At 74.0% G+C, this 56051-nt stretch carries 52 protein-coding genes (2 of these 52 running past the window's edge); 24 read left to right on the forward strand and 28 right to left on the reverse strand.

Annotation, left to right across the window (positions count from 1 at the left end; genetic code table 11):
- Nucleotides 1–954 carry the start of a HAMP domain-containing protein gene (locus ACH4TP_RS13235; RefSeq protein WP_398437620.1) on the reverse strand. The gene continues 3075 nt to the left of window position 1, outside the view, so 954 of the gene's 4029 nt are visible here — the first part of the coding sequence; it begins with the start codon at nt 952–954; the stop codon falls past the left edge of the window.
- Between the two features lie 279 nt (nt 955–1233).
- Between ACH4TP_RS13235 and ACH4TP_RS13240 the strand changes: the two genes are divergently transcribed.
- Complete coding sequence (locus tag ACH4TP_RS13240; protein WP_041132388.1) at nt 1234–1461, forward strand: DUF5133 domain-containing protein; 228 nt, start codon at nt 1234–1236, stop codon at nt 1459–1461.
- Nucleotides 1462–1547: 86 nt separating this feature from the next.
- Here the strand turns inward: ACH4TP_RS13240 and ACH4TP_RS13245 are convergent, their stop codons facing one another.
- Nucleotides 1548–1709 carry a DUF5670 family protein gene (locus ACH4TP_RS13245; protein ID WP_041132389.1) on the reverse strand — a complete coding sequence of 54 codons (162 nt, stop codon included), beginning with the start codon at nt 1707–1709 and terminating at the stop codon, nt 1548–1550.
- A gap of 100 nt (nt 1710–1809) precedes the next feature.
- The gene (locus tag ACH4TP_RS13250; protein ID WP_398437623.1) at nt 1810–2160 is read right to left on the reverse strand and encodes a hypothetical protein; all 351 of its coding nucleotides are present in this window, start codon (nt 2158–2160) and stop codon (nt 1810–1812) included.
- A gap of 109 nt (nt 2161–2269) precedes the next feature.
- Between ACH4TP_RS13250 and ACH4TP_RS13255 the strand changes: the two genes are divergently transcribed.
- Both ACH4TP_RS13255 and ACH4TP_RS13260 read left to right on the forward strand, forming a co-directional pair.
- A complete protein-coding gene (locus ACH4TP_RS13255; protein ID WP_398437625.1) occupies nt 2270–3862 on the forward strand; it encodes an FMN-binding glutamate synthase family protein in 1593 nt (530 codons plus the stop codon).
- 32 nt (nt 3863–3894) lie between these two features.
- Nucleotides 3895–5625, forward strand: coding sequence for a thiamine pyrophosphate-dependent enzyme (locus ACH4TP_RS13260; protein WP_398437627.1), 1731 nt, complete (start codon nt 3895–3897; stop codon nt 5623–5625).
- An 88-nt stretch (nt 5626–5713) separates the two neighbouring features.
- Here ACH4TP_RS13260 and ACH4TP_RS13265 read toward each other — a convergent pair whose 3' ends face one another.
- From ACH4TP_RS13265 to ACH4TP_RS13280, 4 genes are all read right to left on the reverse strand, one after another.
- Entirely contained in the window at nt 5714–6277 is a 564-nt protein-coding gene (locus ACH4TP_RS13265; RefSeq protein ID WP_398437629.1) for a DUF6328 family protein, read from the reverse strand.
- A 984-nt stretch (nt 6278–7261) separates the two neighbouring features.
- Nucleotides 7262–7714 (reverse strand): SRPBCC family protein, encoded by a 453-nt coding sequence (locus ACH4TP_RS13270; RefSeq protein WP_398437631.1) that lies wholly within the window; start codon nt 7712–7714, stop codon nt 7262–7264.
- An 86-nt stretch (nt 7715–7800) separates the two neighbouring features.
- Nucleotides 7801–8175, reverse strand: coding sequence for a PRC-barrel domain containing protein (locus ACH4TP_RS13275; protein ID WP_398437633.1), 375 nt, complete (start codon nt 8173–8175; stop codon nt 7801–7803).
- A 60-nt stretch (nt 8176–8235) separates the two neighbouring features.
- On the reverse strand, nt 8236–8460 hold the full coding sequence (locus ACH4TP_RS13280) for a DUF6458 family protein (protein ID WP_389225262.1): 225 nt from the start codon (nt 8458–8460) through the stop codon (nt 8236–8238).
- 262 nt (nt 8461–8722) lie between these two features.
- Between ACH4TP_RS13280 and ACH4TP_RS13285 the strand changes: the two genes are divergently transcribed.
- Together ACH4TP_RS13285 and ACH4TP_RS13290 are read left to right on the forward strand one after the other, a co-directional pair.
- Entirely contained in the window at nt 8723–9181 is a 459-nt protein-coding gene (locus ACH4TP_RS13285) for a hypothetical protein (protein WP_398437634.1), read from the forward strand.
- Nucleotides 9182–9260: 79 nt separating this feature from the next.
- Nucleotides 9261–9404, forward strand: coding sequence for a hypothetical protein (locus tag ACH4TP_RS13290; protein ID WP_389341249.1), 144 nt, complete (start codon nt 9261–9263; stop codon nt 9402–9404).
- Nucleotides 9405–9524: 120 nt separating this feature from the next.
- Here the strand turns inward: ACH4TP_RS13290 and ACH4TP_RS13295 are convergent, their stop codons facing one another.
- From ACH4TP_RS13295 to ACH4TP_RS13305, 3 genes are all read right to left on the reverse strand, one after another.
- Nucleotides 9525–9806 (reverse strand): hypothetical protein, encoded by a 282-nt coding sequence (locus ACH4TP_RS13295; protein WP_398437635.1) that lies wholly within the window; start codon nt 9804–9806, stop codon nt 9525–9527.
- Nucleotides 9807–9853: 47 nt separating this feature from the next.
- Complete coding sequence (locus ACH4TP_RS13300) at nt 9854–10078, reverse strand: DUF6479 family protein (RefSeq protein WP_256962262.1); 225 nt, start codon at nt 10076–10078, stop codon at nt 9854–9856.
- 90 nt (nt 10079–10168) lie between these two features.
- Nucleotides 10169–10729: a SixA phosphatase family protein gene (locus ACH4TP_RS13305; protein ID WP_398437636.1), complete on the reverse strand. Its 561-nt coding sequence runs from the start codon at nt 10727–10729 to the stop codon at nt 10169–10171.
- Between the two features lie 729 nt (nt 10730–11458).
- On the opposite strand from ACH4TP_RS13305, the gene ACH4TP_RS13310 reads away from it, so the two are divergent.
- Complete coding sequence (locus ACH4TP_RS13310) at nt 11459–14233, forward strand: SpoIIE family protein phosphatase (protein WP_398437637.1); 2775 nt, start codon at nt 11459–11461, stop codon at nt 14231–14233.
- 162 nt (nt 14234–14395) lie between these two features.
- Complete coding sequence (locus tag ACH4TP_RS13315) at nt 14396–17218, forward strand: ATP-binding protein (protein ID WP_398437638.1); 2823 nt, start codon at nt 14396–14398, stop codon at nt 17216–17218.
- 180 nt (nt 17219–17398) lie between these two features.
- On the opposite strand, the gene ACH4TP_RS13320 is transcribed toward ACH4TP_RS13315, so the two are convergent.
- The 4 genes from ACH4TP_RS13320 to ACH4TP_RS13335 all read right to left on the reverse strand — a co-directional run bounded on the left by ACH4TP_RS13320 (nt 17399) and on the right by ACH4TP_RS13335 (nt 22198).
- Nucleotides 17399–18334: an RICIN domain-containing protein gene (locus ACH4TP_RS13320; protein ID WP_398437853.1), complete on the reverse strand. Its 936-nt coding sequence runs from the start codon at nt 18332–18334 to the stop codon at nt 17399–17401.
- A gap of 96 nt (nt 18335–18430) precedes the next feature.
- Nucleotides 18431–19450: an ABC transporter permease gene (locus tag ACH4TP_RS13325; RefSeq protein WP_398437639.1), complete on the reverse strand. Its 1020-nt coding sequence runs from the start codon at nt 19448–19450 to the stop codon at nt 18431–18433.
- Nucleotides 19447–21036 (reverse strand): sugar ABC transporter ATP-binding protein, encoded by a 1590-nt coding sequence (locus tag ACH4TP_RS13330; RefSeq protein WP_398437641.1) that lies wholly within the window; start codon nt 21034–21036, stop codon nt 19447–19449. The genes ACH4TP_RS13325 and ACH4TP_RS13330 overlap by 4 nt, the downstream gene beginning before the upstream one ends.
- A gap of 118 nt (nt 21037–21154) precedes the next feature.
- On the reverse strand, nt 21155–22198 hold the full coding sequence (locus tag ACH4TP_RS13335; RefSeq protein ID WP_398437642.1) for a substrate-binding domain-containing protein: 1044 nt from the start codon (nt 22196–22198) through the stop codon (nt 21155–21157).
- A 292-nt stretch (nt 22199–22490) separates the two neighbouring features.
- Here ACH4TP_RS13335 and ACH4TP_RS13340 point away from each other — a divergent pair, with 292 nt between their 5' ends.
- From ACH4TP_RS13340 to ACH4TP_RS13355, 4 genes are all read left to right on the forward strand, one after another.
- A complete protein-coding gene (locus tag ACH4TP_RS13340) occupies nt 22491–23495 on the forward strand; it encodes an ATP-binding protein (RefSeq protein WP_398437643.1) in 1005 nt (334 codons plus the stop codon).
- Between the two features lie 313 nt (nt 23496–23808).
- Nucleotides 23809–26229, forward strand: a complete 2421-nt coding sequence (locus tag ACH4TP_RS13345) for a ricin-type beta-trefoil lectin domain protein (RefSeq protein WP_398437644.1) — start codon at nt 23809–23811, stop codon at nt 26227–26229.
- 254 nt (nt 26230–26483) lie between these two features.
- Nucleotides 26484–26909 carry an aspartate 1-decarboxylase gene (gene panD, locus ACH4TP_RS13350; RefSeq protein ID WP_398437645.1) on the forward strand — a complete coding sequence of 142 codons (426 nt, stop codon included), beginning with the start codon at nt 26484–26486 and terminating at the stop codon, nt 26907–26909.
- Between the two features lie 446 nt (nt 26910–27355).
- A complete protein-coding gene (locus tag ACH4TP_RS13355; RefSeq protein ID WP_398437647.1) occupies nt 27356–28681 on the forward strand; it encodes a peptidoglycan DD-metalloendopeptidase family protein in 1326 nt (441 codons plus the stop codon).
- On the opposite strand, the gene ACH4TP_RS13360 is transcribed toward ACH4TP_RS13355, so the two are convergent.
- On the reverse strand, nt 28562–29548 hold the full coding sequence (locus tag ACH4TP_RS13360; RefSeq protein WP_398437649.1) for a DMT family transporter: 987 nt from the start codon (nt 29546–29548) through the stop codon (nt 28562–28564). The two genes, ACH4TP_RS13355 and ACH4TP_RS13360, sit on opposite strands and share 120 nt — an antisense overlap.
- 240 nt (nt 29549–29788) lie before the next feature.
- On the opposite strand from ACH4TP_RS13360, the gene ACH4TP_RS13365 reads away from it, so the two are divergent.
- The 3 genes from ACH4TP_RS13365 (at nt 29789) to ACH4TP_RS13375 (ending at nt 32525) form a co-directional block, all read left to right on the forward strand.
- Nucleotides 29789–30511, forward strand: a complete 723-nt coding sequence (locus tag ACH4TP_RS13365; protein WP_398437650.1) for a (2Fe-2S)-binding protein — start codon at nt 29789–29791, stop codon at nt 30509–30511.
- Between the two features lie 60 nt (nt 30512–30571).
- Nucleotides 30572–32056, forward strand: a complete 1485-nt coding sequence (locus ACH4TP_RS13370) for an SDR family NAD(P)-dependent oxidoreductase (protein WP_389225247.1) — start codon at nt 30572–30574, stop codon at nt 32054–32056.
- Between the two features lie 298 nt (nt 32057–32354).
- Nucleotides 32355–32525, forward strand: coding sequence for a hypothetical protein (locus tag ACH4TP_RS13375; protein ID WP_361405047.1), 171 nt, complete (start codon nt 32355–32357; stop codon nt 32523–32525).
- A 59-nt stretch (nt 32526–32584) separates the two neighbouring features.
- Here ACH4TP_RS13375 and ACH4TP_RS13380 read toward each other — a convergent pair whose 3' ends face one another.
- Genes ACH4TP_RS13380 through ACH4TP_RS13390 form a run of 3 tightly spaced genes read right to left on the reverse strand, consistent with a single transcriptional unit; the run spans nt 32585 to nt 35443 of the window.
- On the reverse strand, nt 32585–34012 hold the full coding sequence (locus ACH4TP_RS13380) for a lipase maturation factor family protein (protein WP_398189878.1): 1428 nt from the start codon (nt 34010–34012) through the stop codon (nt 32585–32587).
- A 22-nt stretch (nt 34013–34034) separates the two neighbouring features.
- The gene (locus tag ACH4TP_RS13385) at nt 34035–34583 is read right to left on the reverse strand and encodes a DUF1990 family protein (protein ID WP_389225245.1); all 549 of its coding nucleotides are present in this window, start codon (nt 34581–34583) and stop codon (nt 34035–34037) included.
- Nucleotides 34580–35443, reverse strand: coding sequence for a YndJ family protein (locus ACH4TP_RS13390; protein WP_389225508.1), 864 nt, complete (start codon nt 35441–35443; stop codon nt 34580–34582). Before ACH4TP_RS13390 ends, ACH4TP_RS13385 begins: the two co-directional genes overlap by 4 nt.
- 200 nt (nt 35444–35643) lie before the next feature.
- On the opposite strand from ACH4TP_RS13390, the gene ACH4TP_RS13395 reads away from it, so the two are divergent.
- The 3 genes from ACH4TP_RS13395 to ACH4TP_RS13405 all read left to right on the forward strand — a co-directional run bounded on the left by ACH4TP_RS13395 (nt 35644) and on the right by ACH4TP_RS13405 (nt 40434).
- Nucleotides 35644–36804, forward strand: coding sequence for a DUF6777 domain-containing protein (locus ACH4TP_RS13395; protein ID WP_389225244.1), 1161 nt, complete (start codon nt 35644–35646; stop codon nt 36802–36804).
- A gap of 49 nt (nt 36805–36853) precedes the next feature.
- The gene (locus ACH4TP_RS13400) at nt 36854–38938 is read left to right on the forward strand and encodes a SpoIIE family protein phosphatase (RefSeq protein WP_398437652.1); all 2085 of its coding nucleotides are present in this window, start codon (nt 36854–36856) and stop codon (nt 38936–38938) included.
- A 116-nt stretch (nt 38939–39054) separates the two neighbouring features.
- Nucleotides 39055–40434 (forward strand): wax ester/triacylglycerol synthase family O-acyltransferase, encoded by a 1380-nt coding sequence (locus tag ACH4TP_RS13405; protein WP_398189888.1) that lies wholly within the window; start codon nt 39055–39057, stop codon nt 40432–40434.
- Here the strand turns inward: ACH4TP_RS13405 and ACH4TP_RS13410 are convergent.
- The 3 genes from ACH4TP_RS13410 to ACH4TP_RS13420 all read right to left on the reverse strand — a co-directional run bounded on the left by ACH4TP_RS13410 (nt 40418) and on the right by ACH4TP_RS13420 (nt 44183).
- The gene (locus tag ACH4TP_RS13410) at nt 40418–42055 is read right to left on the reverse strand and encodes an alpha/beta hydrolase (RefSeq protein ID WP_398437654.1); all 1638 of its coding nucleotides are present in this window, start codon (nt 42053–42055) and stop codon (nt 40418–40420) included. The two genes, ACH4TP_RS13405 and ACH4TP_RS13410, sit on opposite strands and share 17 nt — an antisense overlap.
- 161 nt (nt 42056–42216) lie before the next feature.
- A complete protein-coding gene (locus ACH4TP_RS13415; RefSeq protein ID WP_389225238.1) occupies nt 42217–43512 on the reverse strand; it encodes a sensor histidine kinase in 1296 nt (431 codons plus the stop codon).
- A complete protein-coding gene (locus ACH4TP_RS13420; RefSeq protein ID WP_389225236.1) occupies nt 43509–44183 on the reverse strand; it encodes a response regulator transcription factor in 675 nt (224 codons plus the stop codon). Before ACH4TP_RS13420 ends, ACH4TP_RS13415 begins: the two co-directional genes overlap by 4 nt.
- Before the next feature lie 132 nt (nt 44184–44315).
- On the opposite strand from ACH4TP_RS13420, the gene ACH4TP_RS13425 reads away from it, so the two are divergent.
- The 4 genes from ACH4TP_RS13425 (at nt 44316) to ACH4TP_RS13440 (ending at nt 48521) form a co-directional block, all read left to right on the forward strand.
- Nucleotides 44316–45059: a LytR/AlgR family response regulator transcription factor gene (locus ACH4TP_RS13425; RefSeq protein ID WP_398189899.1), complete on the forward strand. Its 744-nt coding sequence runs from the start codon at nt 44316–44318 to the stop codon at nt 45057–45059.
- A gap of 76 nt (nt 45060–45135) precedes the next feature.
- Nucleotides 45136–45522 carry a hypothetical protein gene (locus tag ACH4TP_RS13430; RefSeq protein ID WP_398189902.1) on the forward strand — a complete coding sequence of 129 codons (387 nt, stop codon included), beginning with the start codon at nt 45136–45138 and terminating at the stop codon, nt 45520–45522.
- 19 nt (nt 45523–45541) lie between these two features.
- Nucleotides 45542–47293, forward strand: coding sequence for a cation acetate symporter (locus tag ACH4TP_RS13435; RefSeq protein WP_398437657.1), 1752 nt, complete (start codon nt 45542–45544; stop codon nt 47291–47293).
- A 19-nt stretch (nt 47294–47312) separates the two neighbouring features.
- Nucleotides 47313–48521 carry a histidine kinase gene (locus ACH4TP_RS13440; RefSeq protein WP_389225228.1) on the forward strand — a complete coding sequence of 403 codons (1209 nt, stop codon included), beginning with the start codon at nt 47313–47315 and terminating at the stop codon, nt 48519–48521.
- Between the two features lie 6 nt (nt 48522–48527).
- Here ACH4TP_RS13440 and ACH4TP_RS13445 read toward each other — a convergent pair whose 3' ends face one another.
- From ACH4TP_RS13445 to ACH4TP_RS13455, 3 genes are all read right to left on the reverse strand, one after another.
- Nucleotides 48528–49034, reverse strand: a complete 507-nt coding sequence (locus ACH4TP_RS13445) for a hypothetical protein (RefSeq protein WP_398437659.1) — start codon at nt 49032–49034, stop codon at nt 48528–48530.
- Nucleotides 49035–49239: 205 nt separating this feature from the next.
- The gene (locus ACH4TP_RS13450; RefSeq protein ID WP_389225224.1) at nt 49240–49662 is read right to left on the reverse strand and encodes a PaaI family thioesterase; all 423 of its coding nucleotides are present in this window, start codon (nt 49660–49662) and stop codon (nt 49240–49242) included.
- A 4-nt stretch (nt 49663–49666) separates the two neighbouring features.
- On the reverse strand, nt 49667–50260 hold the full coding sequence (locus ACH4TP_RS13455; RefSeq protein ID WP_398189910.1) for a sigma-70 family RNA polymerase sigma factor: 594 nt from the start codon (nt 50258–50260) through the stop codon (nt 49667–49669).
- Between the two features lie 260 nt (nt 50261–50520).
- Between ACH4TP_RS13455 and ACH4TP_RS13460 the strand changes: the two genes are divergently transcribed.
- A complete protein-coding gene (locus ACH4TP_RS13460) occupies nt 50521–51726 on the forward strand; it encodes a CapA family protein (protein ID WP_398189913.1) in 1206 nt (401 codons plus the stop codon).
- 22 nt (nt 51727–51748) lie between these two features.
- On the opposite strand, the gene ACH4TP_RS13465 is transcribed toward ACH4TP_RS13460, so the two are convergent.
- Complete coding sequence (locus ACH4TP_RS13465; protein WP_389225218.1) at nt 51749–52210, reverse strand: universal stress protein; 462 nt, start codon at nt 52208–52210, stop codon at nt 51749–51751.
- A 90-nt stretch (nt 52211–52300) separates the two neighbouring features.
- On the opposite strand from ACH4TP_RS13465, the gene ACH4TP_RS13470 reads away from it, so the two are divergent.
- Nucleotides 52301–53164 carry a polysaccharide deacetylase family protein gene (locus ACH4TP_RS13470; protein WP_398189919.1) on the forward strand — a complete coding sequence of 288 codons (864 nt, stop codon included), beginning with the start codon at nt 52301–52303 and terminating at the stop codon, nt 53162–53164.
- Between the two features lie 67 nt (nt 53165–53231).
- On the opposite strand, the gene ACH4TP_RS13475 is transcribed toward ACH4TP_RS13470, so the two are convergent.
- Nucleotides 53232–53891: a class F sortase gene (locus ACH4TP_RS13475; protein ID WP_389225214.1), complete on the reverse strand. Its 660-nt coding sequence runs from the start codon at nt 53889–53891 to the stop codon at nt 53232–53234.
- A 382-nt stretch (nt 53892–54273) separates the two neighbouring features.
- Here ACH4TP_RS13475 and ACH4TP_RS13480 point away from each other — a divergent pair, with 382 nt between their 5' ends.
- Entirely contained in the window at nt 54274–54801 is a 528-nt protein-coding gene (locus ACH4TP_RS13480) for a hypothetical protein (protein ID WP_389225212.1), read from the forward strand.
- A gap of 107 nt (nt 54802–54908) precedes the next feature.
- On the opposite strand, the gene ACH4TP_RS13485 is transcribed toward ACH4TP_RS13480, so the two are convergent.
- Both ACH4TP_RS13485 and ACH4TP_RS13490 read right to left on the reverse strand, forming a co-directional pair.
- Nucleotides 54909–55463 (reverse strand): hypothetical protein, encoded by a 555-nt coding sequence (locus ACH4TP_RS13485; protein WP_389225210.1) that lies wholly within the window; start codon nt 55461–55463, stop codon nt 54909–54911.
- 163 nt (nt 55464–55626) lie between these two features.
- A protein-coding gene (locus ACH4TP_RS13490; protein ID WP_389225208.1) for a hypothetical protein crosses the window boundary here: on the reverse strand, nt 55627–56051 show its 3' portion. It continues 340 nt past the right edge of the window; the window shows 425 of its 765 coding nt (coding positions 341–765); its start codon lies beyond the right edge, outside the window — the gene reads right to left on this strand; its stop codon occupies nt 55627–55629.

A 56051-nucleotide genomic window follows, 5' to 3' on the forward strand; every position in this document is an offset into this window, starting at 1 on the left:
GCGGGAGAGGTCGCCGCGGGCCACGGCGGTGGCGACCTGGGCGATCGAACGCACCTGCCCGGTGAGGTTGGAGGCCATCACGTTGACGTTGTCGGTGAGGTCCTTCCAGGTGCCCGAGGCGCCCCGGACGGTGGCCTGGCCGCCGAGGTTGCCCTCGGTGCCGACCTCGCGGGCGACCCGGGTCACCTCGTCGGCGAAGGCCGAGAGCTGGTCCACCATCGTGTTGATGGTCGTCTTCAGCTCCAGGATCTCGCCCCGGGCGTCCACGTCGACCTTCTTCGACAGGTCGCCGCCCGCGACGGCGGTGGCGACGTGGGCGATCGCCCGGACCTGGGCGGTGAGGTTCCCCGCCATCGAGTTGACGGAGTCGGTCAGATCGCGCCAGGTGCCGGAGACGCCCTTCACGTCGGCCTGTCCTCCGAGGATGCCCTCGGTGCCCACGTCCCGGGCCATGCGCGTGACCTCGTCGGCGAAGGCCGAGAGCTGGTCCACCATCGTGTTGATGGTGTTCTTCAGCTCCAGGATCTCGCCGCGCGCGTCCACGTCGATCTTCTGGGAGAGATCTCCCTTGGCGACGGCCGTCGCCACGTGGGCGATGTCGCGGACCTGGGTGGTGAGGTTGCCGGCCATCGCGTTGACCGAGTCCGTCAGATCGGCCCAGGTGCCGGAGACGCCGGGCACGGCGGCCTGCCCGCCGAGCGTCCCCTCCGTGCCGACCTCGCGCGCCACCCGCGTCACTTCGGAGGTGAACAGGGAGAGCTGGTCGACCATCCCGTTGAACACCCGGGAGATCTCGCCCATCAGCCCGTCGGCCCCGTCCGGCAGACGGGTGCCGAAGTCGCCGTCCCGCACCGCCGTGAGCCCGGCCAGCAGCTGGCGGAGTCCAGGCTCGACCACCGCGGCCGGCCCGGACCGCTCCGGTCCGGAGGAACCCCTGGTCGTCGTCTCAGACATGCCCCATCCTCGTTCCCCACCATGTGCGCACACGGACCGTCCGGCCCACGCCACGCGCCGGCCGACCGTTCCCCGGGGTCGGATCCGGCTGCCGCGATCGTTGCCGTACGGCAATCATGACGACACTACCCCTCCGTGATCGACAACAGGAGGGCGGTGCCGGTCATCCGGCCGGAACCCGTCCTTCCCGGCCCCCGGACGGAGTGTGCGCCGCCGCGACCGGGGTACACGCGCCCCGAACCGGGCGGTCCCCCGCCCCGACGACGAGGGGAGCAGTACGTGCTGATGGCCCACCCCGCGGTCCTGCGCGAGCTCATCGAGCAGTACGAGACGCTCAAGATGCTCAAGGCCGAGAACGGCGGCGAAGAAGTACGGCGGCGCATGGACGACCTCGCCTACACGCTGTGCGTGTCCACCGGTACGCGGGACGTGGACGCGGCGCTGATCGCGGCCCGCCACCGTCTGCCGGGCGCGCGCCCCGAGGACGACTCGGTGCTGAGCGCCTGAGCACGCGGCCGAGCCCGGCACCTCCGTCAGGAGGGTGCCGGGCTCGGCCGCGCCGCGGGCGGGAGCGCGCCCGCCCGGGGGACCGCCTACCAGCGGTACCAGCGGCTCGTGCCGCCCCTCGGCCGGGCCACGAAGCCCAGCAGCCACAGGACGAGCACGACGACGGCGATCCACCAGAGCGCCTTGACGGCGAAGCCGGCGCCGAAGAGCAGCAGGGCGAGGAGCAGGACGAGAAGCAGGGGGACCATGTGGGTCGACCTCCGTGAAGACGGTGACTGACGGAAGGTGAAAGGGCGGCGGACGGCGGACACGCGCGCCGGCCTCTCGCGGGGCGGAAGCGCCGCCCGCTCAGCTGCGGCGTTCGAAGAACAGGGCCACCGGGCCCAGGTCGCGTCGTGCGGCCAGGCGTCCGGTCCGGCGCCCCCACCCGTACGCGAGGGCGAGCGCGGCCGCCGTGCCGGCCGCGGCACCGGCCGTCACGGTCCGGTGGGCGCGCACGACGGCCCGCAGGCCGCCCCCGGTCCCGCGGGCCGCTTCCGCGGACGGCGCGGGAAGGAGGCGCAGGCCCGCGAGAACGGCCGGCTCGTACGCCTCGTCCAGGTCGGGGTCATCCACCCGCGTCAGGCCGGGGCGGTCCGGGACGGCGTAGGGGCCGGTCCAGGGGAGGGGGTTCCGTCCGTTGCTCTCCGAAGCACTCATGGGCACCGTCTCGCCGGAGTCCCGCACGCTAAACCCGGTGGATCACGACCCCGCCCCGCGCCTCTTCCCCGCATGCTTGACCGCGCCCGTACGGGACAGACGACCGTCCATGGTGACGTCACTGCTCGTGGTCTGTTCCGTCCTCGCCGCGCTCGCCACCGGCCTCGCGGCCGTCCTGGTGTCCCCGTGGTGGTGGTGCGCGGCCGGCCCCGCCCTGCTGCTCGCCGCGGTCGCGACGTACGACGTCGTCCAGCGGCGCCACTCGATCCTGCGCAACTATCCGCTCCTCGGGCACCTGCGGTTCGCGATGGAGGCGATCCGCCCCGAGGTGCAGCAGTACTTCGTCGAGAGGAACGTCGACGGCGTGCCCTTCGACCGGGACACCCGGTCCATCGTGTACGAGCGGGCGAAGGGGACGGACGCCGAGGACCCCTTCGGCACCGAGCTGGAGCTGGACCGGACCGGCACCGAGTACCTGGTCCCCTCCATGGCCCCGCGCCCGGTGCCGGACGAGCCGCCCCGGGTCCGGATCGGCGGCCCCGACTGCGCGCGGCCCTACGACATGGCCCTGCTCAACGTGTCGGCGATGAGCTTCGGCTCCCTGTCGGCCCCGGCGATCCGCGCCCTGAACGAGGGCGCCCGGCGCGGCGGCTTCGCCCACGACACCGGCGAGGGCGGGATGTCGGAGCACCACCTCGCCCCCGGCGGCGACCTCGTCTGGGAGGTCGGGACCGGGTACTTCGGCTGCCGTGCCGAGGATGGCGGCTTCGACCCGCGGAAGTTCGCCGAGAAGGCCGCGCTCGACCAGGTCGCCTGCGTCCTGCTGAAGATCAGCCAGGGCGCGAAGCCCGGCATCGGGGGAGTGCTGCCCGGCTCCAAGGTCGGCCAGGAGATCGCCGCCGTCCGCGGCGTCCCCGAGGGCCGTACGGTGGTCTCCCCGCCGTACCACCGCGTCTACCGGACCCCCCGGGAGCTGGTGCGCTTCCTCGGCCGGATGCGGGAGCTCTCCGGCGGCAAGCCGGTCGGCTTCAAGCTGTGCGTGGGCGCGCGCCGCGACTTCCTCGCCGTCTGCAAGGCGATGCTGGAGGAGGACCTCACGCCCGACTTCATCGTCGTCGACGGGGCGGAGGGCGGTACGGGCGCCGCCCCGCTGGAGTTCGCGGACACCGTCGGCCTGCCCCTCACCGAGGGCCTGACCACGGTGCACCGGGCCCTCGTCGGCACGGGGCTGCGCGACCGGATCAGGATCGGCGCCTCCGGCAAGGTCGCCACCGGGAGCGACATCGTCAAGCGGCTGATCCAGGGTGCCGACTACACCAACTCCGCCCGGGCCATGATGTTCGCCCTCGGATGCGTACAGGCCCAGCGCTGCCACACCAACACCTGCCCCGTCGGGGTGGCCACCCAGGACCGCCGGCGCGCCCGCGCCCTCGACGTCCAGGACAAGGCGGAGCGGGTCCGGCGCTTCCAGGAGGCGACCGTCCGAAGCGCCCTCGCGCTCATGGCCGCCATGGGCGCCGACGGCCCCGGGGACCTGGGGCCCGGCATGCTGCTGCGCCGGGTGGGACCCGACGCCGTGCGCTCCCACGCCGAGCTGTACGAACCGCTCGAACCCGGTCTGCTCCTGTCGCCCGCATCGGTTCCGGACACCTGGGCAGGCGACTGGAAGGCGGCCCATCCGGACCGGTTCACCCTCCGGTGAACCGGTCGACAGCCCCAGAGGAAGGAGACCCCATGCCCCGTACCGTCGCACAGGTGATCGTCGACGGGCTCGCGGACCTCGGCGTCGACCGCGTCTTCGGCGTGGTCGGCGACGCGCTCAACCCGATCACCGACGCCATCCGGACCACCGAGGGCATCGACTGGACCGGCTTCCGCCACGAGGAGGCGGCGGCCTTCGCCGCCGGAGCGCGCGCCCAGCTCTCCGGAGAGCCGGCCGTCTGCATGGGCACGGTGGGACCGGGCTCGGTGCACCTGCTCAACGGACTGTACGACGCGGCCAAGAGCGGGGCGCCGGTCCTGGCGATCTGCGGCCAGGTGCCGCTGTCGGAGATGGGCGGGGACTACTTCCAGGAGGTCGACAACGACCTCCTCTTCCGGGACGTGGCCGCGTACCGGGCCACCGTGACCTCCCCCTCCCAGATGCCCCGGCTGCTGGAGTCCGCGGTGCGGGCGGCCGTGACCGGGCGGGGCGTGGCGGTGCTGACCGTCCCCGGCGACCTCGGTGACCAGGAGGTCGAGGAGGACCGGCCGACGCGGTTCGCGCTGCCGCGCCCCGCCGTCACGCGCCCCGACGACCCGGCGCTCGCCGAGGCGGCCGAGACGATCGGCCGGGGCTCGCGGGTCACCCTCCTGGTCGGCCGCGGCGCCCGGGAGGCCCGCGAGGAGGTGCTGCGCGCCGCCGAGCTGCTCTCGGCGCCCATGGTGCTGACCCTGAAGGGCAAGGAGGGCTTCGAGGACGACAACCCGTACGAGGTCGGCCAGACCGGCCTCATCGGCAATCCGGCCGCGGCCCGCGCCATGGACTCCTGCGACACCCTGATCATGCTCGGGACGGACTTCCCCTACCGGGACTGGTACCCGGAGAACTGCCGGGTCGTGCAGATCGACACCCGCGAGGAGCACCTCGGACGCCGCGTCCCGGTGGACGTCGGGCTCGCCGGGGACGTGGGCGCGACGCTGCGGGCCCTGCTGCCGCTGCTGGCGCCCGTCGCGTCGCGTTCCCACCTCGACGGGGCCCGCGAACGGTACGCGGACTGGCAGGAGGGGCAGGCCGGCCTCGCCGACCCCGCCCACGACAGGCGGCTCCTGGGACGCCTACGGGCCATGTTCGACAACCGGGAGGCGGACATCCGTCCCGAGGCCCTCGCGGCGGCCGTCGACCGCCACGCCGCCGACGACGCGATCTTCACCTCGGACACCGGCATGGCCACCGTGTGGCTCTCGCGGCTCGTACGCATGCGCGGCACCCGCCGGCTGATCGGCTCCTACGACCTCGGCTCCATGGCCAACGCCATGCCCCAGGCCATCGGGGCGCAGCTGTGGGCCCCGGACCGGCAGGTCGTGGCCTTCTGCGGCGACGGCGGCCTCGGCATGCTCCTCGGCGACCTGATGACGATCCGCTCCGAACGGCTGCCGGTGAAGCTCGTCGTCTTCGACAACCGCCGCCTCGGCATGGTCGAACTGGAGCAGGAGCAGGCGGGGCTTCCCGAGTTCGGGACGGTGCTGGACAACCCCGACTTCGCCGCGGTGGCCGAGGCGCTCGGGCTGACCGGCATCCGCGTCACCGCGCCGGGCGAACTGGACGAGGCCGTGCGCAAGGCGCTCGCCCTGCCCGGCCCGGTCCTCCTCGACGTGCTGACCAACCCGGCGGAAGTGGCCGTCCCGGGCAAGCCGACGGTGTCGCAGGGGTGGGGCTTCGCCATCGCCAAGATCAAGGAGAACCTGCCCTCCGGTGCGCCCTGAGCGGTGAAGCGCCGGATGTGCGGGGGCTTCTCCTCACGGAGGAGGGGGCGGTCAGCCGAGCGGCTGACCGCCCCCTCCTCCGTCCCGGTCAGCTGCGGTCGGCGTAGTGGACGCGGATCCACAGGGGCAGGGCGAACCAGCAGATCAGGTACCAGACGAGGACGCCGGAGACCAGCCAGGGCACGTACGAGTCGTGCGTCGCCACGCGCAGGATGAGGAACAAGGCGGAGATCAGCGTCGCGAGCAGCAACAGGAGGCCGGTGAAGGTGAGCCGGGAGGCCCAGGCGACGGCCTGGGGCTTGACCCGCCGCCCCGACACGATCCGGTGGAAGGAGACGGGGCCGATCAGCGCGCCCGTCGCCAGTGATCCGAGGACGGTCGTGACCAGGTAGATCGTCTTGTCGGTCTGCTCCAGGTCGTGGAAGAGGGGGGTGAACACCACGGTGAGGAGGAAGCCGAGGAGGATCTGGACGCCGGTCTGTGCCACCCGGATCTCCTGGAGGAGCTCCTGCCAGCGCCGGTCCGCGCGCTCCTCCTTGGTCTCCCCGCGTCCGTCGTGCCCACCGGTGCCGGTGTCCCGCTCTGATGCCTTGTTGCTGTGCCGGTGCACCCTCGGGTCGTCTTCGGGTGCACCGCTGTCTCGTCCGTCCATGGATCCTCCTCGGCGGCACGGTTCGGGAGCGGAACCGCACCGTCTCACGGCGGAAGCCCCCGTCGGGTGCGGGGGCTTCCGTCCGGCGCGGCACGGTGCGGAGTCAGGCCCGCGGCGTACCGGCCGTTCGCGGGGGCGCGTGGCCACCGTCGCCGGTGGCGGGGCCGTCGGTCCGCCCGTCCGGCCCCTCCCGCCCCTCCTGTCCGTCCCGTCGGCGCGGTGCGCCGGGGGTCGCGGCGGGAGCGTACGTACGGCCCTCCCCGCTCCGGCCCGGGGCACTGGGGTCCTCGGACGGGACTGCGGCCTCCGGAACGCGCGGGCGTGGCCCCGTCCCCGCGGGGAGTCCCCGCACCGGGACGCCGCGTACGGAGATGCCGTTCGCGGGGGCACCCGGCGGGGGGACGGCCGGCGCGGGGACGGCCGGTCCCACCGGCGCGGCGCACGGCGCCACGCGGCCGAGGGCTCGGGTCGGGTTCGACATGAGCGCCTCCTGGGTGGATTCCGTGGGTCGATCGTCCGTCAGCCTGCTTCCGTGACCTACAAATTCGTCTTACCGCTCTTCCCGGGTCGAACCCCGAGGACGCGGAAAGACCGCCTCGACCCTCGGACGAGCCGGAGACCTCGACCCCACGGCACGGGCTCGGAGCGACGGCCGGGGGCAGTGGCGCGGGGCCGCGGTCCGGGACGGCGGCTCGGGACGACAGGCGAGTGGCCCGCACCTCCCACGGGTGCGGGCCACTCACGGGCACCACCGATCCACGGCAGGGGGGGACCGTGGATCGTCCGGCGCGAGCGTGTCCCTCGCTCGACCCCCGCCTGCCCCGCCGATCGGGATCCACACCTCTCGGTTTCGATCCGGAGCACAGCCCGCCGGGGGGGGGCATGTGGCCGCCCCGCATCGGAGGGAGCCCGAGCGGGGCGGCCGCGTTCGCCGGCGCGCGGCCAGGGGGCAGGGACCGCCACGGGCGCGTCGGCGCCGGGCCCTCAGACCGATCCGCGCCAGCCGCCCGTCTGGAGGCCGCCGCGCTCCTCGATGAACGACTTGAACCGCTTGAGGTCGCCGGCCACCTTGCGCTCGACGAAGCCGAGCTTGTCGCCCGCCTGTTCCGTCAGCCCTTCGGGAGCGAAGTCCATCTGGAGCATGACCTTCGTCCGGGTCTCGTCGAGGCGGTGGAACGTCACCACGCCCGCCTGGCGGGCCTCGCCCCCGACCGTCGTCCACGCGACGCGTTCGTCCGGGATCTGCTCGGTGATGACGGCGTCGAACTCGCGCCGCGCACCCCCGATCTCCGTGACCCAGTGCGTGAGCGTGTCCGTACGCTGCTCGATCCGTTCCACGCCGTCCATGAATTGCGGGAACGTCTCGAACTGGGTCCACTGGTCGTACGCGGCGCGCACCGGGACCTCGACCTCGACCGACTCCTCCACCTTGGACATGGCGACACCTTTCTTTCGGAGGCGCATCGTCTCCCTGTCGGGGACGTGCTGCTGAGCTTGTGCGGACCGGGGCGGACCGGCGGCCGTCAGAGGCCGCCCACGCCTCCCCCGAAGGGCCAGGACATGCGGTAGTACTGGCCGACCTCCTCGCGGTACTGACGGTCCGCCAGGTGCTTGTCGGAGACGAACTCGGGCGAGTCCTTCACCTGTTCCTTCGACAGGGCGAGGTGGAGGGTCTGCTCCTCCAGGTCGACGCGGGTCACCGCCCGCGCCGGGATGAGCACCTCCTTGCCGAAGATCCAGACGCCCGTGTCGACGACGAGGTAGGAGTCGTCCACCTCGTCGGAGTGCTTGTCCACCTTGCCGATGTGCCCGTCGGCGGCCTCGACGCGCCACCCGGTGAGGTCGGTACCCGCCAGGTGGCCGGACTCGGCACTGAAAGACCACAGATGGTCGGTCATCGCTGTCACTCCTCTGTCGCTGTGTTCGTGCAGGGCGCGGCGCCGGACGCGCGGGCCGCCTCAGAGCAGGTCACGACGGTCGTCGTCGGTGACCGTGGGCGCCACGGGCGGGACCACCATCCGACGGCGGCGCAGCACGCTGGTGTAGACGGCGGTTCCGAGCAGGCCGACGCCCATGAGGATCAGGCCGACCAGATCGAGGTCGACCCCTTCGAGATGCCAGTCGGTCGCGAACGTGAGGATCGCGCCGACGGCGATCATGATGATGAACAGTCCCAGACCCATGGTTGGTTGCTCCTCCCCTGCGGGTTGGACAGCGTCCGCGTACCCGGGTCTGCGGGGATCATTCCGCCGTCCTCGGAGACGGTCGGAACGGGTCGGTCCGGGCCCGTGGGCGCGGCGAACCGCCGATTCGGCTTCCTTCGGGGGATGTTCACGGACGGAGGGGGCACGCGTTCAGCCGCGGGCCCGCGCGCGACCGGCGGGCGGCGCACCCGATTCCCGGCCCGTCGGCAGCGGCCCGACCACACCCCGCAGGGAGCCCCCGATGCAGCTCCGAGCACGGCCCGCACATCCGGACGTCGCGTGGACGGCCCGTACCGTCGCCGGGCGCTACCGGCTCGACCGCCTCCTGGGCCGGGGCGGAGCGGCGGACGTGTACGAGGCGCTGGACCTGCGGCTGCGGCTGTGGCTGCGGCGCCGCGTGGCGCTGAAGGTGTACCGGCCCGCGGGCGCCCGCCCGAACGACGCCCAGTGCGGCGAGGAGGCCCGCTTGCCGGCCCGGATGCGCCATCCCGGTCTGGTGACCCTCTACGACACGGGCCGCGACGGGAGCCGGCCGTTCCTGGTGATGCGGCTCGTCCGGGGGACGACCCTGCGGCGGCGGATCGCCCGCGGGGTCCTCACGCCCGCCGAGACCTGCCGGACGGGGGCGGCACCCGGGCGGCCGCCCTGCCCGTGTCGCTCCCTTACGAGAACGACCTTCCCGGCCACCAGCCCTGACTGATCGTCAATAAAAGGGGAGTGTGAGACGGCCGCCCGGGGCAACACGAAGTGCCAGGACACGGACACCGGAGGAGAACCCCATGACCGCACTGCTGGACCGCATCAAGCGATTCGCCCGCAGCCCCCAGGGCCGTGACGCGGCGGCGTCCCTTCGCCGCGCCGCGGCCGACCCGCGCAGGCGCGCCCAGGCACGCCGCCTGTTCGGCAGGCTGCGCCATCGCTGACGCCCGCCCGCCCTTCACAGCCGTACGCCGGCGCCCCGCGCGGTACATCGCGCGGGGCGCCGGCGTACGGGAGCGGTGCCGGACGTGCCGCCGACCCGGTGATGTGGGGACGCGAGGCCGTCAGCCGTCGTGCCCGCGCGTCTGCTCCTCGCGTCCCACCCCGGGGCGCTGGTGCTTGTCGGTGTGACCGCCGGCGCCCTCCGGGTCGGTGGCTTCACGGCCCGTGGCCCCCTGCCGTTCGCCGGTCTCGCGCCGGCCGCCGGGCAGTCCCCGGGAGGACACGGCCTCGTCGGCCTCCCTGCGGGCCTCCTCGTCGCCGCTCTCTCCCTCCGCCTCGGCAGGCGTGGTGCGCGGCCGGCCGTCGCGGTCCTTGTCCGTCCTGTGCTGCTTCCGCTGGCCCATGGTCCCTCCTCCGTCTCCGTTCCGTCGCGGGGCGTGTGCGCCCCTCCTCATCGCTCGGGCCCCTCCTCCGGGGTCGACCAGGAATCCCGCCCCGCCTCCATGGGCGGCGGCTGGGCGACACGGGCGTCCCGCCGTCGGCGGGCGACGCGCCGTGAACCCCACCAGAACGCGGCGATCAGCACCACGACCAGCACCACTCCCACCAGGATCAGGAACAGCGAGGACGATCCGGAGGCGGCGAGTCCGGAGGCGGCGGCCAAGGAGAGGGTCATGATTCTTCCTTTCTCACGGGATCAGAACGGGGTGTCGCATTCCGTCCCCGCCGGGCCGGGCGGCGGCGCGCGCCCGGCCCGGCGGCGGGATCAGTCGGCCGGTGACCAGCAGGCGATCACCCTTCCGCTGCCGGGGGACAGTGACTCCCGGCCCCCGGGCAGCTCGATCAGCACCGCGCCCGAGGTCGTGAAGCCCGCCCTCACCCGCTCCAGCAGCTCAGGAGGGCCGCTCCCGCACAGGCCGGCGGCCGGCTCGCGGATCCCCGGGTCGCGGCCGACGAGGCCCACGGCGCGAAGGCCGGGGCTCCGCCCGGCCAGGACGGAGACCAGCGTGCCGGGCGGCGTCTTGTAGAGGCGCTCGCCGTGGACGACGGGCGGCGGGTCCTCCGGTGCGGAGGCGGCGAGCTGCCAGGCCCGGCGGGTCCCGCGCGACGGGGAGCAGAGCACGAAGCCGGGTTCGGGATCGGAGCCCGCGAGCCAGCGGCCGGTCCGGGGCGCGTCGCCCCTGCCCCGCTCGCTCGGCTCGCGGTCGAAGTCCTCGATCCACCGGTCCTCGCGCACGGCCTTCGCGCGGCGCACCCACAGCCGCCGGACCCCGGCCGCGCCGTCCCCGGCCGGCGGTGCCCGCCTGTATCCGGGCTCCGGGCACATGACGTCTCCTTCCGCGCGCGTACGGCTCCGGATCGTTCCGGAAGATGCGTGTACCCCGTCTCCGTGATCGCACGCACGGGCGGGCGGGCGAACCCACCCCTCCGGACGGGCGGCCGGGCGCGGCCGGTGCGCGGTGACGGCGGTCACGAGGGGAGACGGTGCTCGCCCGTCCGCCCCCGCCCGACACGGGTCCCGGTCGTGCGTCCCGGACGTGATCGTTTTCTCCGGGCCGCCATGCTCGGCGCCGCCGAGCAGTCCCTGCCCTCCTTCTTCTCGCCCGAAGTGCGGCGCATCGAAGTGGGGCCCAACAGGCGCGCACCTGGGCACCTGGGGCGAAAGCCCAGGCAGGAAGCCGTCCAGCCCGGCCGGAGCGACGTTCCTCACCAACATCGAACGGGGTGTCGGTGTAAGGTCGAGGACGCCCTTGACCTGCACAAAGCAGGCAGGGAGCCGTCTCACAGGAGTCCTGAATGCTGCGCACTCTGTTCAAGTCCAAGATCTGACACCCGGGCGTTTCCGCAGGTCAGGGCGCTGATTGCTGCTCCTGGGGCAGCAACTGGTCAGTATCGGGCCGGACGGTGCCCGGCTTGCCGACCTGCACCCGTGGGATCACCGTGCGCATCGCCCCCCGCTTTGTTCCCTCTCGCGTACTCCTCTCGTCATGCGCATCTCCAGGCGGAGTGGCAGCGTGGAGGGGAGGTGGAACCCGGATGTGCGGGGATGGCCTGGATGAACGCAGCGGACGGTTACGCCGCTCCGGGCACGGAGCCCGGCGGACCAGGGGAACACCGGTCCGCCCGGGGCGGAGTCCGCTCGCGACTGCGGGTGCGCACCGTCGCCGGGCAGGTGTTCGTGTTTCTGCTGGTGGTCGTGCTGCTGCTGGTCGGCGCGGCGCTGGCGGCGCTCGTGCTGCAGGCCCGGAGGTCCGCCACGAGTGAGGCCGTGGGCCGCACACGCGCTGCGGCCGTCGTCCTCGCCAGGGCCCCTGGCGTGGTGAGTGCGATGGACGGTCCCCATCCGACCGCGGTGCTGCAGCCCCTGGCCGACAAGATCGTCAAGGAGGGCAACGTCGACTACGTCGTGTTCGCCAGTCCGGAGGGAATCCGCTACACGGCCCACAGCCCCGAGCTGATCGGGAAACACGTCATCGGCCCGTTCCAGAACGCCCTTGAGGGGCCGACCACCGACAGCTTCCAGACGCCCCTCGGACGGGTCGTGGAGTCCGGCGCGCCGGTCACCAGACCGGACGGCTCGGTGGCCGGAGCGGTCGGGGTCGGAATCACCGTCGCGCACGTGGGCAGCGCGGTGAGCCGGCAGCTGCCGGTCCTGTTCGGCGGCGCGGCGGCCGCGCTCGCGGTCGGCACGGGCGGGGCGGCGCTGGCACGGCGGCGGCTGCGCCGTCAGACGCACGGCCTGGGTCCGGCCGAGATGACGCGGATGTACGAGCACCACGATGCGGTGCTGCACGCGGTCCGCGAGGGCGTGCTGATCGTCGACGGAGACGGACGGGTGCTGCTGGTGAACGACGAGGCCCGGCGATTGCTCGAACTGCCGCTCGGCGCGGAAGGCCGGCCGGTCGCCGGGCTCGGGCTCGATCCCGAGCTGGCCGAACTGCTGGCGTCCGGGCGGGTCGTCACCGACGAGGTGCGCCGGGCCGGGGACCTGCTGCTCGCCGTCAACGTCCGCCCCACCGCGCCGTTCGGCGGAGGGCCGGGCGGTGTCGCGACCGTCCGGGACACCACCGAGCTGCGGGCGCTGGCCGGGCAGGCCGAGGCGGCCCAGGCCAGGCTGCAGCTGCTCTACGACGCGGGGCTGCGGGTCGGCACCACCCTGGACGTGGTGCGGACCGCGCAGGAGCTGGCCGATGTGGCAGTTCCCGGTTTCGCGGACTTCGCCACGGTCGAGCTGGTCGCCCCCGTGCTGAACGGTGAGGAGCCGCCCCCGGACCTCGGCACCGGGCAGGGCCTGCGGATCCGCCGCGTGGCGCTCGGCGGCGTCAGCGAAGACCGGCCGTTCCTTCCCGTGGGCTCGCTGATCAGTGCGCTTCCCGGCACTCCGGAGGCGACCGCCCTGGAGACCGGGCGCGCCACGCTCGCCGCCGATCCGCGCCACGCCGATGTCTGGCAGGCGCACACCCCGGAGGGCGCCGACCGGATGCTCTCGTACGGGGTCCACTCGCTGATCTGCGCGCCTCTGCGGGCACGCGGCATGACCCTGGGCACGGTCAACTTCTGGCGGGCGGGGTCGCCGCCGTTCGAGGAGGACGACCTCTCCTTCGCCGACGAACTGGCCGCCCGCGCGGCGATCTGCGTCGACAACGCCCGCCGGTACACCCGTGAGCACACGATGGCCGAGACGCTGCAGCGCAGCCTGCTGCCCCGGGGGTTGCCCGAGCAGAGCGCCCTGGAGGCGGCACACCGCTATGTGCCGGCGCTGCACGGGGTCGGCGGAGACTGGTTCGACGTCATTCCGCTGCCCGGTTTCCGCGTCGCGCTCGTCGTCGGCGACGTCGTCGGCCACGGCCTGCACGCCGCCGCCACCATGGGCCGCCTGCGCACGGCCGTCCTCAACTTCTCCGCCCTCGAACTGCCTCCGGACGAACTGATCGCCCGCCTTGACGAACTGGTCACCCGCCTCGACAAGGCGGAGACGTCCGGGGGAGAGCAGGACGCCGAGGGCGAGCGAGCGGCCGTCACGGGCGCCACCTGCCTCTACGCGATCTACGATCCGACGTCCGGCGACTGCACCATGGCGCGGGCCGGCCATCCACCGCCTGTGCTGGTGGAGCCGGACGGCGGCGCCGCGTTCGTCGACCTGCCGGCCGGACCGCCGCTCGGCGTGGGTGGTCTGCCCTTCGAGACGACCGAGCTGCGACTGGCTCCCGGAACCACGCTGGTGCTCTACACCGACGGGCTCGTCGAGAACCGGGAGCGCGACCTGGGGACCGGGCTCGAGGTGCTGCGCCGCTCCCTGGAGGGCGCCGACGCCCGCTCGCCGGACGGCGTCTGCCAAGCCGTGTTCGACGCGCTGGTCCCGCCGCGCCGCACAGACGACATCGCGCTCCTCGTCGCGCGCACCCGGCTGCTCGACCCCGGACAAGTGGCCGTCTGGGACGTGCCGTTCGACTTCGCCTCGGTGTCACGCGTACGGAAGGAGTGTGCCGACCAACTGGCGGCCTGGGGACTGGAGGGCCTGTCCTTCACCGCCGAGCTGATCCTCAGCGAGCTGATCACCAACGCCATCCGCTACGGTGCCGAGCCGATCCGGGTCCGCATGCTGCGAGACAGCAGCCTCGTCTGCGAAGTCTCGGACGGCAGCAGCACCGCTCCGCACCTGCGCTACGCCGCCACCACGGATGAGGGCGGCCGGGGTCTGTTCCTGGTGGCGCAGCTGGCTGAGCGGTGGGGGACCCGTTACTCGGCCCGGGGCAAGGTCATCTGGGCCGAGCAACCGCTGACCGCGCCGGAGTTCCACTTCGAGGAGTTCGACGAGCTGCTCTCGTGAGTGGACGGTGCCGAGTGCATCACGTGGGGCCCCGTACCGTGCTCCTCGCACACCTCCTGCCCATGGCCTTCTCCGGTGGGTTCTAGGATGGCGCGGGAAGGTGATCAGGTGGCGTGGGAGCGCGGGGACGGGACGGCGGGCCGGGGCGGAGGATTCCGCCTGGTGGGCCGTCGGCGTGAGCTCGGGCAGCTGCTGGCCGCGGTGCGGCAGGCGCCCGCGGTCGTGCTGGTCGAGGGCGAGGCCGGGATCGGCAAGTCCCGGCTGGTCCACGAGGCGTCGGTCGAGCTCGGCGCGGAGCGGCACCAGGTACTGACCGGCTTCTGTCACCCGCTGCGCGAGCCGTTCCCGTACGGTCCGGTGGTCGACGCGATGCGCAAGGCCGACCTGGCGAACGCCCCGGCGTTCCCGCCGACCGCCGGCGCCCTGGCGCCGCTGCTGCCCGACCTGGCCGACCGGCTCCCGCCCCCGCCGCCGCAGCCGACCGACGTCCCCGGGCAGCGCTTCCAACTCCTCCAGGCCGTACGGTCGTTCCTGACCGCGCTCGGCCCGGCGACGCTCGTCGTCGAGGACCTGCACTGGGCGGACGAGGCCACCCGCGACCTGCTCCTGCTGCTCGCCCGCGACCTGCCGCCGCGGCTGAGCCTGGTGCTCACCTACCGGGCCGAGGACCTGCCGCCGGGGGGCACCGTGCTCGGCGCCGCCTACCGGCAGCCACCCGGCACCGGGGGCACGGTGATCCGGCTCGACCCGCTGGTGGAGTCCGAGGTCCAGGAGCTGGCGTCCGCGGCCCTGGGCCCGGACGCCACCACTGCCCTCGGCGCCGCCCTGTACCGGCGCAGCGAGGGCCTGCCGCTGGTCGCCGAGGAGGACCTGATCACCCTCGCCGAGTACAGCGGGACGCACGGATACGGCGAGGCGGTGGAGCGGCTGCAGGCCGCGGACGTGCCGCGCGGCCTGCGCGAGGCGGTCACCGAGCGGCTCGGCATGCTGTCGCCGCGGGCCGCGACGCTCGCCGAGGCGGCCGCCGTGCTCGCCGCCCCGGCGCCCGAGGAACTGCTGACCGGCCTCGCCCGGCTGGACGAGGAGCAGGGCGCCGAGGCGCTGATCGAGCTGCTCCGTGCGGCGCTGCTGCGCGAGACGGGCCAGGGAGAGTACGCGTTCCGGCACGTGCTCGCCCAGCAGGTCGTCTACCGGCACATCCCGGCGCCGGCCCGGGCGCGCCTGCACCGCCGCGCCGTCGAGGCACTCCAGGGTCGCAGCCCGGCCCCGCTGGTGCAGATCGCCCACCACACGCTCGCCGCCGGCGACCAGGCGGCCTGGCTGCTGCGGGCGCAGGAGGCCGCCGACCAGGCGATCTCCGTCCGCGACGGCGGCACGGCCGCGACGCTGCTGCGCCGGCTGCTCGACCGCCCGGAGCTGGAGGGGGAGGCCCGTGCCCGGGCGGCACTGGCGCTGGCCGGAATCGCGGCCAGCAGCCTGGACTTCCGCACCGACGCCCGGGTGCTGCGCCGGCTGGTCGACGACCCCCGGCTGCCGCAGGAGGCCCGCGGCGAGATCCGGCTGGGCCTGGGGCTGGGCATGCTGAACGAGAACGCCGACCCCGACGGCTTCGACGAGGTCGAACGGGCGGCCGAGGAGCTGGCGGCCTGCCGTCCGGAGCGCGCCGTCCGGGCGATGGTCGCGCTCGCCCTCAAGGACGCGGAGGGGCCCGCGTACACGCATGCCTGGCTCGAGCGGGCCGAGGCGGCCGTCCGGGACAGTGCGGACGAGGCGCTGAAGGCCGCCGTCCACGCCACCCACCTCACTCTGATGACCTGTCAGGGCGACCCCCACGTATGGGAGTCGGTCGAGCGCCTGCCCCGTCACACGCGGGACCGGGAGCTGCTCAGGCAGACGGCGCGCGCCCTGCAGAACGTCGCCGACACCGGCGGGTACCTGGGTCATGACCGGCGTGCCGCCGCTCTGGCGGCCGAGGCCGGGCAGGTCGCGGCCCGCGTAGGCAGCCCGATCGTGGAATTCCTGTCCCGTGGCACGCTGTTGCGGCTCGACGCCTTCGCCGGGCGGTGGGAGGGACTGGAGGAGCGGCTGGACTCGCTGGTGGACACCTACCCGACCGCGGTCGCCGTGCGCGCCGAGCGGGCGCTGCTGACCGGGACCCTCGCCATGTCCCGGGGCCAGTACGCCGGGGCGGCGGAACTGTTCGGCGAGGCCGTCAAGGCCGGCACCGACCTGCTGCTGGTGGGCCAGGAAGTGCGGGCGGCCGCCGGTCTGAGCGCCGCCCGCCTGGCCAGGGGCGAGGCCCCGCTGGCCCGGGCGGTCGCCGAGCGGGCCGTCGCCACCGTCCGGCGGACCGGCGCCTGGCCCCGGGCGGCCGGGCTGCTGTCGGCCGCCGTCGAGGCGGCGCTGGCCTGCGGCGGTCATGACGCCGCCGAGCGGCTGGCCGCCGAGGCCGGGCGCGGCATCCTCGGACATGACACTCCGGCGGCCGCCGCCGACCTGGAGGTCGTCCACGGCCTGCTGCTTCGGGCGACCGACGCCGATGCCGCCGTACGGCACTTCGCCGACGCGGCGGGCAGATGGCGGGAGATCGGCCGGCCGTACGAAACGGGCCGCGCGCTCGAACGACAGGGCGGCGCCCTGCTGGTCACCGACCCCGCGGCGGCGGCCGGGCCGCTCGGCGAGGCGGTGGTGCTCTTCACGGAGCTGGGCGCCACTGCCGACGCCGGGCGCTGCGGGCGGGTCCTGCGCGACCTCGGCGTCACCCGCCGTGGGCCGGGTCGCCGGGGGTACGGGGACCGTCTGTCGCCGCGCGAGCACGAGGTCGCAGGACTGCTCGCCGCAGGTGCCACCAACCAGAGCATCGCCGAGGCGCTCTTCCTGTCGCCGCGGACGGTGGAGAACCACGTCGCCAAGGTGCTGCGGAAGCTCGGCGCGGACCGGAAACGGGTTGCGGCCGTCTACCCGGGACGCGAGGACGCCGGGTGAACCGGCCCTGAACGGTCCTGGCCGCCGCCCGGGACGGGTACGGCGGCCAGGTGGTCGCGGGTGCGGCGGCGCGGGCCGGGCGTGAACCGGCTCTCGCCGCCGCGGTGGGCCCGGGGCCGGACAGCCCCCTCCGGCAGTCCGGACCCGGGCCTTCAACGGTGAGCCGTCAGGCCGGTGGCCTCAGGCGGTGGTCCACTGCTGGTTGGGCTTGTCGACGCCGCAGGTCCACTGGACGACCTGGGCGCCGCCGGTCCGCGAGTTGCCGCTGACGTCGAGGCACATGCCGCTGTTGACGGACACGAGCTGCTTGGCGCCACTGCCGGGTACCGGGGTCATCCGCCACTGCTGGTTGGGCTTGGCGTTGCCGCAGGTCCACTGGATGACCTGGGCTCCGGCGCTGGTGGAGGCGCCGGTGACGTCGAGGCACATCCCGCTGTTGACGTTGACCAGGCTGTTGACGGCCGGGCCGGCGAGCGGGGTGACGGTGAGGTGGGCGAAGTCGGCGTTCTGGAAGCCGCCGACGCCCAGGCCGAGCTGCCCGCCGAGGTGGCTGTAGTCGGTGACCGAGGCGACCTGGACGTTGTCGACGGACGCCGTGATCGACGGTCCCTGCATGGCCAGAGACAGGTGGTGCCAGGTCCCGGCGCCTGCGCCGGCGTAACTGCCGGTGGCGAGGGTGGTGTCGACGCCGGAGGTGTTCTCGGTGAACAGGGTCCAGGTGCCGCCGGTGGTGATCTGGAAGTGGTAGGCGGAATGGTCGTGGTCGATGTGGTCGAGGCGGCCGAGGAGTTCAGCGGAGCCGGACTGTTCCAGCTGGACGTCGACGCCGGCCTGGTAACTGGTCCAGTCCGGGTCACCGAACAGGGTCAGCGGGGTGTACCCCATGTCGTCGTGCCACGGGATCGGCGCGGTGGTGAGGACCTGGCGCATGCAGTTCGCGGTGCCGGCGCCCGCCGGGCACGGTGCGGTCTCGAACGCGCCCGCCCAGTCGTGGAAGTACGGCGCGGCGTATCCGGTACGGGCGGTGACGGCGGCGGCCTGTGCGGCCGCCGATGGCAGGATCGCGACGGCGAGGGCGAGCCCGAGGCCCGCCGCGCCGGCGGCGGCGCGACACAGCGAACGGGGAAGGCGTCTCGTCGGGACTTCCTTTCGGCGGTGGGTGGAGGGGAGGAGCGGGCGACGGGGTGGGACCGTTGGTCGTCGCCCGCTCGGTCAGGCGGGCAGGCCGACGGCGCGTTCGCGGTTGCGGCGCTGCTGGATGACGACGGCGGCCACGAGGAGGGTGCCCTGGGCGACGTTTTGCCAGAAGGTGTTGATGCCCTGGACGGTGAGGCCGTTTTGGAGGGTGCCGAGGAGGGCGACGGCGAGGAGGGTGCCGCCGATGGTGCCCTTGCCGCCCTTGAGGGCGCAGCCGCCGAGGGCGGCGGCGGTGATGGCCTGGAGTTCGAGGCCCTCGCTGCCGGAGACGGGCTGGCCGGAGCCGGTGCGGGCGGTGAGCAGGACGCCGGCGAGGGCGGCGACGGTGCCGGTGAGGGCGTAGGCGGCGAGCAGGTACTTGTTGAGGTTGATGCCGGCCAGGCGGGCGGCGGTGTCGTTGCCGCCGAGGGCGTAGACGTTGCGGCCGATGTCGGTGTAGGTGAGCAGGACGTGCACGGCGGCGGCGACGAGGGCCAGGATCCAGATCATGATCGGGATACCGGCGAGAGCGCCCCGGCTGAGGAAGACGAAGACGGGGTCGCCGAGCACGTAGCCCTGGGCGCGGCCGTCGGAGAGGAGCTGGGCGACGCCCTTGTAGGCGGCGAGGCCGGCGAGGGTGGCGATGGTGGGGTTGACCCGGCCGTAGATGATCACGGCTCCGTTGACCAGGCCGACGGCGGCGCCGACGAGCAGGGCGGCGGCGATGCCGAGCGTGGCGCTGGATCCGGCGGAGGTGAAGACCATCGCGCTGACCACGGAGGCGAGGCCGGTCTGCGAGCCGACGGAGATGTCGAGGCCGCCGCAGATGATGACGACGGTCTGGACGACGGCGAGGAGGCCGGCGATGGTGGCCGCCTCGGCGATCACCTGGATGTTGTCCCAGCCGAGGAAGTTGGGGTTGAGCGAGCCGAACAGGACGACGACGACGGCGAGGGCGCCGATCAGGCTGAGGTTCTGGCCGCCGACGGAGGCGAGCAGCGCCCGGGTGCCGGCGCGCCGCCGTGGTGCGGTGGTGGGCGCGGTGCTGGTGGTCATGACGTGTGTGCTCCGGTGCTGGCGTGGGCGTCGGTTCGGGATTCGGTGGCCAGGTCGTCGGCCATGGCGAGGGCGAGGATCGCTTCCTCGGAGGCTTCGGCGCGGCTCAGTTCGCCGGTGATCCGGCCGTTCTGCATGACGACGACGCGGTCGGCGAGTCCGAGGACCTCGGGCAGTTCGGAGGAGATCACCAGGACGGCGACGCCGTCGCGGGCGAGGTCGGCGATGATCTGGTAGATCTCGGCCTTGGCCCCGATGTCGACGCCGCGGGTGGGCTCGTCCAGGATCAGCAGATCGGGCCGGCGGGCCAGCCAGCGGGCGAGCACCACCTTCTGCTGGTTGCCGCCCGACAGAGTGCGGACCTCGGTCTCGATCGAGGGGGCGCGCACCCGCAGCCGGTCCGCGAACTCCTGGGCCAGGTCCTTCTCCGCGCGGAGCCGGACGAAGCGCCGGCGGCGCAGCCGTTCGAGGCTGACCAGAGAGGTGTTGTCCCGGATCGTGCGGTGCAGGAACAGTGCCTGGGCCTTGCGCTCCTCGGGGGCGAGGCCGATGCCGGCCCGGATCGCCCGGCGCGGACTGCCGAGGCGCAGCCGCCGGCCGGAGAGGGAGACCGTGCCGGAGCGGATCGGTGTGTCACCCGCCAGGGCGAGGGCGAGCTCGGAGCGGCCCGCTCCGATCAGGCCGGCCAGGGCGACGACCTCGCCGGCGTGGACGGTGAGCGACACGTCCTGGACGTCGTCGGTGCTGACTCCGTCCACCTGGAGCACCACCCGGTCGGTGGCGACGTTCTGCCGGACGAACAGGCCGGCCAGATCGCGACCGACCATGAGCCGGACCAGGGCGTTCTCGTCCGTCTCGGCGGCGTCCGCCACACCGGCGAGCGTGCCGTCGCGCAGCACCGCGATCCGGTCGGCGAGCCGGAAGATCTCCTTCATCCGGTGGGAGACGTAGACGACCGCGATGCCCTGCGAGCGGAGCCGCTCGATGAGCTCGAACAGCGCCTCGACCTCGTGCTCGGAGAGCGAGGAGGTGGGTTCGTCGAAGGCGATCACGCGGGGCGGGGTGTCACCGGTGAGCGCGCGCAGGATCTCGACCAACTGGCGTTGCGCGGCTGTGAGGTCGGATCCGAGCAGGTCGGGGTCGAGGACCTTGGTGAAGCCCAGGCGGTCCAGGTCGTCGGTGATCCGGCGGCGCAGCTCGGCGCGGTCCAGGCATCGGCCCGCGCGGCGCGGCAGGGCGCCCGCGTACACGTTCTCGGCGACCGACACGTGCGGGATGATCTCCGGCTCCTGAGGGATGATCCGGATCCCGGCGCGCCGGGCGTCGATCGGCGAGTTCAGGTCGAGCACTTCGCCGTCGAGCAGCACCCGGCCCTCGGTGGGCCGGTGATCGCCCGTCAGGATGCGCAGCAGGGTGGACTTTCCGGCGCCGTTCTCGCCCATCAGGGCGGTGACCTGCCCGGGCGGGAAGTTCAGGTCGATGCCCTGCAGCGCCTGGACGGTGCCGAAGCGTTTGCCGACGTTCTCGGCGGTCAGGCCGGGCGGGTGGGCCGGCGGCGCGGCGGGCGAGCGGCTGGGTGTGGTCATCGTGGCCTCAACTGGCGTTGTGGTGCGGCTGGGACGGGGCGCTGTCGGGACGGCGCGGGTGGGAGAGCCGGTGCGGACGGGCGGAGGGTGTACAGCCGCACCGGCTCTCGTCTGTGGGTCAGCCGCAGCTGACGCCCGCGGCCTGCCAGCTGGCGGCGTCGACCATCTTGGTCGGGGCGAACGCCTCGGCGGGGAACTCCTTGCCGTTCTTGAGGCGGTCGTACATGGTCTGGACGGCGAGCGCGCCGACGTCCTTGCCGTTGATGAAGAGGGCTGCCTTCATGCCGGAGGGCTTGCCGGACTGCCACTCCTTGCAGGCCAGGTACGCGCCGAGGCCGACGCCGTCGATGTCCTGCGGGCTGATGCCGGCGTTCTGCAGCGCGGTGACGCCGCCCTGGACGTTCTCGTCGTTGCAGCCCCAGACCACCCAGTGCTTGACGCCGGGGTTCGCGGTGACGGTCGCCGCGACCTTGTCCTGGGCGCCGGTGGGGGTGTTGTCGGTGGCGACGTCGAGGGTCCGCACGCCCGGCACCGCCGAGTCGAAGGCTGTCCTGGCGGCCTTGACACGGTCGCCGCAGACGGTGACGTCCTGCTTCCAGGCGGAGATGATCCGGGTGTCCGCCGCCTTCCAGCCGGCCTTCTTGTACTCCTCGGCGGCCCGCTTGCCGACCTCCGTGCCCATCTGCTCGCCGCTGAAGCCGATCCGCGGCACCAGGTCGCCCTTGGCGCAGGATGCGGGGGCCGGGCCGGTGGCGCAGACCTGGTCGTCGGAGGTGAGCAGCGCGACCTTGGCGTCCCGGGCCGTCTGCACGATCTGCGGGCCGACCGCCGGGTCCGGCACCACGACGATCAGGCCGTTGCTCTTCTGCGCGATCGCGGACTGCACCTCGCCGACCGTCTTGTTGGCGTCGTTGCCGAGGTTGACCATCTTGAGGTCGATGCCGAGCTCGGCGGCCTTGGCCTTCGCCCCGGCGGCCTCGCCGACGAAGTACTCCTGGTCGCCCTGCTTCTGCAGGTAGGTCAGCGAGATCTTGCCGCTGACGGGTGCGGCCTTGGTGTCCGAGCCGCCGGAGGTCTGCCCCGAGGAGCAGGCGGTCAGGCCGAGGACGGTGGACAGTCCCAGCGCGGCGGCGGGAAGCAGGCGTGCGCGGACAGGGGACATGGGGCGGCTCCAGGGGAACGAGTGAGACGACCGGATATCAACACAACCGATCAGAGATCATCACTTTCAAACGCTACGCCTCACAGCAAAACCGCCGGTTCACCTTGCCGTCAAGAGCTCAAAACATTCGACTCCCACCCGATATTGCTTCGTTACCGATACCTACGGAAACGAGTACTCAGAGAATTCGAATTCATTTAGTAGGTATCCGGGGTCGAGGAAATACGGATGGTTTTCCGGCCGTCCGGTGGCCGACAGTGGGCCACTGATCCGGAGGGCGGAAGGGGGACGCATGGTGCGAGCACTCGCCCCGTGCGGGACCGCCGCACTCGGCAGGAACCCGCACACCGGCCGCGGTCGCGAGCCGGACCGCCTGCTCGACACCGTCCGCCGTCCGCCGGCGGTGGTCCTGGTCGAGGGCGAGGCGGCCGCCGGCAAGTCACGACTGGTCGCCGAGGCGGCCGCCGTGCCGTGCACCGAGGGCCGCCCGGTCCTGACCGGCCTCTGCCACCCGCTGCGCGAACCCTTTCCGTACGGGCCGCCGGCCGACGCCCTCGACAAGGCCGCGGCCTGGCTCGGCGACACCGCCCTCCCGCCCGCGGCCGCCCCACTGGTCCGCCTGCTGCCCGCCCTCGCCGACCGGCTGCCGCGGGCGAGCGCCGGTGCCGGGCAGCGCCGGACGGGCTCGCCCGAACTGCTGGTGGCGGCCCGCGCCCTGCTGCGTGTGCTCGGGCCGACGGGGCTCGTCGTCGAGGACCTGCAAGGGGCCGACGACGCCTCGCGCAACCTGCTCCTGTTGCTCGCCCGCGACCTCCCGGAGCAGCCGAGTCTTGTCCTCACCCATCGCACGGAGGACCTTCCGCCCGGGAGGTTCCCGCTCGACCCCGCCTGCCGTCACCCGCCCGGCGCCGTCGGCGTGGCCCGACCCGGAGGGCGGCGTGCTGCAACTGCTCGGCGCGCCCGTACCCCGCGGCCTGCGCGAAGCGGTCTCGGAGCGGATCGTGGCGCTCTGCCCGCAAGGTGCCGCGATCGTCGAGCGGCAGCCGTGCTCGGCGGCCCCGCCGACGAGCACGTGCCGGCAACCGCACCTCGCCCGGGGCTTCCTGCTGCTCGACGCCGAGCCCGGCTCCGCCGCCGGGCGGGCGTGGCGGAGCATCGGCCGCCCGTACGACGCCGCCCGTGCCGCCGAACGCGGCGGGTTCGCCCCGGCCCGCGCGGACCGGCCCGAGGCGGCAGCCGCCCTCGCCGGGCCGCCAGGGCTACGGCCACCGGCCCTCTCCGCGCGAGCGGCAGGTGAGCGTGCTGCTGGCGGCCCGCGCCACCGACCGGCGCGTCTCCACCGAGCTCAGGCTCTCGCCCGAGGACCGTCGCGAACCATGTGGCCGACGTGCTCGGGAAACTAGGCACCACGCGGAAGTCCATTTCGGCGGTGCTCGACCGGCAATCTTCGGCGGATTAATCGCGGAACGGTCAGGCGGAATCTGTGGCACGAACCATTGACCGTCGATGCGTCGTCACCCTACCGTTCGAAACTGTTCGCATCTGTTTGCTTTTGAACGAAGGGCATCTTCATGCACGGGCCCCTCCGTGTCCTGACCATCTCCGCACGCATGCTCAGAAGGGCGGCCGGCGCCGCCTCGCTCCTCCTGGCCGGCGCCCTCGTCGCCGGACCGGCAGTCGCCCCCGCCCAAGCCGCCGTACTTCCGGTCGGCACCCAGATCACCGTGAACGGCACCAAGACCGGCCGGGTCTTCGACGGTGTCGGCGCGGCCAGTGGCGGTGGCGGCAACTCCCGGCTGCTGATCGACTATCCCGAGCCGCAGCGCAGCCAGCTCCTCGACTACCTCTTCAAGCCCGGCTACGGGGCCGCACTGCAGTCGCTCAAGATCGAGATCGGCGGCGACACCAACTCCACCGACGGCGCCGAGGCCAGTTACCAGCACTCCCGGGGCGCGGTCGACTGCGACCAGGGTTACGAGTGGTGGCTGGCCGAGCAGGCCAAGGCCCGTAACCCCGACATCAAGCTCTACGGCCTCGCCTGGGGCGCGCCCGGCTGGATCGGCGTCGACGACTCGGCGAACCCGGCGCCGGGCAAGCCGTACTTCTGGTCGCAGGACATGATCGACTACATCATGGGCTGGTTCGGCTGCGCCGCGCAGCACCATCTGCCGATCGACTACATCGGCGGCTGGAACGAGCGCGAGTACGACGCCTCCTGGTACAAGAAGCTCAAGAGCGCGCTGGTCACCGGCGGCCACGCGAACACCAAGGTCGTCGCGGCGGACAGCTATGACTGGAACCTCGCCAAGGCGATGACCGACGACCCGGCGCTCAACTCCGCCATCGACGTCATCGGCATGCACTACCCGTGCGGCTACCTCGGCCCGATGACCACCTGCAACAGCACGGCGACGGCCCAGGCACTGGGCAAGCCGATCTGGGCCAGCGAGAGCGGCTCGCAGGACTACAACACCGGCGCCCCGGCGGTGGCGCGCGCGATCAACCGCGACTACATCGACGGCAAGATGACCTCGTTCATGAACTGGCCGGTCGTCGCCGCGCTCTACCAGAACCTCTACTTCTCCACCGACGGCCTCTCGCTCGCGGCGCAGCCCTGGTCCGGCAACTACTCCATAGGCCAGACCACCTGGGCCACCGCGCACACCACCCAGTTCACCCAGCCGGGCTGGAAGTACGTCGACTCGGCGGCCGGCTACCTGGGCGGCAACCGGGCGAACGGCAGCTACGTCGTGCTGAAGTCGCCGAACAACACCGACTACTCCACGGTCATCGAGACCATGGACGCCACCGCCGCGCAGACCGCGACCTTCACGGTCACCGGCGGCCTGTCCACCGGCCAGGTGCACGTCTGGGGGACCAACCTCGCCACCGCCGACCCGTCCGACGACTTCGTCCACGAGCGGGACGTCACTCCGGTCGGCGGCAAGTACACCCTCACCCTCCAGCCCGGCCACCTCTACACGGTGACCACCACCACCGGCCAGGGCAAGGGCACCGCCACCCCGCCGGCGGCCGCGCCGCTGAACCTGCCCTACGCCGACGACTTCGACACGCCGGCCGCGAGCACCTCACCGAAATACTTCGCCGACATGAACGGCGCCTTCCAGACCGTGCCCTGCGGCGGCGGCCACACCGGTACCTGCCTGCGCCAGATGGCCCCGGCCTCCCCGATCCGCTGGACCGACGAGTCGAACAACATGCCCTACTCGATCGTCGGCGACAGCAGCTGGGTGAACTACACCGTCAGCGCGGACACCCTCTTCGAGCAGCCCGGCGAGACCGAGGTCCTCGGTCGCGTCAACCAGCAGGGCCGCAACAACGGCGGCCTGAACGCCTACCATCTGCGCCTCAGCGACACCGGTGCCTGGGCGATCCTCAAGACCGACCTCAAGTGGAACTCCACCCCCCTGGCCTCCGGCACCGTCACGGCGCCCGGCCTGAACACCTGGCACCACCTCGCGCTCACCATGCAGGGCTCGACCCTGACCGCCGCGATAGACGGACGGACCGTCGGCAGCGTCACCGACCACTCGTTCACCTCGGGCATGGCCGGTCTGGCCGCGACCGGCTACCAGACGCAGCAGTTCGACAACTTCGCCCTCACCCCCGGCACCGGCAGCGGCTCGTTCACCGGACCGGTCCCGTCCGGCGTGACCGGCAAGTGCCTCGACGCCTTCGGCAACTCCTCCGCCGACGGCACCAAGGCCGTCATCTGGAGCTGCGACGGCGCCGACGCGGCCCAGACGTGGACCTGGGACAACGGCCGGCTGCTGCACGCCGGCAAGTGCCTGGACGTGGTCGGCGGCGGCACCGCCGACGGCACCCTCGTCGACCTGTGGACCTGCAACGGCGGCGCCAACCAGCAGTGGACCCCGCAGGCCGACGGCACCCTGAAGGGCATCGGCTCCGGCCTCTGCCTCGACGACCCCGCCGCCAGCACCACCGACGGCACCCAGCTGGTCGTCTGGACCTGCAACGGCGGCGCCAACCAGCGCTGGACCCTGCCGTAGGTCCGTACGTCGCGGCGGCCCCGGATCCATCGCGGGCCGCCGCCCCGGCATCGCCGGTCCGCCGGCGCCTTCGTGCCCGGTGCGCCACCTGATCATCCCGTCCTGGCGATGTGCCGGGAACGTCAGTCATCGGTCGGCGTGAGTTCTGCTACACCCGGGGACAGCTGATCGAACACGTGAATCGTTGTACGCTCCGAAGAACGCCCTTGACCTGCAGAAAGCAGGCAGGGAGCAGGCAAATCGGGAGTTTCCTCGTGTTTCGTACCATGTTCAAGTCCAAGATCCACCGCGCCACCGTGACCCAGGCGGACCTGCACTACGTCGGTTCGGTCACTGTCGACGCCGAGCTGATGGAGGCGGCCGATCTGCTGCCCGGTGAGCTCGTGCACATTGTCGACATCGACAACGGGGCCCGGCTGGAGACCTATGTCATCGAGGGGGAGCGCGGCTCCGGGGTCATCGGGATCAATGGTGCCGCGGCCCACCTCGTGCACCCCGGTGATCTGGTGATCCTCATCAGCTACGCGCAGGTGGACGACGCGGAGGCGCGGAGTTTCGTGCCCCGGGTCGTGCATGTCGACGGGGACAACCGCATTGTGGAGCTTGGGGCCGACGCGTCGGCGCCCGTCCCGGGGAGTGACACGGTGCGTGGCCCGCATGCGGTGCCTTCGCACGTCTGAGTCGGTCTGAGGTCGTCCGCCCCTCTTCATGGGTCCCTGAGGGGGTCCATGAGGGGGGTACGGCGGGCGAGGGGGAGGGGGTGGGGTCACTCTGGAAGGGAGCCACTGTGGGCCCCGGGTGCCAGGGGCCCGTCGACCGGGAGGTCCGCGATGACGCATCCCTTCCCCGAGCCGTTGCCTCCGTCGCCGGTCCCGCCCGTGCCTTCGCCGCCGCCCGTGCCCCCGCCGAACCCGGTGCCGGTGCCGCCGGACCCGGCGCCCACTCCGGTGCCCGAGCCCGGGGGGCCCGTACCGGAACCCGAACCTCGACCCGATCCCGGCCCCGCCGGAGGGTGAGCGGAGCAACGCACAGGTGACATAAGGGGCTTGAGGTTTCGCTCGGGCCTTGTCACGGAGCGTGCGCAAGCCCTAACTTGGACGGCTGTCGCTGTGTTCAAGGGGGGCCCATGGCCGTACGCGGACGTCACCGCCGCCACCAGCCGAGCCGGATCAACCGTGCCTCGCTCACCGTCACGGCGGGAGGCGCCGGAATGGCGCTGCCGCTGATCGGCGCGGGCGCCGCACATGCCGCCTCGCTCGATGTCTGGGAGAAGGTCGCGTCCTGCGAGTCCTCCTCCAGCTGGCACGTCAACACCGGCAACGGCTACTTCGGCGGCCTCCAGTTCACCCAGTCCACCTGGGAGCGGTACGGCGGCACGCACTACGCGCCGCGCGCCGACCTCGCCTCCAAGGACCAGCAGATCGCGGTCGCCGAACGCGTCCTCAAGGGCCAGGGACCCGGCGCCTGGCCGTCCTGCGGCCCCCGCACGGGCCTCGCCCGCGGTGAGCAGACGCCGGCCGGCGGCGGGAACGACGCGCGCACCACCTCCCTGCCGGGGCAGCGCGTCCTGTCCGAACGGGGCGCGAGCCCGACCACCGTGCCCACCGTGCGCGAGATGTACACGGTGACGCCCGGCGACTCCCTGTCGAAGATCGCCCACGACGAGCACGTCAAGGGCGGCTGGCAGCGTCTGTACGAGGCCAACCGGAAGGTCGTCGGCGACGACCCCGACCTCATCCACCCCGGGCAGCGCCTGACCCTGCGCATCACGGCCCCCGTCACGGCCCCGGAGAAGGCCGAGAAGAAGGCCGAGAAGGCTCCTCGGAAGGCCGTTCCGCCCGTGCGGACCGCACAGCCCGTCAAGGCCGCGCCCCCCGAGGCCGTGCTCCCCAAGACCCCGCCGGCCAGGCCCGCCGCCCGCCCCTCCGCGAAGCCCGCCCACAAGCCGGCCCCGAAGCCCCCCGCGGCCAGGCCGAGCCACAAGCCGAGTCCCAAGCCCAGCGCCAAGCCGGCCCACAAGCCCAGGCCGGCCGCCGAGCCGTCCACGGACAGCTACTCCGCGCCCGTCTCCGCCGGCATCGGCACCCGGTACGGCACCCGGGGCTCCTCCTGGGCCAGCGGCTATCACACGGGGGTCGACTTCCCCGTGCCCACCGGCACCTCCGTCAAGGCCGTGGCGGGCGGCCGGGTCGTGTCGGCCGGGTGGGGCGGCGCGTACGGCTACCAGATCGTCGTGCGCCATGACGACGGCCGCTACAGCCAGTACGCGCACCTCTCCGCGCTCGCCGTCCGCGAGGGCCAGCGGGTGCACGCCGGGCAGCGCATCGCGCGCTCAGGATCGACCGGCAACAGCTCGGGACCGCACCTCCACTTCGAGATCCGGACGGGTCCCGGGTACGGCTCCGACATCGACCCCCTGGCGTACCTCAGGGCGCGGGGAGTCTCCGTCTGAGGCCGCCGGCGCGTCGGACGATGACACCGACGGGGACTCCGGCGGGGGTGTCATGCGGTCCAGCGTGAGCTGTACGAGGCCGCCCGCGGCGACCGTGCCGCAGATCAGCGCCGCCACGGTGCCCGCCGCGCCGTAGCGGAAGCTCTCGCCGAAGAGCGTCACGCCCACGGCCGCGGCGACCACCGGGTTGACCACCGTGACGGTGGCCAGCGGGGCGGCGAGCCCCGCGCCCCGGTACGAGGCCTGGGAGAGCAGCAGCCCGGTCACCGCGAACGCGGAGAGCACGAGCAGCCCCGTCCACTCGGCGAGCGGGGCCCGCGGTGTCCACTCCTCGGCCACCGACTTCGTGAGGACCGAGGCCATGCCGAAGGAGACGCCCGCCGCCGCGGCGAGCACGATGCTCCGCAGCACGGACCTGCCCACCAGGCGGGCGGCCGTGAACAGGACGGCCACCGCGCCGAAGGTGGCGCCCGCGAGCAGCCAGCGCTCCCCGTCGCTCAGGGACCCCTCGGCGCCGCTGGTGAGGCTCAGCAGCCCGGCGAGGCCCACCGTGGCCATCAGCGCGCCGCGCCAGGCCCGCCGCCCGGCCTCGCGGCCGACGAACAGGGCCGCCATGGGCAGCGCGAAGACGATCGTGAGGGCGCCCAGCGGCTGGACCAGGCTGAGCGGACCGTACGCGAGGGCGGCGACGTGCAGGCTCGCGCCGACGCCGTTGAGCAGGACGGAGACCCACCAGGCCGGACTGCGCAGCGGCGCGTAGCGCGGGGCCTCGGCGGAGGCCGCGACCCGCTCCTGCACGATCGCCGCGGCCGCGTAGGCGACCGCGGAGGCCAGGGCCAGGACGACGGACAGCATGAGTGGACTCATACCTTCCACGATCTCTCCTCCCGGCCGTTCGCGTCGTCGTACCAGGGGACGTCTTCGCGGATACCGCCGACGGAGTACACGCCCCGCGCGTACGCCCCTGGATGTACACCCGCGCAGGTCGGAACGGGTGCAAAGCAGGCTTTCCGATCGGTTCGGAGCGGCTCCCGGAGGGGCTTCGGGGGACCCGGGAGAAGTTACGGTAGGGGCCGACCACAGGACTCCGGGGCGGGGGGCATACGCATGGGACTCGGCGCGAGCGGCGACGGCGGATCGCCGGGCGGCTTCTTCGTCCTCCGGACCACCGCCCCCGTGACCGGCGGCGCGCACCGGCCGCTCGCCCGCCTGTACGCGGGGGAGGACGGGCCCCTCACCGCACGCGTGGACCACGTCACCGACCGGCTCGGTGCCCCCGAGCGCCGCGTCGGCGCCTCCGTCGCCCACCTCGGGCTCGCCGCCCGGCTCTGGTCCACCGCCCTCGGCCCGGCGGCGATCCACGGCCGCTTCCCCGCCCTCGACCCCGCCGAGCTGCACTGGGACGGGGCGCTGACCGCGCCCGACGACCTGTGGTGGGCCGGGACCGAGACCCGCCCCGGGACCGTGGACGAGCTGCGCTCGGCCGTCCAGGAGGCGCACCTCGTCCCGCTCCACGCGGCGCTGCGCCGGGACGGGAACGTCTCCCCGCGTCTGCTCTGGGGCAACGCGGGCTCCGCCCTCGCCGGCGCCCTGCGCGAGCTGATCCGCTGGGCGCGCGCCCACGGCCGTCCGGAGGCGGCCGAGCGGGCCGCCGCCCTGGTCTCCGGACTCCTGGACCACCCGGACCTCGCCCGGACCCTCCGCGGCCCACGGCTGCGCCGTACCACCTGCTGCCTCTACTACCGCGTCCCGGGCTGCGGGCTGTGCGGCGACTGTGTCTTCGACCACGCCCCCCGAACGGGTTTGGAGGCGCGGCCCCCCGCTCCGTAAAGTTGGGGTTTTGAAAGCCCGCGAGCGGCGACGTACGAGCGAACGAGGAATCCGAAGGCCATGACGGTGACCGAAGAAAACCAGGACTACGGGCCGGGCATCGACCCCGAGCGCCTGGCCGTCTGCCTGAGCGTCCTCGACGAGCTCGACAAGATCGACGTCGACCACCCGGACGCGATCACCGTCCGGCGCGCCACCGCCGGGATCTACCGGACCGTGAAGCAGCGCCGCCGCCAGGAGCGCCGGGCCGCGAAGACCGCCAACGACAAGGCGGTCACCGAGGCCACGGCCACCGGTTCCGCGCAGCGCATCGACGACGAGACCGAGGGCCTGCTGCCCACCTCCGTCACCGAGGAGGGGCGGATCGCGGGGATACTCCAGCGTCCGCGCTCCTGCTACGTCTGCAAGACGCGGTACGTCGAGGTCGACTACTTCTACCACCAGCTCTGCCAGCCGTGCGCGGCGCTGAACCGGGCCAAGCGCGACGCCAGCGCCGACCTCAGCGGCAAGCGCGCGCTGCTCACCGGCGGCCGGGCCAAGATCGGCATGTACATCGCGCTGCGGCTGCTGCGCGACGGCGCCCACACCACCATCACCACCCGCTTCCCCAAGGACGCCATCCGTCGCTTCAAGGCGATGGAGGACTCCGCGGACTGGATGCACCGCCTGGAGGTCGTCGGCATCGACCTGCGCGACCCGGCCCAGGCCGTCGCGCTCGCCGACCAGATGACCGAGGCCGGCCCGCTCGACATCCTCATCAACAACGCGACGCAGACCGTGCGCCGGCTGCCCTCCGCGTACGCCGCCCTCGTGGAGGGCGAGAACGCCCCGCTGCCCGCCGGCGAGCTGCCCGCCCACCACGTCATCGGCGCGTTCAACTCGGGCGCGGTCGGCGAGCTCGTCGGCTCGTCCGAGCTTCCCGCCGGCGTGCGCGACCTGGAGGCCCAGCAGGTCGCCGACCTCGCGCTCGTCGCGGGCAACGCCACCATCGCCAAGCACCTCGACGGCACCGCCATCGACGCCGGCGGCCTCGTGCCCGACGTCGTCGAGACCAACACCTGGGTGCAGAGCATCGAGCAGATCTCCCCGGTGGAGCTGCTCGAGACGCAGCTGTGCAACTACACGGCGCCGTTCATCCTCATCAGCAAGCTGCGGCCGGCGATGGCCGAGGCGGCGAAGAAGGCGGCCAGCGGCCGTGCCTACGTGGTGAACGTGTCGGCGATGGAGGGCGTCTTCAGCCGCGGCTACAAGGGCGCCGGCCACCCGAACACCAACGCCGCGAAGGCCGCGATGAACATGGTGACGCGGACCAGCGGCCAGGAGATGTTCGAGACCGACGGCATCCTGATGACCTCGGTCGACACCGGCTGGATCACCGACGAGCGCCCCCACTTCGACAAGCTGCGCCTCGCCGAGGCCGGTTTCCACGCCCCGCTGGACCTCGTCGACGGCGCGGCCCGCGTGTACGACCCGGTCGTGCGCGGCGAGGCGGGCGAGGACCTCTACGGCTGCTTCCTGAAGGACTACGCCCCCGCCAACTGGTAGACCCCGGCACGAGGGGCCCGCTACAGCGGTCCCGAGGTCCCGGCAAGAGCGCCCCATCGGCCCGGTGGGGCGCTTTTCCGTCTTGCTTCACCCGATTGCGTCACACTTTGGAGCCCGGTAGAGCGCAGGCGTGCTCATTTGGTTAATCTGAGGCACACGGTCGGCCACCGAGGAGACACACCTTCCTCACGGCCTTCCTGGGACAGGCCTGCCACCAAGGCCGCGGTCCCGCCACGAACGGCGCCACCGCGACCGACCGGCACTTGTCCCATACAGACGCGACACAAAGGAGTGCGCGGTGACACCCGAACTGACGAAGCAGGAACCGCGACCGGCCGAACGCACCGAGCGGCCCCGCCGCAAGGGCGAGCTGGGCAGCCTCGACGTGTGGGCCCACGCGGCCCCGATCCGGCTCGCGGGCTACGAGGAGGACCTCGCCGAGCCCCACATCCTGCCGGGCATCGACTGATCCTTCCGCTTTCACCCCGGGTGCCCCCGGCCGTCCGCGGCCCGGGGGCACCGGCGCGTTCAGCGGGAGCCGCCGGTGGGTTCCCGCAGGCGGATCGGCGGCAGGTACTCCCGCACCAGCGTCCGGTGCCACCAGGCCCCGGTCTCCCGGAGCTCGCGCCAGGTCGTGTACCGGTAGCGGTAGAGCCGGGCGCGGACGAGGACCGGCGGCGCGTCCGGGAACGGGTTGTGGGCGAGCAGCCGCAGGGTGTCCCGGTCGCCGTCGAGGAGCCGCTCGACGAAGGGCCCGAACCACTCGCGCGCGTACCCCGGGGAGAGCGCGGCGAACCACATCAGCCAGTCGAGCCGCAGGTGGTAAGGGGCGAACTGCCGGGGCAGCCGGCGCGGGTCGCCCGGCTTGCCCCTGAAGCCGTACTCCCGCCACACCGTGCCCTCGCGCGGCACCGGCTCGTCGGTTCCCTCGATGACGATCTCGTCCCGGATCCGGCCGACGGTGCCGAAGGCGCCGTAGCTGTTGACCAGGTGGTACGGGTCGTACGAGCGGTTCATCGCCTGCTGCCGGGAGAGCAGGTTCCGCGCCGGGCGGTAGCTCCGTACGAGGACGAAGGCGGTGAACGCGACCACCGCGACCACGTACCAGAGCGGCGGATCCGGCTGGGGGTGCTCGCCGACGAGCGGGGAGGCGTCCACGGCGGAGAGCGCGAGCACGATCGTCAGCCAGTTCAGCCAGGCGAAGTTCCCGGAGAGCACCAGCCACAGCTGGGTCGCCACCATCAGGCAGGCGGCGATCGTGGCCACCGGCTGAGGGGTGAAGAGCAGGAACGGCACGACGAGCTGGACGACGTGGTTGGCCGCGACCTCCACCCGGTGCAGCGGGCGCGGCAGGTGGTGGAAGAACCAGCTCAGCGGGCCGGGCATCGGCTGGGTCTCGTGGTGGTGGTAGAGGCAGGTCAGGTTCCGCCAGCAGGGGTCGCCGCGGATCTTGATGAGCCCGGCGCCGAACTCGACGCGGAAGAGCAGCCAGCGCAGCAGGAACAGGACGAGGACCGGCGGGCCGGTGTCGTCGTTGCCGAGGAACACGGCGAGGAGCCCGGTCTCCAGGAGCAGCGACTCCCAGCCGAAGGAGTACCAGGTCTGTCCCACGTTCACGATCGACAGGTACAGACCCCAGAGCACCAGCCACAGGAGCATCGAGACCGGCAGCGGCACGGCGTCCCCGGCGCCCGCGACGAGGGCGAGCGCGAGGGCGCAGCCGGACCAGGCGACGGTCGCGAAGAGGCGGTCGGAGTAGCGCCAGTGGAAGAGCGAGGGCGTGTGGCGCGGGCGGGTCCGGCGCACGTACTCCGGTACGGGGAGCATGCCGTGCTCGCCGATCAGCGCCCGGAACTGGAGGGCTGCCGAAAGGAACGCCACGCAGTACAGCCCGGCGAGGCCCCGCTGGAAGACGATCCGGCTCAGCCACTGGTCGGGCGCGGTGAACCACTCCATCACCACCAGTATCGGCCCGGGATCAGCTTCTGACGAGACGCCCGAGGGTCCGGCCGAGGAGGCGCGCGTAGGCGAGCTGGAGCACCGGGACCAGGGGTCCGCCGAGCCGGGTGTACCAGGCGGCGGGTCGGCTGAAGGCGGTGACCGTGAAGCGGACCGTGCCGTCGGGGTCGAGCGTGACGATGAAGGACTCCTCGCCGCACTCCGGGTGCCCGGTCAGGGTGCCGTAGGCGAAGCCGACGCGGTTCTCCTCGTACGCCGTCCAGATCACCTCGCAGGGGACGCCGAGGCGGAACGGGCCGGCGCCCAGCGCCACCTCCAGGCGGGCGCCGGGTTCGGCGCGGTCGGCCTCGGCCCGGACGTGCGCCCCGGAGGCGCGGTGCATCCGCCAGGTGGTGACGGCGGCGCCGGCGGTCTCGAAGGCGGCCCTGCCATGGCCGACGACCGCGCTGTGCCGCAGGTGCTTGTAGCCCTCGGGCAGTGCCTCCGGGGTGCGGGTGGCGCCGACCTCGCGGTAGGTGAGGGCGGGGCGGCGGTCGGGTCGGGAGAGGTCGTGCAGCAGGCGGGTCATGCCGGGAGCTCCGTTCGGGGGAGAAGGGCCGGGGAGGTGGGGTCCGTCGCGAGGCGGCGCCGGGCGAGGAGCGCGCAGACGGCGAAGCCGAGGGCGTTGCCCAGGCCGTGCGTGGCGGCCGTCCAGGTCAGGGAGAGGTGCGGCAGCCCCGTCGCCTCGCCGAGCGCCCAGCTGAGCGCGAGCGCCATGGTGGCGACGAGGACCAGGGCCGAGACGGCGAGGAGGCCCCGGGTGAGCGGGTCGGCGGCGAGCTCGCGGCGCTCCCGCAGGGTCAGCACGGAGACCGCGGCCATGCCGGCCGTCAGGACGACGGCGCCCACGAGCTCGGCCCAGTCGTCGACGAAGTAGCCGAGCAGGACGAGCAGGGTGCCGGCGGGGACGCTGAGCGCGGCGAGGCGGGCCGTGGGGCCGTCGGAGGCGCGGCTGACGAGTCCGGCGACCAGGGCGGCGGCGAAGCCGGCGAAGTGGAAGTGAGGGACGGTCAGCGTCAGGATGTCCAGGTCGAAGCCGAACAGCGGGTACGAGGCCCGCTCGGCGACGAGCGCGAGACCGGCGACGGAGGGCGCCGCCAGGGCGGTGAGGACGGCGATCTCGCTCGGCCTGAGCGAGCGCGTCAGCCTCAGCCGGGCCGGGGCCTGGAGCGCGAGCGCCAGTGTGCCGAGGGCGTAGACCGCGGCGAGTGCGGTGGCGGCTCCGGAGCGGGGGAGCCAGAGGGCCAGGGCCCCGGGGGCGGCGAGCAGCGGCCAGGCGCGGCGGAGCGGGTCCCAGCCGGGCGGCCGGGGGCCGTCGAGGAGCGCCAGTCCGGTCGGCACGACCCAGAACATGCCGATCATCACGATCGGATTCACCAGGACCGACAGCGCGGTCATGCGTCAGCACCCCCACTTGAACGCGTTCAACTGACGGGTCGAGCGTAGAGCCTCTCTTGAACGTGTTCAAGTCCCTGGTCGGCGCACCCGGTCGGACGCGCTCCGCTTGCGACCCCTCACGCACTGCGACAGACATGAGGGACTGGCCGCAACCGGGCGCCGGGCCCGGGGGAGAGAAAGTCGAGAACCAGGTGCGCTCATCCCTCCGCCGGACGCGCCGAACCGGCCCCGCCGCCGCGACGCTCGTCTCGGCCCTGCTGCTCACGGGCTGCTCCTCCGTGTGGGAGGGCGCCGGCGGCGAACCCGCCGCGACCCCGGTCACGGACGTCTTCCTCCAGCCGCTCGGCGCCCAGGGTCCCGACCCCTTCACCGCCTCCACCGTCCGGAACACCGCACCGCCCACCGCCTCGAACCGGCAGCCCGACGACAGCGCCGAGCAGGCCCGCGAGATCACCGGCTCCGCCCCCGGCCTCTACGGCGGCACGCGCGCGATCGGCAGCTGCGACGTCGAACGGCAGGTCGCCCTCCTCGCCGCGGACCGGACCAAGGCGCACGCCTTCGCCGAGGCCGCCGGCATCCCCGAGGGCGGCGTCGCCGACTGGCTCCGCGGGCTCACCCCCGTCGCCCTGCGCGCCGACACCCGCGTCACCGACCACGGCTACCGCGAGGGCAAGGCCAGCGCCTTCCAGGCCGTCCTCCAGACCGGCACGTCGGTCCTCGTCGACCAGTACGGCTCCCCGCGCGTCCGCTGCGCCTGCGGCAACCCGCTCCGCAGCCCCGCCGCCGACCGGAGCGGCGTCCACCAGGGCGAGCCCTGGGAAGGCTTCGACCCCGACCGCGTGGTCACCGTCCGGCCCGCCGACTCCGTCGTCACCAGCCTGGTCATCGTCAACACCACCGACAGCACCTGGATCGAGCGGCGGACCGGCACCGACGGGGACGAGGACCGCACCCCCGACGTCCAGCCGGCCTGCGACCCCGACACCTGCGCCCTCACCGGCTCCGGGACGCCCGACCCGACCGGCCCCGGCCGTCCCGCCTCCCCGGACCCCGTACCGCCCGCGCCCGCCTCCCCGGACCCCGTCAGGCCCGGCCCCTCGACCCCGCTCCCCGACGTCCCCGCCCCCTCCGGGACCGGCGGCACGGGCACCGACCCGACGGCGCCCGCGGTCCCCGATCCGTACACGGAGCCGTACCCCGACCCGTACACCGATCCCTACACGGAGCCCTTCCCCGACCCGTTCGGGGAACCCCCCGGCGAGCAGCCCACCGCCCCGGACGGACAGCTGCCCCCCGACGAGCTCTTCCCGGCCGGTCCGGAGCCCGAGCGGCCGGAGACCTTCCAGGGGTGAAAGGGATCTTCCTGGTGCGCGGGGGCGGGGCTGCGCCTAGCGTGGCCCCATGAACGCGGGCAGCGGGGGCGGGGAGGCGATCGCGCGGCCGGGCCGCGCGCCGGAGGAACAGGGGTCCGGGGCCCGGATCCTGGCCGACTACGGCTCCGCCTTCCGGATGGGCGGCTTCGACTGGGACCTGCTCGCCGGGACCATGGCCATGGACGACGCCGCCCTCGACGTCTTCGACATGGACCGCGCCGACTACGACGGCAGACCCGAGAGCCTGAGCCCGCGGGTGCTGCCGGACGAGGGCCGCCAGCTCGACACCCTCGTGGCCCAGGCGCTCAAGGACGGCAGCGACCAGTACGGCGCCTACTTCCGCATCCGCCGCCGCGACGGCAGCCACCAGTGGACCCACACCCAGGGCCTCGTCCACCGCGACGACACCGGCCGGCCCGTCCGCATCATCGGCATCCTGCGCGACGCCACCCACGAACTCACCGAGTCCGCCGCCCGGCTCGGCCTCGACGAGGGCCGCCGGCGGCGCGCCGGCGTCGTCGAGGGCACCACGGCGGCCCTCGCCTACGCCCGGACCGTGCAGGACGTCGTCGACCTGCTCAACGACTCGCACGCGCTCGAACACTTCGGCGCGGCCAGTCTCGTCATGGGCCTCCTCGACTCCGGCCGGATCCGCCTGGTCGCCGAGGGACCCGACGGCTCCTTCGTGCCGGGCACCCGGTTCACCCGGGTGGACGAGCCGTACCCGATGAGCGAGGTCATCCGCACCCTGCGCCCCCGCTTCATCGAATCGGGCCGGGACTTCGCCGACTCCTTCCCCGTGCTCTGGCCCCACATCAGCGGACTCGGCATCACCGCCGCCGCCTATCTGCCGCTCATCGCCCAGGCCCGGCCCATCGGCGCCCTCGGCCTGCTCTACAGCGACAAGACCGGCTTCAGCGAGGACGAGCGGACCCTGCTCGTCGCCCTCGGCAGCAGCATCGCCCAGAGCCTCCAGCGCGCCATGCTCTACGAGCAGGAGCACGACCTCGCCGAGGGACTCCAGCAGGCGATGCTGCCCCGCCGGATCCCCGAGGTCCCCGGCGCCCAGACGGCCGTCCGCTACCGCTCCGCCCGCCTCGGCCGCGACATCGGCGGCGACTGGTACGACGTCATCGCGCTGCCCGGCGGCCGGGTCGGCGCCGTCATCGGAGACGTACAGGGCCACGACACCCACGCGGCGGCCGTCATGGGCCAGCTGCGGATCGTGCTGCGCGCCTACGCCGCCGAGGGCCACCCCCCGGCCACGGTCATGGCCCGGGCCTCCGTCTTCCTCCACGAACTCGACACCGAACGCTTCGCCACCTGCACCTACGCGGAGGTCGACCCCGTCACCGGAGTCGTCCAGGTGGTGCGCGCCGGCCATGTCGACCCGCTGATCAGGGAGAGCGACGGCCGCTGCCGCAGACTCCCGGTCGAGGGCGGGCTGCCGCTCGGGCTCTCCGCCGAGTTCGGCCGCCTCGGCTATCCCGTCACCACCCTGGAACTGGACCCCGGCCAGACGCTGCTGCTCTACACCGACGGCCTCGTGGAGAAGCCCGGGGCCGACCTCGACGAGGGCCTCCAGTGGCTCTCCTCGCTCGTCCGGCGCGGCCCCGCCGACCTCCAGCAGCTCGCCGACCACCTGTGCGACGTGGTCGCCGACCGGGGCGGCGAGGACGACGTCGCGATCCTGCTGCTGCGCCGCCGCGACACGTACCACCCGCGGGGCGCCGGCCGCTTCCAGCAGCACGTGGCGCAGAACGACCCCGAGGCGCTGAGCTCGGCCCGGCACATGATCCGCGCCGCCGTCCGGGCCTGGGACGCGGAGGAGCGCGCCGACGAGATCGAACTGGTCGCCGACGAGCTGATGACCAACGCCCTGATGCACACCGACGGCGGGGCGATCGTGACCCTGCGGATCCTCGCCGGGCCGCCGCGGCGGCTGCGGGTCGAGGTGGAGGACCGGTCCAGCGCCCTGCCCCGGCGCCGCGAGGCGGGGGAGGCGGGGGTGTCCGGGCGGGGACTGCTCCTGGTCGACCAGCTCTCCGACGCGTGGGGCGTGGAGTCGAGGGGCGGCGGCAAGTGCGTGTGGTGCGAATTCATCACTCTTTAACTGAGCGTGAACTGATCGTACTTGACCGTAACTGACGGTACGGGATTGACTTCGTCCACCCGCCCCTCCACACCTCTGCAGCGAGCACCGAAGACACCGCAGGACAAGAGGACATCGTGAGCAGCGAGCTTCTGGCACCCCTGGACCTGGCCTTCTGGCACCTGGAATCCACCGACCACCCCCTGCACCTCGGGGCCCTCGCCCACTTCGGCCCCCCGCCCGTCACCGCCGGGCACGAACCGGCCGACATCCTGGAACTGCTCGCCCGACGCGCCGCCGCCGTCCCCCGGCTCCGGATGCGCGTCCGCGACGTCCTGTTCCCCGTCGGCGGCGCCGCCTGGAGCGCCGACCCCGACTTCGACGTCCGCCGGCACGTCCGCGAGATCGCCCTCCCCGGCACCGACTTCCCCGCCGAGGCCGCCCGGCTCGCCGCCGAACTCATGGAACGCCCCGTCGCCCGGGGCCTCCCGCCCTGGGAGATGTACCTGCTCAGCGGCGCCCCCGACGGCTCCTTCGCCGTCCTCGTCAAACTCCACCACGCCCTCGCCGACGGCATGCGGGCCGTCGCCATCGGCGCCGGGATCTTCGACGAGATCGCCGCCGGCCGCCGCCCGGCGGGCCGCCCCCGCCCCGTCCCCCCGCGCTCCTGGCTGCCCGGCCCCGGCCGCCTCCTCGGCATCGCCCGCGACCGCATCGGCGACCTCGGCCGGGCCGTCGAGGTCGGCGCCTCGGTCGTCGGCTCCTCCGTCGCCCGAGCCGGTCACCTCGACCCGCGCCCCACCGGCCCGCTCGCCGCCGACTCCAGCGGCACGCGCCGGATCGCCACCGCCACCCTGCCCCTCGACCGCGTCCACCGGATCCGCCGCACCACCGGCGGCACCGCCAACGACGTCCTCCTCACCCTCGTCGCCGGTGCCCTGCGCCGCTGGTTCGACGGGCGCGGCCTGCCCCTCCCCGGCGCCGACCCCCGGGCCCTCGTCCCGGTCTCACGCCGCCGCCCCGGCGCCCCGGCCGGCCCCGGCAACAGCCTTTCCGGCTACCTCCTCGACCTGCCCGTCACCGAAGCCGACCCGGCCGCCCGGCTCGCCGCCGTCCGGGGCGCCATGGACCGCAACAAGGCCGCCGGACCCTTCCGGGGCGCGGGCGCCGTCGCCCTCCTCGCCGACCAGCTGCACCCGCTCGCCCACCGTTTGGGCGCGCCCCTCGCCGCGGGCGCCGCCCGGCTCCTCTTCGACCTCCTCGTCACCCAGGTGCCGCTGCCCCGCTCCGCGCTCTCCCTCGGCGGCGCCCCGCTGCGCGCGCTCTTCCCGATGGCCCCGCTCGCCCGCGGCCAGTCCCTCGCCGTCGCCATGTCCCCGTACGGCGGCCGGGTCCACATCGGCCTCGTCGCCGACGGCGAGGCCGTCCCCGACCTCGACGCCCTGGCCGCCGCGCTCACCGCCGAACTCGACCTGCTGGATCCGCCCTCCCCGCCGGGGGCTACGGCGCGCACGTAGTGCCGGGGCGGACCTTCGTCAGCGAGACCAGGTAGGCCTCGACCTTCTCGTTCACGCAGGCGTTCCGGCCGTAACCGGTGTGTCCGGGGGCCTCGAAGGACAGCAGCATCCCGCCGGGGAACTGCCGCGCCAGGCTCACCGCCTCGTCGTAGGGGGTCGCCGGATCGCCCGTGGTGCCCACGACGAGGACCGGCGGCACCCCGGCCGCCTCCACCCGGTGCGGCTTCTGCGTCCCGGCGGGCCAGCCCGCGCAGACCAGCTCGCTCGTCACCCCGGACGTGCCGTAGACCCCCGCGGCCCGGTCGGCGGGGTCCAGCGCGTTCCAGTAGGCCCGCGCGTCGCGCGGGTGGGGGACGTCGAGGCAGTTCACCGCGAGCAGGGCGGCCTCGCCGTTGTCCTCGGGAACGTCGCTCGCGGGTTCCCCGGAGGGGGCCGCCCCGGCGTCGGTGTCCGGGGCCTCCTCGTCGCCCGCCGCCAGGGCCGCCAGCTTCGTCCCGTCCCCGTCGTCCGCCGCGCGCAGCGCCTCGGACAGGCCCTCCCACTGCGCCTCCGGCGTGTACATCGACAGGGAGAGCGCGTCGACCAGGCCCGCCGCGTCGAGACCGTCCTCGGAGCCGTCGACCGGCAGCGGCTCGCGCCGGGTCCGTTCGAGGAGCCGGTCGATCAGCGCGCGTATCTCCCCGGGCGTCTCGCCGGGGCAGCCCTCGCCCACCGTGTCGGCGCAGGACTCGGCGTACTCCTCGACCGCGTCCCGGAAGCCGGCCGACTGGCCGAGCGCGCGCTGCCGCCAGTCCAGGGACGGGTCGACGGCCCCGTCCAGGACCATCGCCCGTACGCGGCGCGGGAACTGCTCGGCGTACGAGGTCCCCAGGCTCGTGCCGTACGACCAGCCGAGGTACGTCAGCCGGCGGTCGCCGAGGGCCGCCCTCAGCACGTCCAGGTCCCGGGCCGCGTCGTCCGTCCCGACGTGCGGCAGCAGCGGACCGCTGGCCTTCCGGCAGGCGGCGGCCTGCGCCCGCGCGCCCGCGAGGGCCTCGGCGCGCTCGGCGTCCGTACGCGGGTAGAGGGGTGCCTCGTCCGCCCCCTCGGTCTCGTCGGCGGTGACGCAGGTCAGGGCCGGCCTGCTCCCGCCGACCCCGCGCGGGTCGAAGGACACGATGTCGAACCGCTCGCGCACGCCCTTGCCGATCTCGTCGGCGATCCCGTCCTCGACGAGCTTCACGCCGGGCTCGCCCGGGCCGCCCGGGTTCAGGACGAGCGAGCCGAGCCGCCGGCCGGGGACGGCGGTCGCCGCCTTCGCCACCGGCAGGACGAAGGTCTCGCCGTCGCCGGGACGGGAGTAGTCCCTCGGAACGGTGAGCTCGGCGCACCGGAGGTCGCCGCAGGGCCGCCACACGAGCTTCTGGCCGTAGAAGCGCCGCAGCTCGGGGCGGGCGGCCGGATCGGCGGAGGCGGCCGGGACCCGCGGCCGGTTCCCGTCCTGACCGGGCCCGGCCGTACAGGAGGCCAGGGAGACGGTGCCGAGGACGGCGAACGCGAGGACGAGGGCCCGGCGGCGGGCGGTGGTGGTGCGGAACGGGTGGGCGGCGGTGAGGGACGGGCGGGCGGTGGTGCGGAACACGGGAAACTCCCCTGAGTGGTCGGTCCAGGGCAGTCTCGGGGACGGATGCTGAGGTTTTGCTGAGGACGGGGGCCGATGCCGGGGCCGCCGGGTACGGGGGCGGCGCCGAGGTCCGCCGGGTACGGGGCCCGGTGCCGAGGTGCGCCGAGTACGAGGCCCGGTCAGTCCGAGGTCGGTAGCCGGAGTACGAACCGGGCCCCGCCGGCCGCCGAGCGGCCCGCGGTGAGGGTGCCGCCGTGGGCGTGGGCGACCCAGGAGGCGATCGACAGGCCGAGGCCGGTGGAGCCGGATCCGCTGCGGAACCGCTCGAAGAGGGCGCCCGCGACCTCCGGAGGAAGACCCGGCCCGGCGTCCTCCACCGTCACCGTGCCGTCCCGGCCCACCGTGAGCAGCACGTCCGCCGGGACGCCCGGCGCGTGGCCGTGCGCGAGCGCGTTGTCCAGCAGATTGCCGACGGCCCGGCGTACGAGATCGGGATCGGCCACCACGACCGCCTCCGCCGCCTCGACCCGGACGCGGTGCCCGCCCGCACCGGCGGACTCCTCGGCCACCGCCTCCACCAACTGGTCCAGACGCAGTGGCTGCCGGGTCACCGCGGCCGTCCCGGACATGAGGCGGGCCCGGGTGAGCAGCCCGTCGACGAGCCGGCCCATCCCCTCCGCCAGACGCAGCGTGCGCCGGTGCACGTCCGCGCTGTCCGTCTCGCCGCGCAGCGCCGTCTCGGCGAGCGTCCGCAGCGAGGCGGCCGGGGTCCGCAGATCGTGCGCGGCGTCCGCGAGGAACGCCTCCTGCCGGTCGAGCGCGGCGAGCGCGGGCCGGACCGCCCGCCCCGACAGGACGTGACCGACGGCCGCCGACAGCAGGACGAGCACCGCGCAGCCGCCCGTCACCAGCCACACGAGCCGCCGGTGGTCGTCCCGGGGGGCGCCCGCGTCGGCCACGGTCACCAGGACGCCCTGCGGCCCCGCGTCCTCCGCCGCCTCCGGCGCGTAGAAGGGCTGCGCGAACACCCGTACCGGCCCGCCGTCCGTCGTGCGCCCGTCGAAGGCCCGGACGCCGTCGGCCCGCACCGCCGCCCGGCCCGCCTCCTGGACCACGGCCCGGCTCACCGTCAGACACGGCTTCGCCGGCGCGTGCTCGACCGTCAGCGCGCCCGGGTCGCCGGGATCCACGAGGAGCACGGTCAGCGGCGGGCAGGCGGTGTCCACCGAGTCCGCGAGGACGTCCAGGACGAGCCGCCCGTCCCCGTCGGTCTCCAGCAGGCCGAGGGCCCAGCTGGTGTCCGCGTCCATCGTGTGGTCGAGCTGCTCCCGCCAGCGGCCGCTGTCGCTGCGCACGGCGAGCACGGCCATCGCGATCAGCCCCACGGCGCTGGTCAGCGCGAACAGCAGGCTGATCCGCCGGCGCAGCCGCAGCACCCGGGCCGTCGGCGTGAGCGTCCGCGACGCGCTCCTCACGACACGCCGTCATGCGGCGAGAGCCGGTACCCGAGCCCGCGCACGGTGTGGATCAGCGGCGGGTCCCCGAGCTTCCGGCGGAGCTGGGAGACCAGCACCTCCAGGACGTTCGACTGCGGTTCGGCCATCTCGTCCCAGCAGCTCTCGATCAGCTCGGCGCGGGACACCGCCTGGTCGGCGCGCGCCGCGAGGACCTCCAGGACCGCGAACTCCCTGCCCGTGAGCGTCAGCAGCACCCCGGCCCGGCGGACGTGCCGGCGGGCGGTGTCGATCTCCAGGTCGCCGACGCGGTGCACCGGCGGGCGGACGACCGCGGCCCTGCGGCACAGGCTGCGCACCCGGGCGACCAGCTCGGGCACGGCGAACGGCTTGACGAGGTAGTCGTCCCCGCCGCTCGCGAAGCCCTCCACCCGGTCCGCCACCGTGTCGCGCGCGGTCAGGAACAGCACCGGCACGTCACGCCCGGCGCGCCGCAGCCCGTCGACGAAGACGGCGGCGTCCCCGGACGGCAGCATCCGGTCGAAGACCGCGCAGTCGTACGCCGTGACGAACAGCGCCTCGTCGGCCCGGGGCAGATCGGCGGCCTCGTCCACGGCGAGCCCGGCGGCCCGCAGCGCGGCGGCCACCCCGAACCGGAGGTCTTCGTCGTCCTCGACGAGCAGTACACGCACGCCGGACACCCTAAGCGCCGCCCGACGCACGGCCCGATCCCGGGTACGAGGGCACCGGGGTCACCGCGCCCGCCCGGCGGCTGCCGAAACCGCCCGGACGGCCCGCGCCACCGTTCCCCTAGACTCCGCCGCATGGTGCGCGTACTGGCCGTCGACGACGAGGAGCCCGCCCTCGGGGAGCTGCTCTACCTGCTGCGCGCCGACCCCCGGGTGCGGACCGCCGAGGGCGCCGGCGACGCCACCGCGGCCCTGCGCAGGATCGGGCGCGCCCTGGAGAGCGGCCCCGACGGCGACGACGGCATCGACGTCGTCTTCCTCGACATCCACATGCCCGGGCTGACAGGCCTGGACGTGGCCCGGCTGCTCGCCGGCTTCGCCCGGCCCCCGCACATCGTCTTCGTCACCGCCCACGAGGGCTTCGCCCTCCAGGCCTTCGACCTGAAGGCGGTCGACTACGTCCTCAAGCCGGTCCGCCGCGAGCGCCTCGCCGAGGCCGTCCGCCGCGTCCACGAACTGGTCCACGCCACCGCCGTCCCCGCCGCGTCCGAACAGATACCCGTGGAGCTCGGCGGCGTCACCCGCTTCGTCCCCGTCGACGACATCGCGTACGTCGAGGCCCACGGCGACTACGCCCGCCTCCACACCGACCACGGCAGCCACCTCGTCCGCATCCCGATCTCCACGCTCGAGGAGCGGTGGGCCGCCCGGGGCTTCGTCCGCATCCACCGCAGCCATCTCGTGGCCCTGGGCCGGATCGACGAGCTGCGGCTCGACGCCGGCGCCACCTCCGTACGGATCGGCGACACCGACCTCGCCGTCAGCCGCCGCCACGCCCGCACCCTCCGCGACCTGCTGATGCGCCGGGCCGGCGGCTGACCGGCACCCCTACCGGCGCCGCGCCCCGTCCCCGTACACTCCACGAGCCGAGGAGACAGCCAGAGAGCGGACGCCGATGCCGGAGCCCCAACCCCCGCGCAGGCCCCGGCGCGAGACCGTCACGTACGCCTCCGCCCACGGCCCGGGTGCCGTGCCCGCGCCCGCCGGGCGGCGCCCCGCGCACCCGCCCGCCCGCTCCGAGATCGACGAGCAGACCACCCTCGGGCACACCTACGTCCGCTCCCTGATGCGCAGTCAGCTCCGGGTCGCCCTCACCGCCCTCGGGGCCCTGGCCCTGCTCGTCGGCCCGCTGCCGCTGCTGCTCGCGCTGCCCGCGCCCGAGGCGCTCGTCTGGGCCGCGCTCGGCTTCGGGGTGTACCCGGTGGTCTGGGCCGTCGCCCACTGGTACGTCCGCCGGGCCGAGCGCAACGAGCGCGACTTCACCGGCCTCGTGGAGCGCTGAGGGCGGTGGACCTGCCCGCATGAACCAGACCCACGCCGTCGCCGCCGTCACCGCCGTCGTCCTCGCCACCGTCCTCATCGGCGCCCTCGGCCTGCGGATCTCCCGCACCACCTCCGACTTCTACGTCGCCTCGCGGACCGTCCGGCCGGGCCTCAACGCCGCGGCCATCAGCGGCGAGTACCTCTCCGCGGCCTCCTTCCTCGGCATCGCCGGACTCGTCCTCGTCCAGGGCCCCGCCATGCTCTGGTACCCGGTCGGCTACACCGCCGGCTACCTCGTCCTGCTCGTCCTCGTCGCCGCCCCGCTGCGCCGCTCCGGGGCGTACACGCTCTCCGACTTCGCCGAGGCCCGCCTCGAATCCCCGCAGGCCCGGCGGCTGGCCAGCCTCTTCGTCGTCGGCATCGGCTGGCTGTACCTGCTGCCGCAGCTCCAGGGCGCCGGACTCACCCTGGAGATCCTCACCGGCGCCCCCGACTGGGTCGGCGGACTGCTCGTCGCCCTGGTCGTCACCGGCACCGTCGCCGCGGGCGGGATGCGCAGCATCACCTTCGTGCAGGCCTTCCAGTACTGGCTGAAGCTCACCGCCCTGCTCGTCCCCGCCCTCTTCCTGCTCGCCGCCTGGTACGGGGACGGGGCGCCCCGAGCCCGCTTCGACGCCCCCGCCGTGCTGCGCGGCCACACCGTCGTCACGGTCGCCGACACGGTACGGATCGGGCTCGACGCCCCGCTGACGGTCACCGTCACCGGCGGCGTCGACTCCGCCGCGTACACCGGCCGGACCGTCACCCTCGCCCCCGGCACCCACCACGTCCGGGGCGGCACCACGCTCTCCTTCGCGCCGGGGGCCCGCCTGCCCGAGCGGGCGGCCACCGGCTCCGACCCCCTCGGCTGGTCCCAGCCGCTGGCCGGGGGCCGCGACGGACACCAGCTGTACGCCACGTACGGGCTGATCCTCGCCACCTTCCTCGGCACCATGGGCCTGCCGCACGTCGCCGTCCGCTTCTACACCAGCCCGCACGGCCGCGCCGCCCGCCGCACCACCCTCGTCGTGCTCGGCCTCGTCGGCGCCTTCTACCTGCTGCCGCCCCTCTACGGGGCCCTCGGCCGGATCTACGCCCCCGAACTCGCCCTCACCGGCTCCGCCGACGCCGCCGTCCTCGTCCTGCCCGACAGGGTCCTCGGCGGAGTCCTCGGCGACCTCCTCGGGGCGCTCCTCGCCGCGGGCGCCTTCGCCGCCTTCCTCTCCACCGCCTCCGGGCTCACCATGTCCGTCGCCGGGGTCCTCACCCAGGACGTGCTGCCCTCCCGGGCGTCCTCCCGGGGCGTACGGCACTTCCGCCTCGCGACCCTGCTGGCCACCGCCGTCCCCCTGGGCGTCGGGGTGGTCGCCTCCAAGGTCCCGGTCGCCGACGCCGTCGGCCTCGCCTTCGCCGTCTCCGCCTCCTCCTTCTGCCCGCTGCTCGTCCTCGGCATCTGGTGGCGGCGGCTCACCCCGCCCGGCGCCATGGCCGGGCTCCTGCTCGGCGGCGGCTCCGCCCTCGCGGCCGTGATGGCGACCCGGGCCGGGCTCGCCCCCGAGGGCTGGCCGCACACCCTGATGGCCTGGCCGGCCGTCTGGTCGGTCCCGCTCGGCTTCCTGTCGATGGTGCTCGTCTCGCTCGCCACCCCCCGCCGGATCCCGCCGGGCACGCCCGCGATCCTCGCCCGGCTCCACCTCCCGGAGGAGATCACCGGCACGATTCCCGTCCCCGCCCAGGAGGCACGACCATGACCCGCGTCCGGGCCCGCCGATGAACGGCATCGTCCTCGCCGCCGCGGCCGCCGCCGGGGCCGTGCCGCTCGCCGCGGGCTTCGTCCTCGGCCGCCTCACCGCCCGGCGCGGCGGCCGCGCCGCCGATCCCGACCTCGGCACGCCCGTCGAACGGGCCACCTTCCACACCCTGCACACCGCCTCGCTCGCCGCGCCCCCGCTGCGCGCCGGGCTCACCGAGGAGACCGCCCGCAAGGCGGCCCGCACGCTCCGCTCGCTGCTCGGCACCGAGGCGCTCTGCCTCACCGACCGGGGCGCGGTCCTCGCCTGGGACGGGCCGGGCGAGGACCACCACCGCGCGCACGTCCCCGGGCAGGCCGCCGAGACCCTGGCGACCGGCCGCAGCCGCTCGGCGCACAGCGGCTGCGACGACCCGGCGTGCCCGCTGCGCTGGGCGGTGACCGCCCCGCTCACCGGGGAGGACGGGGTCCTCGGCGCGCTCGTCGCCTACGGATCGCGGGAGTCGGCCGTCCTCGTGCGGGCCGCGACCGAGGTGGCCCGCTGGGTCTCCGTCCAGCTGGAACTGGCCGAACTCGACCGCTCCCGCACCCGGATCGTGGAGGCCGAGATCCGCGCGCTGCGTGCCCAGATCTCCCCGCACTTCATCTTCAACTCCCTCGCCGCCATAGCCTCGTTCGTCCGCACCGACCCCGAGCGGGCGCGGGAACTCCTCCTGGAGTTCGCCGACTTCACCCGCTACTCCTTCCGCAAGCACGGCGAGTTCGCCCAGCTCGCCGACGAACTGCGGGCGATCGAGCAGTACTTGGCGCTCGCGGGGGCCCGGTTCGGGGACCGGCTGAAGGTGACCCTGCAGATCGCCCCCGAGGTGCTGCCGGTGACCCTGCCGTTCCTCTGCCTCCAGCCGCTCGTGGAGAACGCCGTCAAGCACGGCCTCCAGGACCGGGAGCGGGGCTGCCGGGTCACGATCGCGGCCCGGGACGCGGGCGCCGAGGCGGTGGTGACGGTCGAGGACGACGGCATCGGCATGGACCCGGAGCGGCTGCGCGCCGTCCTGCGCGGGGAGCACCCGGCGGGCTCCGGCATCGGCCTGTCCAATGTGGACGAGCGGCTGCGCCAGGTGTACGGGGCGGAGCACGGCCTCGTCATCGAGACCGGGGCCGGTGCCGGGATGAAGGTGACGGTACGCGTCCCCAAGTACCGTCCGGGGGTGCACCCTTCGGCACCGTGACGGGTCTCAGCCCAGGTGCAGCGACAGATGGGCGAGCGGGAGGCCCAGCTTCCAGGCGGGGAGCCAGATCTGCTCGGACTCGTCGACCGGGCCCTCGGGGCCGGTCCGGCCGTCGAGGTCGGCGGCGCGGATCCAGGTGTCCCGCAGCCGTCGCCAGGCGGTCCGCGCGAGAGCCAGGTCGGGGCCCTCGTCGCCGGCCGCCCGCCGTGCGGCGAGCCGCTCCTCGACCCAGGGCGGCCAGGGCCGGTCGTAGGCGGTGTGCCGCAGCCACTCGTCGAGGCGGTAGGAGCCCCGCGCGCCGGCCGGTCCCTCCGGCCCCCGCGGCTCCTCTGCGAGGTGGACGGTGAGGGCCAGGGCCTGGAGCCCGGCCCGGTACTCCAGTGAGCCGGGGGCCACGAGCGCGGCGGCCCGCAGCACCTCGTCGGCCAGGTACTCGGCGCACAGCCAGGCCATCGGGACGGCGAGGCCGCCACCGCTGGTGCCGCCGGCGCCGTTCGTGCTCTCGGGCAGCAACGCTCCCACCTTCTCCCGGACATGGAGGGCCCCGGAGGTCGGAGGCCCGGGGGAGAGCCTCCTCCGTGAAGGGCCCCCGCGGGTCCCGCTTTGCTCAACTCGCCCGTGCGGTTTCGGATACGTTTCCCGGCCGGATCGGTACGGGTGAGGTTCCTGGTGCCGGGAGGGTCCGGGGCGGCGGGAGGGGCGGGCCGTCCGGGCCGGGTCAGCCGAGCAGCGCGTAGACGGCGGTCGCGTGGGCCGCGGTCTCCTCCGTGCCCTCGGCGGTCATGGTGATGTCGGCGAAGGCCATCCGCTTGCCCGCCTTGGTGAGCCGGGCCCGTACGAGGACGTCGGCGCCGACCACCGCGCGCTGGAAGCTGATCGACTGCTGGACGGTGGTCATCGGCACGAAGCCGCCGCGGGCCGCGGCGACCGCGATCACCGTCGCGGTGTCGGCGGCCGCCATCAGGGCCTGGCCGGAGAGGCCGCCGCCCTCCCGGGCGAGCCGGTCCGACCAGGGGAGCCGGAGCACGGCCTCGTGGCCGTCGGCCGACTCGACGGACTCGACGGTGAGTCCGAGATCGAGCACCCAGGGGGCGAAGTTGTCGGCGAGGACCTGTTCGGCGGCGGTGAGTGTCAGCGTCACGGCGTCATTGTGGGGCCCCGGCACGGGCCCGGGCAACGGCCTCCCCGGGGTGGGCCCGCGCGACGGCCGGGCGGCGCGGCCGGTAGCCGGGCAGGGAGCGGCCGAGCTGCCGGAGCGCGTAGTGCGAGCGGGACTTGACGGTCCCGGCGGGGATGCCGAGCTCGACGGCGGCCTCGTTGACGGTGAGGCCGTGGAAGTAGAGCCGGACGAGCACCGCGCGGTGTTCGGGGCTCAGCTCCCGTACGGCCGCCCGCACGTCGAGCGCGGCCTCGGCCGAGGCGGTGGCGTCGGCGGGGTCCGGCGTCACGGCGAGGACGCCGTCGCCGATCTCGGCGGGCCGGGCGAGGCGTGAGCGGCGGGCGTCGATGGCGAGGCGGCGGGCCACGGTGAACAGCCAGGGGCGCATCGAGGCGTAGGGGCCGTCGAAGGCCTCGGGGTGGAGCCAGGCCCGCACCAGGGTCTCCTGGGCGAGGTCCTCGGCCCGCTGCCGGTCCCCGTGGGTCAGGGTGAGCAGGAAGGCGAGCAGCGCCGGACCGTGGTCCCGCTGGAGCTCTTCGAGGGTCCGCTCGTCGGTCCTCGCCGTCGTCGCCGTCGTCATGCCGCCCGCCTCTCCCGCGCCTCGTCGTCCGGGGCGTATACGAGCGCATCCGGACGGCGGGGGACAGGGAACGGACAACGGTCTGCGACGAACGGTCGCACCGAGCGACGAATGGCACGGCGAACGGTCGGACGGAGTCGGTGCGTCCGTTTCAGCGGGGTTCGTCGTCCCGCGCGGCCCCGACCCTTGACTGCGGCTTTCCCGGGAGATCAGTTCATCGGAACAGACGCTCATCACATGATTCGGGTGGAGTGCCGCACATGACCTCACGCACCAGATCCGCGGAGACGGCCGCGCTGGCCGCGCTCCTGCTCGCGGCGGCGACCGGCTGCGCCGGGGGGAGCGGCCCGGCCGCCGGCACCACCACCCCGGGCGCCGCCGCCGCGCGCACGGGAGTCCCGTCCGCCGCCCCCGGCGGGGCCTCCGCGCCCACCGGCTTCACCCTCGTCGCCTCCGGCGACGTCCTCCCGCACGACTCGGTCATCCGGCGGGCCGCCGAGGACGCGGACGACGCCGGCTACGACTTCGGCCCCATGCTCGCCGGGGCCAAGCCGGTGGTCTCCCGCGCCGATCTGGCCATCTGCCACATGGAGACCGTGTACGGGGAGGAGGGCGGGCCCTACACCGGCTACCCCGCCTTCAAGTCGCCGCCCGAGGTCGCCGCCGCACTCGGGGCCACCGGCTACGACTCCTGCTCCACCGCCTCCAACCACAGCCTCGACGACGGGGCGGCGGGCCTCCGCCGCACCCTCGACGCGCTCGACAGGGCCGGTGTCCGGCATGCCGGCTCCGCCCGTACGGCCGAGGAGGCGGCCCGGCCCACCCTCCTCAAGGCGGGCGGCGCCACGGTCGCCCAGCTCGCCTACACCTACGACACCAACGGCCACCCGCTGCCCGAGGGACAGCCCTGGGCGGTGAAGCTGCTCGACGCGGACAAGGTGATCGCCGACGCGCGCGCCGCCCGCGCGGCCGGCGCCGACGTGGTGGTGGTCAGCGTCCACTGGGGCACCGAGTGGCAGACCGAACCCGACGCACGGCAGCTCTCCCTCGGCCGGGCGCTGACCGCCTCGCGGAGCGGCGGCCGCCCCGACATCGACCTGATCATCGGCACCCACGCGCACGTGCCGCAGGCGTACGAGAAGGTCAACGGGACCTGGATCGTCTACGGGATGGGCGACCAGATCGCCGGAGACATGATCAACCACGAGGGCTCCTACGACCCGCGCGGCAACATGAGCAGCATCGGCCGCTTCACCTTCGCCCCGCCCAGGGCCGCCGGAGGGCGCTGGGAGGTCACCAGGGCGGAGTTCCTCCCGCAGTGGTTCGACACCGCGCACGGCCGCGTGGTGGACCTCGGCGCCGCGGCGGAGGGCCTGGACGCGCACGAGGCCGGGATCCGCGACGCGATCCGGCAGGTGGTCCTCGGCCGGGGCGCCGCCGAGGACGGCCTGGTGACGGGGGAGTAGGACGGGGGCCGCGTCCGGCCGGTCACGGCACGACGGTGACCGGCCAGCGGCCCGCCTTCACCAGGCGGACGGCGACCGAGCCGACGAAGCGGTGGCCCGCCGACTCCGAGGCGCCCACCACCACGGCGTCCGCCGTCAGCTCCTCCGCGGCCTGCACCAGGCCCGCGTAGGCGTCGCCCCGGAAGGTGTGGAACTCCCACCGCACCTGCCACAGGTCCTTCACCCGCTCGGCGGACGCCCGGATCTCCTCGACGAGGTCCTCGGCGATCTCCTCGGTCGCCCCGGTCACGGGCGCGCCGAGCGCGACGCCCGCCGGGATCACCGGCTGCACGTACACGAGCGCGAGCAGGGCGTTCTGGCGCCGGGCGAGCCCCGCCGCGTACGCCGTGGCGCGCAGGGAGGAGGCGGATCCGTCGATCCCCGCCATGATCACTTTCGGGCCGTCGGTCCCGCGTTCGAACCGGCCGGACTGCTGTTCGCTCACCCTCCGAGGCTATCGGCTCATCGGGTGCTTTCGGGCGGGCGGTCGGTGTCGCTGAGCCGCGCCGCCCCTCGCCCGTACGAACCATTGGTCATGAAAAAGGATGAGATGCTCATCGGGCGTCGCGCGGTGCTGCGCCTCGCCGCCGCCCTCGGGGCCACCGCCACCGTCGGAGTACTCGCGGCGGACCGGTTCGCCGCGCCCGAGGCGCCCACCGCCCCCCGGGGCGCGCCCGGCGCCGGGCACGCGGGCCCCGCCGCGGGGCCGCAGGCACAGGCCGCCCGGCTGCGCCCCTCCGCGTACCGGCTCCAGCCCATGACCGCGTACGCGCCCCCGGCCTTCCGCCGCGCGCTGCCGCCCGTCCGCCGGCGGCCCTTCCTCAGCATGTCCGGGGTCGGCCGCTCCATGGTGCTGACCTTCGACGACGGACCCGACCCCCGGTACACCCCGGGCATCCTGGAGACCCTGCGCGAGTACGACTGCCGGGCGATGTTCTTCGTCTGCGGGGAGATGGCGGTGGACAACCAGGACCTGCTGCGGGAGATGGACGCGGACGGCCACGTCGTCGGCAACCACACCTGGTCCCACCCCCTCGTCCCCAAGCTGCGGCCCTCCCGCATCCGCGACGAGCTCGGCTCCACCAGCGAGGTCATCGAACGGGCCCTCGGCACCGCCCCGCTCTGGTACCGGGCGCCCTACGGGGCCTGGAACCGGATCTCCTTCGAGATCGGCGCCGAACTCGGCATGGAGCCGCTCGCCTGGACCGTCGACACCCTGGACTGGACGGAACCCGGCACCGGCACCATCGTCCGCCGCGTCCTCGACGGAGCCGCGCCCGGCGTCGTCGTCCTCTCCCACGACGCCGGCGGCAACCGCTCCCAGAGCGTGGCCGCGCTCCGCCGCTACCTGCCCCAACTCCTCGACGCCGGCTACCACATCACCGTCCCCCGGCGCTGACGACCCGTCATCGCGCGAAGGGCCCCGGCACTCCAGGTGCCGGGGCCCTTCGCGCGCGTGGGCGCGGCTAGCGCGAGCCGACCATGCGCGCGTAGACGACGACGTTCCCGTCGTAGCCACGCGCGCGCGTGTACCCGCCGCCGCAGGTGATGATCCGCAGCTCCGGTTCGCCGGTGTCGGCGTAGACCTGCACGCCGGGGAAGTTGTCCTTGGCGTACACCTCGACGCCGTAGATCTCGAAGACCGCGACCCGGTTGTCGTACCGCTCGACCTCGATGTGCTGGCCCTTCTGGAGGGAGCCCAGGCCGTAGAAGACCGCCGGGCCCTTCGCGTTGTCGACGTGGCCGACGAGGACGGAGGTGCCGCGCTGGCCGGGGGCGATGCCGTTCTGGTACCAGCCGGCGAGGTTGGGGTCCTCCGGGGGCGGGGCCGCCACCCAGCCGTTCTCGTCGAGGCCCACGTCCATGATGGGGGCCGCCACCTGGATCGCCGGGATCTTGACCCGGGACGCCGGGGCGTAGGGCAGCGGCTCCAGACCGGTGCTCGCGGCGGGCGGCGGGGCGACCGGGCGCGCCATCGGCCGGGCCGCCGCGGCGGGTTGGGGCGGCCCGTGGGCGATGTCCACCCCGTTGCGCATCATCGCGAGTCCGGACAGCATGGCGAGGGCCAGGACGCCCCAGGGTTGGCGTCTCCTGCGCTCGAAGACGCGGAAGTCCTTCGGGGGCATGGTTCTCCCTTCTCGGCGTCGTCAGAACGGTAAGGGCGGTCGCACGGGCCGTCTCCCCGGACGGAGCGAACGGGTGGGGGCCGCCGCCGGACGGGTGTCCGGGGTCCGGCCAGGGGCGTACGCGGCCGGAGGCAGGCGTACGAGGCAGCCGGGTGACAGTCCCGCTGACCCATCCGAGTAATCGTCAGATAAGCATCCCGAAAGGCTGTGACCTGCGGTTCCGCCGCCTCAGGGGCTCCTCTCCCCGGCGTGTCGCCTCACCGGGGTGGCCCAGTGCCGACATGCACGGCCCGCACCGGCTTGTGATGGTTCGTCATGGAAGGCGTACTCGTCGAAACTTCCGGAGCACCGCTTCGGGGCGTCTTCCACTGGAGGTTCAACCATGCGTGCTGCACGCACTCTGGCGGTGACGGCGACCGCGCTCGCGGCGCTCGGACTCGCGGCCCCCCTCGCCACCGCCACCAACGGGCCCAGCAGCGTGACGGTCAGCCCCTTCCAGACCGCGCGGGGCGGAGACAACTCCAACGGCGTCACCGTGTCCCCCTTCGCGGTCCACCAGGGCGCGCTCCTCACGATCACCGTCCGGGGCTGCTCCGGCGGCACGGTCACGTCCAACGCCTTCGCGACGGTCACGCTCCCCGCCGCCGTGAACGGGGTCTCCACCGCCACGGCGCGCATCTTCGACAACGCCACGCCCGGCCAGTACAACCTGGCCGTCCAGTGCGGCGGCCGCACGCTCACCCAGTCGTTCCGCGTCCTGGCCGGCCAGGGCGCGCAGGGCGGTCTCGGCGGCTCCATGGCCCCCAGCTCCACCGAGATGGCCGTCGGCGGCAGCCTCGTCGCCGCCGCCGCGCTCGGCGGCGGACTCTTCATCGCCCGCCGCCGTCGCGTGACCGGTGCGGGGGTCTGACCGGCCGAACCTCCCGGTCGGCCCACGGTGCCCGTCGCCCCCGAGTCCCTGCCAGGGCCCGGGGGCGACGGGCGTCCGGGGCCTGGCGGGAACTCGGGCCGGGACGCTCAGTGGCGCCGACGGGCGACGGAGCGGCGGCGGACCACATACGCGGTGCCGGCGGCCGCGGCCAGGACCAGCGCCCCGCCGGCGGCGAGTTCGGTGGAGCTGGGGGCCATCGAGCCACCGAGACCGCCCTGCACCCCGCGCGGGGGCGTGAGGATCGTGGCGCTGATGGTAGGGGTGGCGGTGGGGGTGCCGCTGATGCTGAGGGCGACGGTGTCCTGCACGCCGCCGGTGCAGTTGAACAGCACCGTGTAGACGGCGCCGCGCTTGGCGTCCGCGTCCACCGTGGCGGTCACCGTCGCCCCCGGTGCGATGGTGGCGGTGTCGAAGATGCCGGCCGAGGCCGTCGCCGTACTCGCGCAGCCGGGGGCGCTCAGCGTCACCCGGCCGCCGGGGGCGACGACCGACGGCGACACGACGAAATCGCCCGGTGCCTTGGCCCCGGGTGCCCGCGGTCCGGCCGCGGGAGCACCCTCCGCCGCGAGGGCGGCGGGGGCGGCCAGGGCGAGGGCGGCCGCCACCGACAGGGCAGTGGATGCGGCACGTATCGCGCGCATGGTGAATCCTCCGGGTCCCGAGGGGCAGCCGCGGAAGGGGGTTCCCGCGAAGGACCGCGCACCTCGATGCCCGAAACGCTAGGAGCGCACTACCACAGCCGCGATCCCAGACGTGCGAATGGGGCACCGATGTCCCCCGGGTGGCCCACTCGCACGGGTCGGCTCACCGCGTGAGCTGCGGGAACAGATCGGTGAACGGCGCGGCGGTCGCCGAGATGCCCCGGCCGAACGGCGCGTCGAAGTCCCAGATGAGGAACAGCAGGAAGGCGATCAGCACGCTGAACAGACCGGCGAGCAGCAGCTCCCGGCCGGTCCTGCGGATCTGCAGCGTGAAGATGAGGCCGACCGTCACCAGGGCCCCGATGATCAGACCGAACCAGACCACGCCCGGCATCGTCTCGCCCGCGCTCTGCCCCCGTGCGCCGCGGGCGTCGTCGGCGGCGGCCACCTGGTCCACGAGCGGCTGGTAGGCCTGCCCCTCGAAGTCGTTGGCCGGCTGGTAGTCGGTGACGCTGCGCCGCACCTTCTCCAGGAGCGCGGTGCCCTCGTCGCTGAGCTCGCCCGTCTCGGACATGTGCGTCCACTCGT

This window comes from Streptomyces sp. NPDC021012 (assembly GCF_044333355.1).
GTDB lineage: Bacteria > Actinomycetota > Actinomycetes > Streptomycetales > Streptomycetaceae > Streptomyces.

Bases quoted from the DNA above. Each gene is read 5' to 3' on its own strand.
- ACH4TP_RS13245 (WP_041132389.1), bottom strand. From the start codon at position 1,709: ATGGTCCCCCTGCTTCTCGTCCTGCTCCTCGCCCTGCTGCTCTTCGGC.
- ACH4TP_RS13250 (WP_398437623.1), bottom strand. From the start codon at position 2,160: ATGAGTGCTTCGGAGAGCAACGGACGGAACCCCCTCCCCTGGACCGGC.
- ACH4TP_RS13255 (WP_398437625.1), top strand. From the start codon at position 2,270: ATGGTGACGTCACTGCTCGTGGTCTGTTCCGTCCTCGCCGCGCTCGCC.
- ACH4TP_RS13260 (WP_398437627.1), top strand. From the start codon at position 3,895: ATGCCCCGTACCGTCGCACAGGTGATCGTCGACGGGCTCGCGGACCTC.
- ACH4TP_RS13265 (WP_398437629.1), bottom strand. From the start codon at position 6,277: ATGGACGGACGAGACAGCGGTGCACCCGAAGACGACCCGAGGGTGCAC.
- ACH4TP_RS13270 (WP_398437631.1), bottom strand. From the start codon at position 7,714: ATGTCCAAGGTGGAGGAGTCGGTCGAGGTCGAGGTCCCGGTGCGCGCC.
- ACH4TP_RS13275 (WP_398437633.1), bottom strand. From the start codon at position 8,175: ATGACCGACCATCTGTGGTCTTTCAGTGCCGAGTCCGGCCACCTGGCG.
- ACH4TP_RS13280 (WP_389225262.1), bottom strand. From the start codon at position 8,460: ATGGGTCTGGGACTGTTCATCATCATGATCGCCGTCGGCGCGATCCTC.
- ACH4TP_RS13285 (WP_398437634.1), top strand. From the start codon at position 8,723: ATGCAGCTCCGAGCACGGCCCGCACATCCGGACGTCGCGTGGACGGCC.
- ACH4TP_RS13290 (WP_389341249.1), top strand. From the start codon at position 9,261: ATGACCGCACTGCTGGACCGCATCAAGCGATTCGCCCGCAGCCCCCAG.
- ACH4TP_RS13295 (WP_398437635.1), bottom strand. From the start codon at position 9,806: ATGGGCCAGCGGAAGCAGCACAGGACGGACAAGGACCGCGACGGCCGG.
- ACH4TP_RS13300 (WP_256962262.1), bottom strand. From the start codon at position 10,078: ATGACCCTCTCCTTGGCCGCCGCCTCCGGACTCGCCGCCTCCGGATCG.
- ACH4TP_RS13305 (WP_398437636.1), bottom strand. From the start codon at position 10,729: ATGTGCCCGGAGCCCGGATACAGGCGGGCACCGCCGGCCGGGGACGGC.
- ACH4TP_RS13310 (WP_398437637.1), top strand. From the start codon at position 11,459: ATGAACGCAGCGGACGGTTACGCCGCTCCGGGCACGGAGCCCGGCGGA.
- ACH4TP_RS13325 (WP_398437639.1), bottom strand. From the start codon at position 19,450: ATGACCACCAGCACCGCGCCCACCACCGCACCACGGCGGCGCGCCGGC.
- ACH4TP_RS13330 (WP_398437641.1), bottom strand. From the start codon at position 21,036: ATGACCACACCCAGCCGCTCGCCCGCCGCGCCGCCGGCCCACCCGCCC.
- ACH4TP_RS13335 (WP_398437642.1), bottom strand. From the start codon at position 22,198: ATGTCCCCTGTCCGCGCACGCCTGCTTCCCGCCGCCGCGCTGGGACTG.
- ACH4TP_RS13340 (WP_398437643.1), top strand. From the start codon at position 22,491: ATGGTGCGAGCACTCGCCCCGTGCGGGACCGCCGCACTCGGCAGGAAC.
- ACH4TP_RS13345 (WP_398437644.1), top strand. From the start codon at position 23,809: ATGCTCAGAAGGGCGGCCGGCGCCGCCTCGCTCCTCCTGGCCGGCGCC.
- ACH4TP_RS13355 (WP_398437647.1), top strand. From the start codon at position 27,356: ATGGCCGTACGCGGACGTCACCGCCGCCACCAGCCGAGCCGGATCAAC.
- ACH4TP_RS13360 (WP_398437649.1), bottom strand. From the start codon at position 29,548: ATGAGTCCACTCATGCTGTCCGTCGTCCTGGCCCTGGCCTCCGCGGTC.
- ACH4TP_RS13365 (WP_398437650.1), top strand. From the start codon at position 29,789: ATGGGACTCGGCGCGAGCGGCGACGGCGGATCGCCGGGCGGCTTCTTC.
- ACH4TP_RS13370 (WP_389225247.1), top strand. From the start codon at position 30,572: ATGACGGTGACCGAAGAAAACCAGGACTACGGGCCGGGCATCGACCCC.
- ACH4TP_RS13380 (WP_398189878.1), bottom strand. From the start codon at position 34,012: ATGGAGTGGTTCACCGCGCCCGACCAGTGGCTGAGCCGGATCGTCTTC.
- ACH4TP_RS13385 (WP_389225245.1), bottom strand. From the start codon at position 34,583: ATGACCCGCCTGCTGCACGACCTCTCCCGACCCGACCGCCGCCCCGCC.
- ACH4TP_RS13400 (WP_398437652.1), top strand. From the start codon at position 36,854: ATGAACGCGGGCAGCGGGGGCGGGGAGGCGATCGCGCGGCCGGGCCGC.
- ACH4TP_RS13425 (WP_398189899.1), top strand. From the start codon at position 44,316: ATGGTGCGCGTACTGGCCGTCGACGACGAGGAGCCCGCCCTCGGGGAG.
- ACH4TP_RS13430 (WP_398189902.1), top strand. From the start codon at position 45,136: ATGCCGGAGCCCCAACCCCCGCGCAGGCCCCGGCGCGAGACCGTCACG.
- ACH4TP_RS13435 (WP_398437657.1), top strand. From the start codon at position 45,542: ATGAACCAGACCCACGCCGTCGCCGCCGTCACCGCCGTCGTCCTCGCC.
- ACH4TP_RS13440 (WP_389225228.1), top strand. From the start codon at position 47,313: ATGAACGGCATCGTCCTCGCCGCCGCGGCCGCCGCCGGGGCCGTGCCG.
- ACH4TP_RS13455 (WP_398189910.1), bottom strand. From the start codon at position 50,260: ATGACGACGGCGACGACGGCGAGGACCGACGAGCGGACCCTCGAAGAG.
- ACH4TP_RS13460 (WP_398189913.1), top strand. From the start codon at position 50,521: ATGACCTCACGCACCAGATCCGCGGAGACGGCCGCGCTGGCCGCGCTC.
- ACH4TP_RS13470 (WP_398189919.1), top strand. From the start codon at position 52,301: ATGAAAAAGGATGAGATGCTCATCGGGCGTCGCGCGGTGCTGCGCCTC.
- ACH4TP_RS13475 (WP_389225214.1), bottom strand. From the start codon at position 53,891: ATGCCCCCGAAGGACTTCCGCGTCTTCGAGCGCAGGAGACGCCAACCC.
- ACH4TP_RS13480 (WP_389225212.1), top strand. From the start codon at position 54,274: ATGCGTGCTGCACGCACTCTGGCGGTGACGGCGACCGCGCTCGCGGCG.
- ACH4TP_RS13485 (WP_389225210.1), bottom strand. From the start codon at position 55,463: ATGCGCGCGATACGTGCCGCATCCACTGCCCTGTCGGTGGCGGCCGCC.